The following is a 55,313-nucleotide window of genomic DNA, read 5'->3' on the forward strand; positions in this document are numbered from 1 at the left end:
GAATTCTACAGCGTTAGTCGCTGCTGTCAACACCTCTTTTTCTCCGCTTTCGACCGAGAAGATCGAACCGTCAATAAGGCGACAATACCCTGCCTTACCAACTCCTTCTGGCTTCGATGAACTGAAGCGTAACCGCTGTCAAAAACTGCTAACTCGTTGTTTACCAAGGAGTTTTCCGTTTCGACTGCGCCGGAAGTGGGGCGAATTATAGACGTCCAGAATCTGCCGTCAACCTCTAATTTGGCTTTTCTATCAATAGTTTGCAGAAAGCCGGAAAACCGCCCGTTTTCCTTCTATAGAGGAGAGCAAAACCACTCCCTCTATATAGAAGAGGACTTCAGAGCACCCCCGCCTCTTTGAAAGCAGCGACCGCACCGGCATCCAGACCCAATACCCGCTGCAAAACCTCCAGCGTGTGCTCACCCAATAAAGGAGGTGCGCTACGGTACTCCACTGGCGTCTCGGACAGGCGTATCGGGCTCGCAACTTGAGGTACGATCCCGGCCAAAGCATGAGGCAGCTCAATAGCCAACCCTCGAGCCTGAACCTGAGGGTCGGCAAACACCTGGGCCAAATCATTGATCGGCCCACACGGCACGCCTGCCTGCTCCAACTGCGTCACCCATTCAGCAGTGGTCTTGAACACGGTCGCCTGGCGGATCAGCGGGATCAGCACCGCCCGATTTGCCACCCTTAACTTATTGGTCGCAAAACGCGGATCATCCGCCCACTGCGGCTGCCCGGCCACCTCCGCAAATTTGCGGAACTGCCCATCATTACCCACGGTAAGGATGAAGTCGCCATCGGCTGTAGGGAAGTCCTGATAAGGCACGATATTCGGATGGGCGTTGCCCAGGCGCTTAGGCGCAATGCCCGTAGTCAGGTAGTTCATCGCCTGGTTCGCCAGACACGCCACCTGAACGTCCAGCAATGCCATATCAATGTGCTGACCGCCGCCATCATGATCCCGATGAGCCAGCGCAGCCAGGATCGCTACCGTTGAATAGAGTCCAGTCAGAATGTCTGTCAGCGCCACGCCAACTTTCACCGGGCCTGCACCTTCATCTCCTTCGGGGCGACCGGTCAAACTCATCAGACCGCCCAAGCCCTGGATCATGAAGTCATAACCCGCACGCTTGGCATACGGGCCGGTCTGACCGAACCCGGTGATCGAGCAATAGATCAGCTTCGGATTGGCCACCTTTAGCGACTCGTAGTCCAGCCCATATGCCGCAAGACCACCGACCTTGAAGTTCTCGATGAGGATATCCGACTTCGCCGCCAACTCACGCACCAGCCGCTGCCCCTCTGGTCGCGTGAAGTCGATGGTCACCGATTGCTTGTTGCGGTTGGCGGACAAGTAATAGGCCGCCTCGCTGGTGTTCTCGCCATAAGCGTCCTTAAGGAACGGAGGCCCCCAGGCACGCGTGTCATCGCCATTACCCGGGCGCTCGACCTTGATGACGTCAGCGCCAAGGTCCGCAAGAATCTGCCCGGCCCAAGGCCCGGCGAGCACCCGCGACAAATCCAGTACCCGTAGATGCGAAAGCGCGCCCATGGCCGTTCTCCTATTAATAGAACGCCTGGAGGCCGGTCTGCGCGCGACCGAGGATCAGCGCATGGACGTCATGCGTACCTTCATAGGTGTTCACCACTTCCAGGTTGACCAGGTGGCGAGCCACACCGAACTCATCGGAGATACCGTTGCCACCCAGCATGTCGCGTGCCATGCGAGCGATGTCGAGGGACTTGCCGCAGGAGTTGCGCTTCATCATCGAAGTGATCTCGACCGCAGCAGTACCTTCATCTTTCATTCGTCCCAGACGCAGGCAGCCTTGCAGCGCCAGAGTGATTTCGGTCTGCATGTCGGCCAGCTTCTTCTGAATCAACTGAGTGGCCGCCAATGGACGACCAAATTGCTGACGATCCAGGGTGTACTGGCGAGCGGTGTGCCAGCAGAACTCGGCAGCGCCCAGTGCCCCCCAGGAAATACCGTAACGCGCCGAGTTAAGGCAGGTAAAAGGGCCCTTCAAACCACGGACATCCGGGAAAATGTTCTCCTCAGGAACAAACACGTTGTCCATGACGATCTCGCCGGTGATGGATGCTCGCAAGCCGACCTTGCCGTGTATCGCCGGAGCGCTCAGACCTTTCCAGCCCTTCTCCAGCACAAAGCCACGAATGTCACCCGCATCGTCCTTAGCCCAAACCACGAATACATCAGCGATCGGACTGTTGGTGATCCACATCTTGCTGCCGGTGAGGCTGTAGCCACCTTCCACTTTGCGTGCACGCGTAATCATCGCGCCCGGGTCGGAGCCGTGGTTGGGCTCGGTCAGACCGAAGCAACCAATCCATTCACCCGTGGCCAGCTTCGGCAGGTATTTCTGCTTCTGTGCTTCGGTACCGAACTCATTGATCGGAACCATGACCAGCGAAGACTGCACACTCATCATCGAGCGATAGCCGGAGTCGACACGCTCGACCTCACGGGCAATCAGGCCGTAGCTGACATAGTTCAGGCCGCTGCCACCGTATTGCTCAGGGATGGTCGCACCCAGCAGACCCACCTCACCCATCTCACGGAAGATCGCCGGGTCAGTCTTCTCATGACGGAAAGCTTCGAGAACACGCGGTGCGAGCTTCTGCTGAGCAAACTGCTCGGCCGTGTCGCGAATCATGCGTTCTTCTTCAGTGAGCTGTTGATCCAGCAACAGGGGATCGATCCAGTTGAAGCTAGCTTTACCGCCCATGAGTGAGTCCTCTCGAATCAGGTCAAACAACGTGGATTGATCCTAAGCCGGGTTCGGCGTCCCGGCAAACGAGGTTTTCGCATACTGTTGTGCTAATTTCTCACTTCGAAACGTTGCAAAATCGCCTTTATGCAATGCATTAGTGAGGTTGACGTACATGCGCAGGAAGATCCCCAGCACAACAGCCCTGATCAGCTTTGAAGCGGCAGCGCGCCACGAGAGCTTTACCAAGGCGGCCCAGGAGCTTTCTCTCACTCAGGGAGCGATTTGCCGACAGATCGCCAGCCTCGAGGAGTTCCTCAATGTCGAGCTTTTCCGGCGTTCACGGCGCGGAGTGAAGCTGACAGAAGCCGGGCTTTCCTACAGCCGCAGGGTGGCCACCCAACTCGACGCGGTTGAACGGGACACCTTGTCAGTGATGGGCCAACAAGGAGCCAACTCGATCGAACTGGCGGTGGTTCCGACCTTCGGCACTCAATGGCTGCTGCCACGACTCAAGGATTTCCAGCACAAACACCCGGAGGTGACAGTCAACCTCACCAACCGTACGCGCCCCTTCCTGTTTGCCGACACCGACTTCGATGCCGCCATTTATTTCGGCGACGCCGACTGGCCAGGTACCGAATCCCACAGGTTAATGGGCGAGAACCCGATGCCGGTGTGCAGCCCCACGCTGCTGGGCCAAAAAACCAACCTGAGCCCCGGCGAAATCGCCGAGCTGCCCTTGCTGCAACAGACCACTCGCCCTTATGCCTGGCGCCAATGGTTCAACTCCCAGAACCTGAATATCCCGCGAGACATGACAGGACCGCGTTACGAGCTATTCTCCATGCTCGCCCAAGCAGCGATGCATGACATGGGGATCGCGCTGATTCCGCCATTCCTGATTCAACGCGAATTGGCGGAGAAGCGTCTGGTCATTGCCAATACCCAAGCACTATCGAGCATCAAGGCCTACTACCTGATGATTCCTGATCGAAAGGTCGAATCAGCCTCTTTGAAGGCTTTTCGCGATTGGCTGGTAAATCAGGCACACAGCTACAACCTAGAAGGATAAAGGCTCACACCCATTAGTTGACCGCGTAGTCAGCAAAACAAAAGCACTACAGATATAAGTATTTGTCGCATATTGACAGACTGTACCGACAAACAGCACAAACGTCCCACAAGCGTTTGAGTACGTGGCTTTGAGCCTCTATTGGCAGGCAATGACAACCTATTCACCGTGCGGATGTGTAAATTCTTGAATTTTGGCAAAAATCCTTAGAAGCCACGGCCTGCAAGGGATTTAACGGAAAGGTGCGACATTCGGTCACGGGGTGACTTGTAGTTAATTTTCCGTCACCCGTCATAATCCCTTGAAGGGCACAAAGTTCGCCTGCAAAATGCCGCGCCCCGCCCTGATTTGGCGGGATCGTGCTGATCGGCCGCCCCAGCCGCACCATCCGAAGTGCCTGGGTTTACTCAATAAGATCACGCAGGAGATTTGACGTGCACATTGGTGTTCCTCTCGAAACCCAGACGGGTGAAACACGGGTTGCTGCAACCCCGGAAACCATCAAGAAGCTGATCGGCCAGGGTCATAAGGTCACTGTACAAAGCGGCGCCGGCATTAACGCCAGCGTTGTCGACAGTGCTTATGAAGCGGCAGGCGCAACCATTGGCAGCGCCAACGATGCGTTTGGTGCCGAGCTGATTCTCAAGGTGGTCGCCCCCAGCGACAGCGAACTGACACTGATCAAGAGCGGCACCGTAGTGGTCGGCATGCTCAACCCGTTCAGCAATGAAACCATCGCCAAACTGGCCGAATGCGGCATTACCGCGTTTGCGCTGGAAGCTGCGCCACGCACCTCCCGCGCCCAGAGCCTGGATGTGCTGTCCTCCCAAGCGAACATCGCCGGCTATAAATCCGTGCTGCTGGCCGCTCACTACTACCCACGCTTCATGCCGATGTTGATGACCGCCGCGGGCACTGTGAAAGCGGCGCGCGTGCTGATTCTCGGTGCCGGTGTGGCCGGTTTGCAGGCGATTGCCACGGCAAAACGTCTGGGTGCCGTGATCGAAGCGTCCGATGTGCGTCCTGCGGTGAAGGAGCAAATTGAATCCCTGGGTGCGAAATTCGTCGACGTGCCGTACGAAACCGATGAAGAGCGCGAATGCGCCGTCGGCGTCGGCGGCTATGCGCGCCCCATGCCGGCCAGCTGGATGCAGCGTCAGGCCCTGGCCGTACACGAACGCGCCAAGCAGGCTGACATCGTCATCACCACGGCACTGATCCCGGGTCGCAAGGCGCCGACGCTGCTCAGCGCCGAAACCGTGGCGCAGATGAAGCCAGGCTCGGTGGTTGTCGACCTCGCCGCAGCGCAGGGCGGCAACTGCCCGCTGACCGTGGCGGACCAGGTCGTGGTCTCGAATGGCGTGACCATTGTCGGCCCGACCAATCTGGCCGGTGCGGTGGCGGCAGACGCTTCGGCGCTGTACGCACGCAACCTGCTGGACTTCCTGAAGCTGGTCTTCAACAAGGAAGGCCAGTTCGAAGTGAACCTAGAAGACGACATCGTCGCCGCGTGCCTGATGTGCCGCGACGGCCAAGTCATCCGCAAAAACGCCTAAGCAGGGATTCAGACGATGGAAGAGCTTATCTCCCCCGGTATCTACAACCTGATCATCTTCGTGCTGGCGATTTATGTCGGCTATCACGTGGTCTGGAACGTTACACCTGCACTGCACACGCCATTGATGGCGGTGACCAACGCCATTTCGGCGATTGTGATCGTCGGCGCGATGCTGGCGGCTGCTTTGACCGTAACACCATTGGGCAAAACCATGGGCACCCTGGCGGTGGCTCTGGCGGCCGTGAACGTGTTCGGTGGTTTCCTGGTCACCCGTCGCATGCTTGAGATGTTCAAGAAAAAAGCCCCGAAAGCCGTAAAAGAAGAGGCGCCCAAGTAATGAGCATGAACCTGGTAACGACGCTGTACCTGATCGCGTCGATCTGCTTCATCCAGGCCCTCAAAGGCCTGTCGCACCCGACCACGTCGCGGCGCGGCAACGTGTACGGCATGCTCGGCATGGCCTTGGCGATCCTCACCACCATCGGCCTCATCTATAAGCTGGCGGCGCTCTCCATTGAGCAAGGCGGTGCTACCGCCGGCATCGGCTACGTCATCGTCGGTCTGCTGGCCGGCGGTACCGCCGGTTCGATCATGGCCAAGCGCGTTGAAATGACCAAAATGCCGGAGCTGGTCGCCTTCATGCACAGCATGATCGGTCTGGCAGCGGTGTTCATCGCCATTGCAGCCGTCGTCGAGCCGCAGTCGTTGGGCATCGTTAAACATCTGGGCGATTCGATTCCGGCGGGTAACCGTCTGGAGCTGTTCCTCGGCGCGGCCATCGGTGCAATCACCTTCTCCGGTTCGGTGATCGCGTTTGGCAAGCTGTCGGGCAAGTACAAGTTCCGTCTGTTCCAGGGCGCACCAGTACAGTTCAGCGGTCAGCACAAACTGAACCTGCTGCTGGGTCTGGCGACGCTGGCACTGGGTGTCACGTTCATGCTGACCGGCAACTTCAGCGCCTTTGCCCTGATGCTGATCCTGGCCTTCGTGATGGGCGTGCTGATCATCATCCCGATCGGCGGCGCCGACATGCCCGTCGTGGTGTCGATGCTCAACAGCTACTCCGGTTGGGCGGCAGCGGGTATCGGCTTCTCGCTGAACAACTCGATGCTGATCATTGCCGGCTCGCTGGTGGGCTCAAGCGGTGCAATCCTCTCGTACATCATGTGCAAGGCGATGAACCGTTCGTTCTTCAACGTACTGCTCGGCGGCTTCGGCAACACCGCGGATGCTGGCCCGGCGGGCTCCAAAGAAGCCCGTCCGGTGAAATCCGGTTCGGCTGATGACGCCACCTTCCTGCTGACCAACGCCGACACCGTGATCATCGTTCCAGGCTATGGCCTGGCGGTAGCACGGGCGCAGCACGCCTTGAAAGAGCTGACCGAGAAACTGAGCCACCGCGGCGTAACCGTGAAGTATGCGATTCACCCGGTTGCCGGCCGGATGCCTGGCCACATGAACGTATTGCTGGCCGAGGCCGAAGTGCCTTACGACCAGGTGTTCGAGATGGAAGACATCAACTCCGAGTTCGGCCAGGCCGACGTGGTGCTGGTGCTCGGCGCCAACGACGTGGTGAACCCGGCAGCCAAGAACGACCCGAAATCGCCGATTGCCGGCATGCCGATTCTCGAAGCGTTCAAGGCCAAGACCATCATCGTCAACAAGCGCTCGATGGCCAGCGGCTATGCCGGCCTGGACAACGAGTTGTTCTATCTGGACAAGACCATGATGGTTTTCGGCGATGCCAAGAAAGTCATCGAAGACATGGTTAAAGCCGTCGAGTAAAACCCTTCGGCAACCTGAACGCCCCGACTCGTCGGGGCGTTTTTGTTTGCGTCTGTTACCGATCCTGCAAAGGTGTTTTGCTTGAAAGCACCGGAATAGACGCCCCGAATGCGACCTTGGTAGCGGGACGGGCACCGCTCGAATTCACTAGACTGCGCACCTTGCTTCCGTTGCCCGAGATAACAATCATGTACCGTGACCGTATTCGCTTGCCTTCATTGTTGGACAAGGTAATGAGCGCCGCCGACGCTGCCGCTCTGATTCAGGACGGCATGACCGTCGGCATGAGCGGCTTTACCCGAGCCGGCGAAGCCAAGGCCGTGCCTCATGCACTGGCCGAGCGCGCCAAGGTCACGCCGCTGAAAATAAGCTTGATGACCGGCGCCAGCCTGGGCAACGACCTCGACAAACAGCTGACTGAAGCCGGTGTACTGTCGCGACGCATGCCGTTCCAGGTGGACAGCACTCTGCGCAAGGCGATCAATGCCGGCGAAGTCATGTTCATCGACCAGCACCTGTCGGAAACCGTAGAACAGCTGCGTAACCAGCAACTCAAGCTGCCGGACATCGCGGTGATCGAAGCCGTGGCGATCACCGAGCAGGGCCATATCGTGCCGACCACCTCGGTGGGCAACTCGGCCAGCTTCGCGATTTTCGCCAAACACGTGATCGTCGAGATCAATCTGGCGCACAACCCGAATCTCGAAGGCTTGCACGACATCTATATCCCTACCTACCGGCCGACCCGCACGCCGATTCCACTGGTGAAGGTCGACGATCGCATTGGCAGCACCGCCATTCCTATCCCGCCGGAAAAGATCGTCGCGATCGTGATCACTAATCAATCCGACTCGCCATCGACTGTGCTGCCGCCGGATGTGGACACCCAGGCCATCGCCGACCACCTGATCGACTTCTTCAAGCAAGAAGTGGCTGCCGGTCGCATGACCAACAAACTCGGCCCACTGCAAGCCGGAATCGGCACCATCGCCAATTCGGTGATGTGCGGCTTGATCGACTCGCCATTTGAAGACCTGACCATGTACTCCGAAGTGCTGCAGGATTCGACTTTCGATTTGATCGACGCCGGCAAGTTGAGCTTCGCTTCGGGCAGTTCGATCACCCTGTCGAGCCGGCGCAATGCCGATGTATTCGGGAATCTGGAGCACTATAAGGACAAGCTGGTGCTGCGCCCCCAGGAAATCTCCAATCACCCCGAAGTGGTGCGGCGCCTGGGCATCATCGGCATCAACACCGCGCTGGAGTTCGACCTGTACGGCAACGTCAACTCCACTCACGTCTGTGGCACGCGGATGATGAATGGCATCGGCGGCTCGGGCGACTTCGCGCGCAATGCGCACCTGGCGATTTTTGTCACCAAGTCGATCGCCAAGGGCGGGGCGATTTCCAGCGTGGTCCCCATGGTCAGCCACGTCGACCACACAGAACATGACGTCGATATTCTCGTGACCGAGATCGGCCTGGCCGACCTCCGTGGCCTGGCCCCGCGCGAGCGGGCCCGCGTCATTATCGATAACTGTGTTCACCCGGACTATCGCCAGGCCCTGAATGACTACTTCACTGCTGCTTGCGCAGTCGGCGGGCATACCCCGCATATCCTGCGTGACGCACTGAGCTGGCACATAAACCTGGAAGAAACCGGGCGCATGCTGGCGGTGTAATTGATACAGATAGCAGCTGACGCAAACACAGTTTCGTCAGCTTGCTATTGGAGTATTCTTTTCAATCAAAAACTGTACTTCTGTACCGGTCTTTTCCTACCGTAATTGCCTACTTTTTCCAGTCAAACGCCCATAAACGCACCATATTGGTGCTGACAAGTACAGTTGCCTCAATTTAGACCAGTACACCATCGTTTAACAGTTAACTGGTCTCTCACAATACAGGTGAACTGTATCTACAGAGACTGGCCAAACGAGAGGATCATTGGCATCAGTTAAACCACTACCTAATCCCGCCACAAGCGGAAGGATGTCAACCATGGAACGTACACTCAGTTCCGAACTGTTCTTCGAAGACACTGCTGCAAAAACCCAGGCTTCCCTGCCTTTGCGCGTTATCGCCAACCTGATGCTGTGGCAGCGCCGCATCTCCAGCCGCCATCAACTGGCTCGCCTGGATTCGCGTCTGCTGGCTGACGCCGGGATTAGCGAAGCACAACGCTACGAAGAGCTGAGCAAGCCGTTCTGGCGCTAAGTTAGCGTCGCTGGCTCTGACCCACCGGGTCCACCGCCAGCAACCCGAATTGAACAAACAGAACCCGTCGTGGGAAACCACGACGGGTTTTGTCGTTTTAGGGCTTCATATTGGGGGCGTACAGAAGAGAAAATTACCGACAGTTACAGTTTTTAAATATAAAAAAACAACCAGTACAGTTTATTCTAAGGGTGTCTGCGCTCGCCTGCATGAACAAGCGGGACTGTTCTAACCGATGTACGCAGGCCTAATATCTGTATAAAACGTGGCGAACGCTTTAAGACGACAGGCGTCTGATCCTTTGCCACCTCTCTATCGGTCTATCCAAAGGAGCTACCTCATGTCCCCCCTTCGCCTGCTCAGCGCTGCAGCCCTGCTTGCCATGGCTGCCAATGCCCACGCCTCCAGTTTTATCGTGACCACCGACTCCATCGTTAATGGCCTGAAGGCTTCCTCCGACGCGACTTCGGATGTCTCGTCCTCCTTTCGCGACAACAAAATCGTCCGTGCTGCCCGTGACGATGCCGCCAGCTTCGTTGCCAGTGAAGGTGCCATCCGTGGCGTGAAACTGGAAAGCGCGCTCAACCATATCCGCCAACAGGCTCCACAACTGAATGCGACCGACGCACAGCTGGCCCAGGCCATCCTGACGATCTAGGCAACTGTGCTGAACCGGGACACGCCCGTCGTGTCCCGATGTTTCGACGCTGGCTCTAGCCCGGGCATTGCGCTAGCCTTGGGGCTCGCTTTCAGCTATCGAGCCTCATGCGTTTTCTTTCAAGTCTGTTGATCACTCCGGTTTTTCTCGCGGCCTGCTGGTCGGGTTCGGCCCATGCCTTCGACGCTTTCAACCTGTCCACACAAGGCACCGTAGCCAGTGGTTACGCCACCAGCATGGTGACCACCGCGCCCTTCGACCATAAAATGCTGATCGCCGCCCGGGATGACGCTGCAGCGTTCATCGCCAGTGACGGCCAACTGCGAGGAGCACAACTGGAATCGGCCTTGATCTACCTGCGCCGGACCCAGCCAAAACTTCATGCCAGCGACCTTGAACTGGCGCAGGCAATTCTCGTCCAATAGTTATCCTTGTTTCTCCGGAGTCACTCCATGCGTAGCCCGCTGATTGCTGCCACCCTTGGCCTGCTGCTATTGGCCGACGTGGCCCAGGCCCACACCCTGGTAGCCACCAGCAACATGATCATTCGTGCCTCCCAGCGCACGCTTGATTTCACTTCCGATACCACCACGTCCATCCGCGATTCGAAGATCGTCCGTGAAGCCCACGACGATGCGGCCAGTTTCGTCGCCAGCGAGGGTGAAATCCGTGGTGCACACCTGGAAGCGGCCTTCGATACCTTGCGCACCCGCGTACCGGAAGCCCGCGACGCCAGTGATCAGGTTCTCGCCGAAGCCGTCCTCGCACTGTGAAATCACTAAGCGCCTGGCTGCTGGCCGGGGTTGTGTTGCTGCTTGGCAGCACGGCCCAGGCCGGCTTGCAATTGCGGCTCAAGACCGACGGCCTGAGCCCCGCGCAACAGCAGGCCAGTCAGGCGCTGCTCGATGAAGCCATGCAGGCGTTACCGCCACGTTTCATCGAGCAGCTGGACCGGCACATCGATGTCGGCTGGACCGACAACATGCCGAGCAATGCCTATGGCCAGGCATCACTGGTGTCCGAGCTCGACCTGAATCGCAACCTGCTCGCCAGCCTCACCGACGGCAGCGCCGCGACCAAAAAAACCTATCGCCCCCACGGCACCGTGCGTCAGGAACTGCTCGCCACGGTGTTGCACGAGCTCACCCACATCTACGACCGCGCACGCCTGTGGCCGGACGCCGAGCGCACACTGATCCAGCGCTGCACACAACGTAACAGCAGCTCCGGACTGATCGGCATCCCGGATCAGTGCCGCGGACAGACCGACCGACGTTGGACCCTCAGCGACGACCCTCGCCTGCTTGATCTGGCCGGCTGGCCGCAATACGTCGGTCGGCGCGGCGAGCGCGAACAGCACAACCGGCAGATTGCCCGCAGCCCGGACATCTACGAGACGAGCAGCCCGAAGGAGTTCGTCGCGGTCAACATGGAGTACTTCCTCCTCGACCCAAGCTATGCCTGCCGTCGCCCTGCGCTGTATCGCTACTACAAAGAACACTTCGGCTGGGCGCCCGCCGCCAAAGACACCTGCGCCCGATCATTCGCCTTCCTCAATGCCGGTAATGATTTCGCCAAACAGCCCTTGGGCCAGGTCGATCCGGAACGGGTGTATGCCGTCGACTATCTGCTGGCAGAAGCCAATCAGAACTGGGTCAGCCGCTGGGGTCACAGCATGCTGCGACTGGTGATCTGCGCGCCCGGTCGGCCTCGCGGGCCGGATTGCCGCCTCGATCTGGATCAACATCTGGTGCTGTCTTACCGCGCCTTCGTCGGCGACGTACAGTTGTCGAGTTGGGATGGGCTGGTGGGCAAATATCCATCGCGCCTGTTTGTGCTGCCGCTGGCCCAGGTGATCGACGAATACACCAAGACCGAACTGCGCAGCCTGGCCTCGGTACCGCTGAACCTGTCGCGCAGCGAGATCGAAGACGTGGTGGAGCACGCCGCCGAGATGCACTGGAGTTACGACGGCAATTACTTCTTCCTGTCCAACAACTGCGCCGTGGAAAGCCTGAAGCTGCTACGCAGCGGCAGCAATAATGCCCAGCTGACAGGGCTCGACAGCATCATGCCCAACGGCTTGCTGGAAGTACTCAAGAGCCGTGGACTGGCGGATACCAGCGTGCTCGACGACCCTCGCGAAGCGTTACGCCTGGGCTATCGCTTCGACTCCTTCCGCGAGCGTTATCAAGCGATGTTCGAGGTGCTGAAAAAGCACTTGCCGATCAAGCAGGAAAAGGTCGAAGACTGGCTGGCATTGAAAGCTGATGAGCGCCGCAAATGGATTGACCAGGCGGACCTGCGCACCAGCGCGGCATTGCTGTTACTGGAGCAGGCGAGCTTCCGCCAACAATTAGTATTGGCCCAGGACGAAGTGAAGCAACGCTATCTGGGCGCTCAGGAATTGAACAACGGCAGCATGGATAAGGCCAACGCGACCTTGAAGCAGATTCTCGCCAACAGTGGCTTCCTCAGCCGTCCGGCCGAACTGCTCGGCACCGGTGGCTATGGTTTGCCGCAGCCGAACGAGTGGACACGCCTGGAGTCGGAAAGCAATCTGCGTCAGAAGCAGCTTCAAGTGCTGACCGGGGACCTCGACAAGGAAGTGCGAGCGCTGCTCGAGCCAAGCCGCGCTGCTGAAATGGCCGCCAACGAAGAGAACCTGAAACAGGTTGGCGAACATTTGAGGAAGTTGCACAAGGCTGCGGGTGGGTTGGAGTTGCCCTGAAACATAGGCCCCCGAAAGAGCAGAATCACTGTGGCGAGGGAGCTTGCTCCCACTGGGGCGTGAAGCGGCCCCCGAAATCGACCAGACACCATAGGATGATGGCTTCGCCGCCGAACGGGAGCAAGCGCCCTCGCCACAGCCGGTCTCCTGATCGCTTAGCTGTGTATCAATACAAGCCCCCATCGAGACATACAGCAAAAAGGGCTTCAGAACGTAGTCCTGAAGCCCTCGGTCTTGCTGTATGTGCTGTGCCGCGAGGCACTAATTCCTCTCTTACTTTCAGCTGACCCGCGCTTTACGCACGCCCTCGGACAAGGCCGCGCACAGGCTGAGTACGCCCTCCACAGCCTGATCCGGGGTCGAGGCGTTGGCGATGTGATCGATCAGCGCCGACCCCACCACCACACCATCAGCCAGACGCGCGATGGCCGCTGCCTGTTCCGGTGTGCGAATACCGAAGCCGATGCTGATCGGCAGATCGGTATGGCGACGCAGACGGGTGACGGCCTCTTCGACATGTTCCAGAGTCGCCGCGCCCGCACCGGTCACACCCGCCACAGACACGTAGTACACAAATCCGGAACTGCCATTCAGTACGGTCGGCAGACGCCCATCGTCAGTCGTCGGAGTGGTCAGACGGATGAAGTCCAGGCCCGCCGCCTGTGCCGGGTCGCACAATTCAGCGTTATGTTCTGGCGGCATGTCGACCACGATCAGGCCATCGACACCGGCTTCTTTGGCTTCAGCGATGAAACGCGGCACGCCGTACATGTGAATCGGGTTGAAGTAACCCATCAACACCAGCGGAGTCTCGCTGTTGCCTTTGCGGAACTCGCGAACCATTTGCAGGGTTTTCGCCAGGTTCTGCTTGGCGCCCAAGGCACGAATGTTGGCCAACTGGATCGCCGGACCATCGGCCATCGGATCAGTGAAGGGCATGCCCAACTCGATCACGTCGGCGCCGGCACCGGGCAAGCCTTTGAGGATCGCCAGGGACGTGTCATAGCTCGGATCGCCGGCGGTCACGAAGGTCACCAGGGCGGCGCGGTTCTGTTCCTTGAGTTCGGCAAAACGCTTTTGCAGGCGGCTCATCAGTGTTTCTCCTGCTTGGACTGCACTTGTTGAGAGTTTTCCATGTGGTGCATCACGGTTTGCATGTCTTTGTCACCACGGCCGGACAGGTTGACCACCATCAGGTGATCTTTCGGCAGGGTCGGTGCGCGCTTGAACACTTCGGCCAGGGCATGGGCGCTTTCCAGTGCAGGAATAATCCCTTCCAGGCGGCAGCACTTATGGAATGCGTCGAGGGCTTCGTCGTCGGTCACCGAGGTGTACTGGACGCGGCCGATGTCATGCAACCAGGCGTGTTCCGGGCCGATGCCTGGATAGTCGAGACCGGCTGAAATCGAGTGCGCGTCAATGATCTGGCCATCATCGTCCTGCAACAGGAACGTACGGTTACCGTGCAGCACGCCTGGTACGCCACCGTTCAGGCTGGCCGCGTGCTTGCCGGTTTCGATGCCGTAACCGGCCGCTTCGACGCCGATGATCTCGACGCTCTTATCATCGAGGAACGGGTGGAACAGGCCCATGGCATTGGAACCACCGCCGATGCACGCCACCAGGCTGTCTGGCAGACGACCTTCCTGGGCTTGCAACTGCTCGCGGGTTTCCTTGCCGATGACGGCCTGGAAGTCGCGAACCATGGCCGGGTACGGGTGCGGACCGGCCACAGTGCCGATCAGGTAGAAGGTGCTGTCTACGTTGGTCACCCAGTCACGCAGGGCTTCGTTCATTGCGTCTTTGAGGGTGCCGGTGCCCGCGACTACCGGGATCACTTCGGCGCCCAGCAGCTTCATGCGAAACACGTTGGCTTGCTGACGTTCGATGTCAGTGGTACCCATGTAGATCACGCATTCGAGGCCGAAACGCGCGGCCACGGTGGCGGTCGCCACGCCGTGCATGCCGGCGCCGGTCTCGGCGATGATGCGTTTCTTGCCCATGCGCCGCGCCAGCAGGATCTGGCCGATGCAGTTGTTGATCTTGTGCGCGCCGGTGTGGTTCAGCTCTTCGCGCTTGAGGTAAATTTTCGCGCCACCGCAGAACTCAGTCAGGCGTTCGGCGAAATACAGTGGGCTTGGACGTCCGACGTAATCACGCTGAAAGTAGGCCAATTCTTCCTTGAATGCCGGATCTTCCTTGGCTGCTTCGTATTCACGGGCCAGATCGAGGATCAACGGCATCAGGGTTTCGGCGACGTAACGGCCACCGAACGCGCCAAACAGGCCGTTGGCGTCGGGGCCGTTGCGCAGATTAGTCTGGGTCATGGGTCGCTCCAGTTGTATTCGAGAGGTGACGATGGGGTTCACTCTACCCCTGACATCCCACGCTGAAAACCGATAAGATCGCCGCAACCTGTCAGGAAAACTCACAGATCCCATGAGCCATGACCTCCCCCCGCTGAACGCGCTTCGCGCCTTCGAAGCCACTGCCCGCCTGAACAGCGTCAGTCAGGCTGCCGAACAGCTGCACGTCACCCATGGCGCGGTCAGCCGGCAACTCAAGGTACTGGAGGAACACCTCGGCGTGAGCCTGTTCATCAAGGATGGACGCGGCCTTAAACTCACAGATGCCGGCGTTCGATTGCGCGATGCCAGCGGCGAAGCCTTCGAGCGTTTGCGCAGCGTTTGCGCCGAGCTGACCCAAAGCACCGCCGATGCGCCGTTCGTGCTCGGCTGCTCGGGCAGTCTTTTGGCGCGCTGGTTCATTCCGCGTTTGGGGCGCCTGAATGCGGACCTACCAGATCTGCGCTTGCACCTGTCGGCTGGCGAAGGCGATCTCGATCCACGACGGCCTGGTCTGGATGCCTTGTTGGTATTTGCGGAGCCGCCGTGGCCGGCGGATATGCAGGTCTACGAGTTGGTGAGCGAACGAATCGGCCCGGTCATGAGCCCGCGATTTGCCGGCTACGAAAGACTACGAAACGCACCGGCAAGCACACTGTTGAGCGAACCCTTGCTGCACACCACCTCACGTCCGCAAGCCTGGCCGATCTGGGCACAGCAAAGCGGCCTCGACGACAAGGCGCTGAAGTACGGTCAGGGCTTCGAGCATTTGTATTATTTGCTGGAAGCGGCAGTGGCCGGGCTGGGCGTGGCCATCGCGCCCGAGCCGCTGGTGGCCGAAGACGTGAAGGCCGGTCGCCTGGTTGCGCCATGGGGCTTCCGTGAAACCCCGGCGCAACTGGCGTTGTGGCTCCCCAAGCGCGCCGCGGACGGGCGCGCTCGGCAGTTGGCGCAGTGGCTTAAAAACGAACTGCGCCAGACACCTTAATGACCGCGCTTGAACAATAAATAGGCCGCGAGCAATCCCAGCGCACCCACGGCAACACCGGCTGTAGTCCAAGGGTGCTCCTGGGCGTAGTCACGAGTCGCGATCCCGGTTTCACGGGTTTTGACCTTAACCTCTTCATAAGCATCGGTGAGCAGATGGCGTGAGTGTTTCAGCGCGTTCTCGGCGTTGCTTTTCAACGTCTTGATAGTTTTACGCGACTCGTCCGAGGCGTCGTCCTTCAAGCTTTCCAACGATTTCAACAGACTCTCGATCTCGGCTTCCATGCTTTGCAATGAGGCGTTGCGTAACGACGTGTTGGCCATGATGGCTCTCCTGCATTGTTGATGAGTGACGTGTGTTGGTTGGGACTTCAGGGGTTCGAGAAAGTGCAGTAAATCTGAACGTCACTACGGATTGGTCGACAGAAGAAATAAGAAAAATCACTGCTAGGCTGTATTTCACACCTCAAGGAGAACGCCATGTCTGACCATCACACCTACAAGAAAGTCGAACTGGTTGGCTCGTCCACCAGCAGCATTGAAGACGCCATCAACAATGCCTTGGCCGAAGCCAACAAAAGCCTCAAGTACATGGAATGGTTTGAAGTGACCGAAACTCGCGGGCATATCAAAGACGGCAAAGCTGCACACTTCCAGGTGACACTCAAAGTCGGGTTCCGGATTGCCAGCAGCTGAGTTTGAGCCAGCCGTCTGAACTTGCGCGACGACTGAATGCCATAGGAAACAGCAAAGCGCTACAGAATGAGCGCATCCGGTAGCTGGATGCCCTCCCTCTATTGATCCGACCAAGGAGTGCAACCCATGAAGAAGTTTATTCTGGCGGTAGGTTTGTTGAGCCTTGCGGGAACAGCCTTTGCCCAGGTCAAGTCGTGTGAAGAGCTGAAAGCCGAAATTGCTGCAAAACTGGACGCCAAGGGTGTTTCCAATTACACGCTGGAGATCGTCGACAAAGGCACTGCTGCCGGTGGAAAAGTCGTCGGGAAATGCGAGAAGGGCTCCAAGGTAATCGTTTACAAACAGGGCTGACTTCCCTCAATAACGAAAAGCCGACGCCATGGCGTCGGCTTTTTGTGGATGCCGTTTAAGTGTCAGCCCTTCATGACCTGCGCCAACAGTTCATAGGAGTGCACGCGATCGGCATGTTCATACAGGTCACAGGTGAAAATCAGTTCATCCGCCTGGGTCTGTTCGATCAGCACCTCAAGCTTGGCGCGGATTTTCTGCGGGCTGCCGACCATCGCCAGCCCCAGGAAATCACCGACCGCTTCTTTCTCATGGGGCAGCCACAGGCCGTCCATGGTCTTCACGGGTGGGCGTTGCACCAGGCTCTGGCCACGCATCAACGCAAGAATCCGCTGGTACACCGAAGTGGCCAGGTAATCGGCCTGCTCGTCGGTGTCTGCCGCCACCAGCGGCACACCGAGCATCACGTAAGGCTTATCCAACACCGCTGATGGCTTGAAGTGGTTGCGGTAGACGCGAATCGCTTCATGCATGAAGCGCGGTGCAAAATGTGAAGCGAAGGCGTAGGGCAATCCGCGCTCACCGGCCAGCTGCGCACTGAACAGGCTCGAACCCAACAACCAGACCGGGACATTGGTGCCGGTACCTGGCATGGCAATGATCCGCTGATCCGGCGTGCGTGGGCCGAGGTAGCGCATCAACTCGGCCACGTCTTCCGGGAAATCGTCGGCGCTGCCGGAACGCTCGCGACGCAAGGCGCGGGCGGTCATTTGATCGGAGCCGGGCGCGCGACCCAGGCCCAGGTCGATCCGGCCTGGATACAGGCTTTCAAGGGTGCCGAACTGCTCGGCGATCACCAGCGGCGCATGGTTGGGCAACATCACGCCCCCCGAGCCGACACGAATGGTCGAAGTGCCACCGGCCAGATAGCCCAGCAGGACCGAGGTCGCCGAGCTGGCGATCCCGTCCATATTGTGGTGTTCGGCGACCCAAAAGCGGTTGTAGCCGAATTTTTCGACGTGCTGCGCCAGGTCCAAGGAATTGCGCAGAGACAGGGCCGCACTGCCGTTCTCGCGCACGGGCACCAGATCGAGGGTCGAAAACTTGATCTCAGACAGTCGTTTCATAAACCTGCTTCTCCAATGGGTAAGCAGGTTTTTCACCAACGAAAACCTGCCGAGTCTATAAGCGTGTTCTATGCAATGAGGGCATATACCCGAGTTTCAATAGACGAGACAAAATTCCTACGCGATTAGAGGACTGATCAGATGAGATGAACTTTGCCTGACGGTCTATCCTCAGAACCCTGGTAACCGAAAACCACGAAGGCGCGACGTTTCGCGCCGGATCTTGAGGAGGCAGACATGGCTATCACAAAGAAAGCATCGGCTCATTGGGAAGGTGACCTGAAAACCGGCATCGGCTCAATCTCCACGGAAACCGGCGTACTCAGAGAAGCCCCTTACGGCTTCAAGGCCCGTTTCGAAGGCGGTAAAGGCACCAATCCGGAAGAGTTGATCGGTGCGGCCCACGCGGGCTGTTTCTCCATGGCATTTTCAATGATTCTCGGCGATGCCGGCCTCAAGGCCGACAGCATCGACACCAATGCCGAAGTCACTCTGGACCAGGTGGACGGCGGCTTTGCAATCACCGCAGTGAAACTGATCCTCAAGGCGAAAATCCCTGGGGCGACCCAGGCGCAATTCGAGGAATTGAGCAACAAGGCCAAAGAGGGCTGCCCGGTGTCCAAGGTGCTGAATGCGAAAATCAGCCTGGATGCGACGTTGGTCAGCTAAACCGATAAAAGATCGCAGCCGTCGGCAGCGCCTGGATTATTGATTGATCGGTAGGCGCTGTCGAAAGCTGCGATCTTTTTTTGCGTTGGAACAAAACATGGCTGGCGTAATTGTGGTCGAATAAATGACAGCAGCTTTAGCGCATCACCGTGCGCGCTGCCTCAAGGGAGCTTCAACCATGAAACGTTTTGCCTTGGCGGTTATCTGTTGCACGCTGGCCACATCGGCTCTCGCGGTAACCAAATCGTGTGAGGAACTCAAGGCTGAGATCGAAGCCAAGATCCAGGCCAATAACGTCTCGTCCTACACCCTGGAAATCGTCACCAACGACGAAGTGCACGATCAGAATATGGTGGTCGGCACGTGCGACGGCGGCACGAAGAAAATCATCTACCAAAAAAATGACCGTTGATTCGCCTCACATGAGGCAGTAGCTCTCGCGATCTTCGGCGACAATCTCCCGCTTGGCGTTATACAGCCGGGCGCTGGGGCTGAACGCTATGGAGCGAGCTTCCAACAGATAACGCTGGCCGGCCTCGAAATGGTCGTAATTGATGGTCAGGTAGCATATTCGCTCCAGAGGAGTGTTCAGCAACCCCGGCCCTCCGCCAAACACTTCAAAGTCAAAACGTACCCTGAGCTCATGACTACCCGGGGTGACCTGAAAGTAACGGCCATCGCTCAACCGCTGGTTGTCCAGACGATCGGCCATCAGCAGTTTCCCGCCGGGAACTGGCGTAGCGAAGTCGACCCAGGCCATCTGCGGATTGACCGCCGGCAACGGACTCGTGCAGCCGACAAAGGCACCTGCAGCGAGCAACAGCAACAACCTGCGCATGATGAATATCCCAAGGACTGATCATTCAGCATAGCGCCGATCAGGTGCGTTGGCAGCCCGCTGGCTTACCCTGCCCAATCACTTTTCGCTGCTGATCATAAAGCTTTGCCCACGGCCGAAAGCCGATATTCCCCGCTTGCAGCTGATACCGCTGCCCGGCGTTGAAGTCCTTGAATTTCACATTCAACTGGCAGTCGCGCCACAACGGCTCGGCATCGGGGCCAATGTTGGTCGGCTGGACCGCGAACAAATAGCGAACCTTCAGCTCATGGCTGCCGGGCTGCACCTGGAAGTAGCGCTTGTCGATGGACGCCTTGTCATCGACTTTCAGCGCTTGCAGCGCGGCGTCTTGTTGTAATGGATCAAGATCGATCCAGGCCTGCGAAGGATCAGGGGTGGGCAATCCGGCACAGCCGGCCAGCATCAGCAGGCCTCCCGTCAGCATCAATTTGCGCATAGCGGAGCTCCAATAGGCGGGATAGTCTTGCGGGCAGACTTTCCAGGGATTTTTTTATTTTGATCAGGCCGCGTCCAAGCCTTGGGTTACTTGATCGCGTTTTACGCATTTTGTTTCCGGGTGTTTTTCTTTTGTCGCTCAATGGCTGCGCGAGCGTCAGCTATTACGGCCAATTGGCCAGTGGTCAGCTGCACTTGCTGCGGGCCCGGGAGCCGATTGCCAATGTAATTGCCGACCCCGACCGCGATCGGCAATTGCGTGCGCACCTGGCCCAGTCACAAAAAGCCCGAACGTTCGCCAGCCAACACCTGCATCTGCCGGACAACCAGAGCTACCGCTTGTACGCCGACATCGGCCGACCGTTTGTAGTCTGGAATGTCTTCGCCACGCCGGAGTTTTCGCTGAAGCCGCAGAACCATTGCTTCCCCGTCGCCGGCTGCGTCGCTTATCGCGGTTTTTACAGTCAGAGCGCTGCTCGCGGTGAGGCCGCCTTGCAACGCCTGCAAGGTATGGACGTGTCGATCGGCGGCGTCGAGGCCTATTCGACGCTCGGTTGGTTCAACGATCCGATTATTAGCTCGATGATGGCGTGGGGCGACGAGCGGTTGGCGACGCTGATATTCCACGAACTCGCGCACCAACGTTTTTATGTGAAAGACGACACCGAGTTCAACGAGTCCTTCGCCACGTTCGTCGAACAGGAAGGCACTCGCCAATGGCGCGCATTCCGAGACATGCCGCCGGATAATGGAGCGTTGGTACGCCAACGCGACCAGTTCATCCAATTGATTCTGGACACCCGCACCCGGCTTGAACGGCTTTACGCCCTACCGCTACCGGCCGACCAAATGCGTGAGCGAAAAGCGGCCGAGTTCGAACAACTGCGCCGTGAGTACAGGACCCTGCGTGACAGCCAATGGGCTGGCAACAATCGCTACGATGCATGGATCAACGCCCCGATGAACAACGCCCGATTATTGCCGTTTGGTTTGTATGACCAGTGGGTGCCAGCGTTTACCGCACTGTTCAGGCAGGTCGATGGTGATTGGGTGAGGTTTTATGCGGCAGTGGAGAAGGTAGGCACGTTGCCGGTTGGGGAGCGCAAGGCGGCGTTGAGGGCGTTGGCAGGATCAGCGAATTCCGGTGGCTGAACGGGCCCCTTCGCGGGCTTGCCCGCGAAGGGATTTGATCAGCGCTGCAAAAACGCCTGATGCAACTCATCCAGCGTCTCGAAGTGATACGCCGGTGCTTCGGCGCTCAACTCTTCCCGGCTGCCAAACCCATAACCCACCGCTGCCGCGTCCAGCCCATTGCTGCGGGCACCGATCAGGTCGTGCTTACGGTCGCCGATCATCAGCGTATTGGCCGGGTCGAGACCTTCTTCGGCCATCAAGTGTGCAATCAGCTCGACCTTGTTGGTCCGCGTGCCATCCAGCTCACTGCCATAAATCATCTTGAAATGCTTGGCGAAGTCGAAGTGCCGGGCAATTTCCCGGGCGAAAACCCACGGCTTGGAGGTCGCGATGTACAGCTGCCGCCCTTGGCCACCGAGGGTTTCCAGTAGAGGCGTGACGCCGTCGAACACGCGGTTTTCATACAGGCCGGTGACCTTGAAGCGTTCACGATAGAAGTTCACTGCCTCCCAGGCCTTGGGTTCGTCGAAGTCATAGAACTGCATGAACGCCTGCAACAATGGCGGGCCAATGAAATGTTCGAGCCTGGTCAGGTCCGGTTCATCGATACCCAGTTTGCTCAGGGCGAACTGGATGGAGCGGGTGATGCCTTCGCGCGGGTCGGTCAGCGTGCCATCGAGGTCGAACAGTACGGTTTGGTAATGCATGGAAATTCCTGAGCAATAGCGAGACGCTTTCCGTTATCAAGCGGCTTAGAGCTGGTCGTAGCCTTCGGCCAGATGCAGGTCCTTGAGCTTCACGTAATTCGCTGCACTGTAGGTGAAAAAGGCTTTTTCCTTGTCCGTCAGCGGCCGGATCTGTTTCACCGGGCTCCCGACATAAAGGAAACCGCTTTCCAGGCGCTTACCCGGTGGCACCAGGCTACCGGCGCCAATGATCACATCGTCCTCGACCACCGCACCGTCCATGACGATGCTGCCCATTCCGATCAGAATCCGGTTGCCCACGGCGCAACCATGAAGCATGACTTTATGCGCGATGGTCACATCGTCGCCGATCAGTAACGGAAAGCCATCGGGGTTGAATGGCCCTGCATGGGTGATGTGCAACACGCAGCCGTCCTGCACGCTGGTGCGCGCACCGATCCGGATGCGATGCATGTCACCGCGGATCACCGTCAGCGGCCAGACGGAGCTGTCTTCGCCGATTTCGACGTCGCCGATCACCACTGCCGAGCCGTCGACAAAAGCGCCTTTGCCCAGCAGCGGCGTGTAGTTCTGATACTTGCGAAGGGTCACGATAGGGTTTCTCTCTGTTGCCGATAGCTGCGGTGAGCGTCGATTGTAATTAAGATGGGCGCATGTTTCTTCCGCATGTTTTCCAGCCAAGGTGCCAACCGTGAGCGTGAACAACCCTCTTCTGCAGTCCTACGACCTGCCGCCGTTCTCGGCGATCCGTGCCGAACACGTGCAACCGGCCATTGAAAAGATCCTGGCTGACAACCGCGCCGCCATTGTCGAAATCCTCAAGACCCAGGCCAAACAACCGACCTGGGCCGGCCTGGTGCTGGCGATGGACGAACTCAACGATCGTCTGGGCGCCGCCTGGAGCCCGGTCAGCCACCTCAATGCCGTGTGCAACAGCGCTGAGTTGCGCGAGGCTTACGAGTCCTGCCTGCCGGCCCTGAGCGCCTACGCCACCGAGCTGGGCCAGAACCGTGAACTGTTTCAGGCCTATGAAGCGCTGGCGAACAGTCCTGAGGCCGCCGGTTTCGACGTGGCGCAGAAAACCATCCTGGAGCACGCCCTGCGTGACTTCCGCCTGTCGGGTATCGACCTGCCTGAAGCCGAACAAAAGCGTTATGCCGACGTGCAGAGCAAACTGTCGGAGCTGGGCAGTCGCTTCTCCAACCAGTTGCTCGACGCCACTCAGGCCTGGACCAAGCACATCACTGACGAAGCCGCCCTCGCTGGCCTGACCGATTCAGCCAAGGCGCAGATGGCCGCCGCCGCGCAAGCCAAAGACCTCGACGGCTGGCTGATCACCCTGGAATTCCCGAGTTACTACGCGGTGATGACCTACGCCCAGGACCGCGCCCTGCGCGAAGAAGTCTACGCCGCCTACTGCACCCGTGCGTCGGACCAAGGTCCGAATGCCGGTCAGAACGATAACGGCCCGGTCATGGAAGAAATCCTCGACCTGCGTCAGGAACTGGCAAAACTGTTGGGTTTCACCAGCTTCTCGGAGCTGAGCCTGGCGACCAAAATGGCCGAATCCAGCGATCAGGTACTCAGCTTCCTGCGCGACCTGGCCAAGCGCAGCAAGCCGTTCGCCGTCCGGGATCTGGAGCAGCTCAAGGCCTACGCCGCCGAACAGGGTTGCCCGGACCTGCAAAGCTGGGACAGCGGTTTCTACGGTGAAAAACTTCGCGAGCAGCGCTACAGCGTTGCCCAGGAAACCCTTCGCGCGTACTTCCCGATCGACAAGGTTCTGGGTGGGCTGTTCGCCATCGTCCAGCGGCTGTACGGCATCGAGATCGCCGAGCTGAAAGGCTTCGATACCTGGCACCCGGACGTTCGCCTGTTCGAAATCAAGGAAAACGGCCAGCACGTCGGCCGCTTCTTCTTCGACCTCTATGCCCGCGCCAACAAGCGTGGCGGTGCCTGGATGGACGGCGCCCGCGATCACCGCCGCACAATCAATGGTGTGCTGCAAAGCCCGGTAGCGAACCTGGTGTGCAACTTCACCCCGGCCGACAGCGGTAAACCAGCCCTGCTGACCCACGACGAAGTGACCACCCTGTTCCATGAATTCGGTCACGGCCTGCATCACCTGCTGACCCGCGTCGAGCACGCTGGCGTGTCCGGCATCAACGGCGTGGCCTGGGATGCGGTCGAGCTGCCAAGCCAGTTCATGGAAAACTGGTGCTGGGAGCCGGAAGGTCTGGCACTGATTTCCGGACACTACGAAACCGGCGAACCGTTGCCTCAGGATCTGCTGGAGAAAATGCTCGCGGCGAAGAACTTCCAGTCCGGACTGATGATGGTCCGCCAACTGGAGTTCTCGCTGTTCGACTTCGAGCTGCACGCCACTCACGGCGACGGCCGCAGCGTGCTGCAAGTGCTCGAAGGCGTGCGTGATGAGGTTTCGGTCATGCGTCCACCGGCCTACAACCGTTTCCCCAACAGCTTCGCCCACATCTTCGCCGGTGGTTACGCGGCGGGCTACTACAGCTACAAGTGGGCTGAAGTGTTGTCGGCCGATGCCTTCTCGAAATTCGAAGAAGACGGCGTGCTCAATGCCCAGACCGGTCGTGCATTCCGCGAAGCGATCCTGGCACGAGGTGGTTCCCAGGAACCGATGGTGCTGTTCGTCGACTTCCGTGGCCGTGCGCCATCGATTGACGCACTCTTGCGCCACAGCGGCCTGACCGAGGACGCGGCAGCATGAGTGAGGGACCTGTGATTACCAAAAAACGCTTTATCGCCGGGGCGGTCTGCCCGGCCTGTAGCGAGCCGGACAAATTGATGATGTGGAACGAAGATACCGTTCCGCATCGCGAGTGCGTGGCCTGCGGTTATTCCGACACGCTGAATGAACAAGGTCTGTCGGTGCCCAAGGAATTGGGCACCCGGGTTAACACCTCGGCACCCAAGGTGCCGGACGCCAAGGTTCAGGCCGTGCAGTTTTTCCCGAACCCGAAGCTGAAGAAAAAGCCTGACGAGCAACACTGAGTATCGAAAAACACCTTCCACTGCGCAACGCAGTGGAAGGTGTTACTTACTCGACATGGGCCGAGTTGAACCAACTCTTCATCGAACACATGGCAAACGGACTTGTGCTGCAATCACCATTGGCCAGCGCCGTACGAAGTTTGTCGACATCGGCCTGCATCATGTAGCGAATGCCGTCCTTGAAGTGGGTGCTATCGCCAAAACCGCCCTGAGTCATTTCACTCAGCGCATCTTCCTTACTCCAGCCCTGCACCACCACCCGGTACATCGCCGCCATCAGGCCGGTGCGATCCGAGCCGTGTTTGCAGTGCATAAGCACAGGCCCTTTGGCCTCGGCGGTCTGAATCGTGCGAAGGGCCTTGAGCACATCACTGTCATCCACATGATTGGTGCGGTAGGGCAGTTGTATCTGGGTGATTCCGGGTTTTGACAACCAGCTCGAGTCCGGTTCAGGCAGGAAGTTGATGACGGTGGCGACCTTGAGTTTTTCCAGCAACGGCACCGCCCCCTTGTCCGGCAACGCACTGCGATAGAGGGTCGGGGACATCTGATAGAGGTTGTACTGAACCTCCACCGATTGAGCCCAGTCCGCAGGCCGGGATAGAGCAGCGTCGTCAGCGTGGGCCAGCGTCAGGTTGAAAAGTGCGGCCAGCGACAAAAGAAGCGTCGCAGGTAGAAGGCGCAGTAGGGACATGCTCAGGCGACCGTGAAGTGGTGGATAAGTGATCGATAGCCTGAACTCGGGACAGTCAAAGACCTGTGAGGGCACTGTCAAAGAATCGTGAATAGAACAGCAAATGCCCGAGGCTGGTGGTCATTCAGATCAGTCAGACTGTCCGACATCGCTAGTTGATTGAGAGACACTATCCGGCAAGACCTTGAGTTAATAGACACCGATAAAACCAGGCCTGCATGGAGTCTCATGCAGACCTGGCAACAACTATCAACTTCAGGGATTTACGATACTGGAATAAGCCTTGGCCAAGGCCAGCAGTTTTGCTTTGTCATCACCATCGATATCGCCATCACCGTCCACATCGCTGTTAATGGTTTTGATCGTGAAGGACTGACCACCATCGCTGGAAACCGCTGTCACATAGACGGAATCGACCAGTGCCTCTGTCTGCACTTCATTTACCGCATCCCATCCCGGCTCTTTACGGGCAAGCTGCATCGATACTTGTGCTTCGCGAGGATTGGTTATGCTGGGCGCCAACAGTTGCAAAAAAACACCACGCTGATTAAAAAACGACATGACTAAATCCTTTTAATTAATAATCCACGACAACTTCGTGTGGCGAGGATAGTACTAACAGCCTTTGTAATTTCGCCACTTTATATATATTTCCAGTGATGACAGTTGCGCGATGCGCTTGATCCATAAACTTGTCTTGTTAGTTCCTTTATATAATCTCCGATGTTCACTCGCCGAACGGCACTGGCTTGTCGCTTTCCTCCTTGATACTGTATGCACATACAGCCAATGGGTTTTTATCGATGAACACGCCTCTGCCACCCCGCGGTCGCGGCACCGCCACCAACCCTCACAACCGTTTCGCACCGAACCGTTCGGTGGCCGAGGATGACGGCTGGTATCAGGAAGCGCCAATCACCCAAGGCACCGAGGTGCGCATCGAGACGGCGAAGACCATCATTACCCGCAACAACTCGCCGGACTTGCCCTTCGACCGCTCGATCAATCCCTATCGTGGCTGCGAGCATGGCTGTATCTATTGCTATGCTCGGCCCAGCCACGCCTACTGGGACATGTCACCAGGGCTGGATTTCGAAACCAGACTGATCGCCAAGACCAACGCCGCCGATGTGCTGGAAGAACAACTGTCCAAACGCGGCTATCAATGCGCGCCGATCAACCTGGGCTCCAACACCGATCCTTATCAGCCGATCGAGCGTGAACACAGAATCACCCGCAAGATCCTTGAGGTGCTGCTGCGCTACCGCCATCCGGTGACCATCATCACCAAGGGCTCGCTGATTCTGCGCGACCTGGACTTGCTGGCCGAACTCGCCGAACAACGGCTGGTGGCGGTAATGATCAGCCTCACCACTCTGGACGATGAGCTCAAACGCATCCTCGAACCCCGTACGGCTGCGCCCAAGGCACGACTGCGGGCGATCCGGGTTATGCGTGAAGCGGGGATTCCGGTGGGTGTCTTGTGTTCACCGATGATTCCGATGATCAACGACAGCGAACTCGAAAGCCTGCTGACTGAAGCCCATGCGGCCGGAGCGCAAACTGCGGCTTATATGATGTTGCGCCTGCCGCTGGAAGTGGCGCCGCTGTTCGAAGAGTGGCTGGCCGCCCATTATCCTCAGCGTGCAGCTCATGTGTTGAGCCTGATCCGCCAGAGCCGTGGTGGGGAGCTTTACGACAGTCGGTTTGGCGCCCGTATGCGCGGTGAAGGACCGTTTGCCGATCTGCTGGCGCAGCGTTTTGCCAAAACCATCAAGCGCCTGGGGCTCAACCGTCGGGAAGGTTTCGATCTGGACTGCAAAGCCTTTTGTCCGCCGGGTCGCCAGATGTCATTGATTTAAGGACAATCGGACCTATGGTGGAGTAGTGAAAAAAGCACGTCGTGTTCAAGCTGGTCATATTTCTTATGACCTGGAACGCACGTTCTAGAGCGCTTGATTCAGTTTGAGTTAAGCTTCAGCCGCTACCTTGTTCATCGAGTGACTGACGGGTCTGCTTTTCGACCTGGATGTTTTTTATACAGCCACTGGCTTCACATCGGACAAAACGGGAAAATTCCCTGACTCCGCCAAAGAGGATGAATCATGAGTGACAAGGATAAACAGCCTTTGGCTGCGTCGGCTTCAGCCCAACCCGAGGCGGAAACCGCCGATGCAGCGCTGCAGCATATCGTTGACGGCTTTTTGCATTTTCATCACGAGATCTTTCCGCAGCAGGAAGAACTCTTCAAAAAACTCGCCACGGCCCAGCGGCCTCGGGCGATGTTCATCGCGTGCGCCGATTCGCGCATTGTTCCCGAGCTGATCACCCAAAGCGCCCCCGGCGACCTGTTCGTCACCCGTAACGTCGGCAACGTCGTGCCGCCTTATGGGCAAATGAACGGTGGTGTTTCCACAGCCATCGAATACGCAGTGCTGGCGCTTGGCGTGCAGCACATCATCATCTGCGGCCACTCCGACTGTGGCGCCATGCGCGCAGTACTCAACCCGCAGAGCCTGGAAAAGATGCCGACGGTCAAAGCCTGGCTGCGCCATGCGGAAGTGGCGAAAACCATGGTTCAGGACAACTGCCATTGCTCGAATGAAAGCGAGAGCATGCACATCCTTACCGAAGAGAATGTGATCGCTCAGTTGCAACATTTGCGCACGCACCCGTCGGTGGCCTCGCGCATGGCCAACGGTCAGCTGTTTATCCATGGTTGGGTGTACAACATCGAAACCAGCGAAATCCAGGCTTACGACGCGGATCAGGGTTGTTTCCTGCCGCTCGATGGCAGCCATCCGATTCCGGTGGCGACGCCCAAAGCGCGCTTCTAAATCCTCTTCGTAGCCTGTCTCACAACAACGTTTGCGAGACAGGTCAACAGATCCCTGTGTGGTTTAGCCGAGGCTGCTGATCAGGCAGCCCGGCTTTGCCATGCCTGAAGAAAACTTCGGGAGAGTCACCATGCGTGCCGCTCAATTAAAAGCTGTTCTGCCACGGGAGCTGCTGGCTTCGGTGGTTGTGTTTCTGGTTGCCCTGCCTTTGTGCATGGGCATCGCCATCGCCTCGGGGCTGCCACCAGCCAAAGGCCTGATCACCGGCATCATCGGTGGGCTGGTAGTTGGCTGGCTTGCCGGTTCACCGCTGCAAGTCAGCGGTCCGGCGGCAGGCCTGGCGGTATTGGTGTTCGAACTGGTGCGCCAGCATGGTATCGCCATGCTCGGGCCGATCCTGCTACTGGCGGGTTTTCTGCAATTGGTAGCCGGGCGTTTGAAACTGGGTTGCTGGTTTCGGGTCACGGCGCCGGCTGTGGTGTACGGCATGCTCGCCGGCATCGGCGTGTTGATCGTGCTGTCGCAGGTACACGTAATGCTCGATGCCGTGCCCAAGCCTTCGGGGCTGGATAACCTGGCGGCCTTCCCTGCTGCAGTGATTCAGGCTTTGCCTTCGTTTGGCTGGCAAGCGGGTTTGCTCGGGCTGTCGACCATTGCCGTGATGTGGCTGTGGGAAAAATTCCGCCCGCATTCCCTGCGTTTCGTTCCCGGTGCATTGCTCGGGGTCGGTCTGGCAACGATCGCCAGCCTGGCGCTCGCCTTGCAAGTCAAACGTGTGGAGGTCCCGGCCAACCTGGCAGAAGCCATCGATTGGCTACGCCCGGCGGATCTGCTCAACCTGGCTGACCCAACCCTGTTGATCGCCGCCTTCGCCGTGGCCTTTATCGCCAGCGCCGAAACCCTGCTCTCGGCCGCCGCCGTGGATCGCATGCACAGCGGTCAACGTTCGGACTTCGACCGCGAATTGTCGGCACAAGGTGTGGGCAACATGTTGTGTGGCCTGCTCGGCGCGCTGCCGATGACCGGGGTGATCGTGCGCAGCTCGGCCAACGTTCAAGCCGGCGCCACCACCCGCCTGTCGACGGTGTTCCATGGCCTGTGGTTGCTGGCTTTCGTACTGCTGCTATCGAGCGTGCTGCAAAGCATTCCGGTGGCGAGCCTGGCGGGCGTGCTGGTTTACACCGGCTTCAAACTGGTGGACCTCAAAGCCTTTCGCGGCCTGGGCCGTTATGGCCGGATGCCGATGTTCACCTATGCGGCGACTGCACTGGCAATCATCTTCACCGACCTGCTGACGGGCGTGCTGATCGGCTTTGGCCTGACGCTGGCCAAACTGGCCTGGAAGGCTTCGCGCCTGAAAATCAGCCTGATCGATCTACCGGCGGACGGCGAGATGGAACTGCGTCTGGTGGGGGCGGCGACTTTCCTCAAGGTGCCGGCGTTGACCCAGGTGCTGGGGAGCATTCCCGCAGGCGCGACGGTGCATGTGCCGCTCAATAACCTGAGCTACATCGATCACTCGTGCCTTGAGTTGCTGGAGGAGTGGGGCCGGGCCAATGCGGCCAAGGGTTCGAAGTTGGTGATTGAAGCGCGGGGGTTGAAGCGCAGACTTGAAGGGCGGTTGCGGACCACCACCGGGGTAGGCTCAACGGGCGGTTGAAGCCCCCCTGTAGGAGCGAGCGGTGCGGCGATCCGACTTGCCCGCGAAGCTTTTGGCGTACTTGGGGACGCCTTCGCGGGCAAGCCTCGCTCCTACAGGGTTGCATAGACTTACGCGGCTGGTTGATCCAGCTCCAGCTCCACGCCCAATTGGCGCGACAGACACGGCCAGCGCTTCCACGCGGCGCCGGTGTCCGGGCTGTTGAGTTTCTCGCGGTAGGCCTCCACCGACTCCAGCGCGAAACTTTCATCGTCAAGCATCTCGTCCACGGCGTGATGCACCGCCTCATCCAGTTGGTTGGCAAATTCCTCGCCAATCAATTGGTGGGCAATCAGGTTGGCGACAGTCATGTCCAAGGGGATCAATGGCTGACCAAAATGCTTGATGTACAGGTCGTTGACCTCTTCGACCAGGCGGTGTGCCAGATAAGCTTCGTCCAGCAGGCTGTCCAGGCCAACGTGACCGGCCATGATCGCCGGCGGTTGGAGGAAGAACTGCTCGGCGATTGTCAGCACCGGCTTGATCTGCGATTCGATGCCCGCTTCCCTGGCGACTTCATTGGCTGCATCCAGCAGGTCTGGCACTTGTTCTATATACGCGGCCACAAAACGCGTCATCACGCCGTTAGCGTCGACATCCGGCAATTGGATGGCGGAGTGAAGGTGCGGCAGTTGGGTTTCCAGCTGACGAGTCAGCAGGCCGGTCTCGGCCTCGTGTTGTTGGGCTTGTTGGATCTGCTCGCGCAATGCGGCGGTGTTCATGAAAACTCCAGGAAACAAAGGCAATGAAATAGGGAAGACATAACTTAGCTGGCTCAGGAAAAAGGCTAAGACGCATTTGTCATAATTATTTCATCCTTGAGACATCGAAGTTATATCGATTTGCCACCACTCGTCTGCATCCTTCTCCATTCGTGACCTGGAACGCAAGTCCAACCTGTTTCAGCTGATTTACCCCATCGCGTTGCGAGGTGGCAGTCGCTGTCTATACTCGGTTCTGAATGGAGTTAGCTGATGACACCCGACTGCATACGCAGCAAGGCTCGGCGATTCAAGTTCGTGGTCTGAAAATGCCGCTCCCTTGCCGCAGGCGTTACGCCTACGGGATAACAAGAACGATAAGGGGAACCCGCAATGATGCGACATCCACATGTCTGGATGGGCCTCCTGTTGTGGTCGATTTTCAGTCAGGCGCAAGCGGCCTGGACTGTCAATATGGCGCCTGGAGCGACTGAGATCAGTCACGCAGTATTCGATCTGCACATGACCATTTTCTGGATTTGTGTGGTGATCGGCATCATCGTCTTCGGCGCCATGTTCTGGTCGATGATGATCCACCGCCGCTCGACCGGGCAGGTGGCCGCAAAATTTCATGAAAGCACCACCGTTGAAATCCTCTGGACCATCGTCCCCCTGCTTATCCTGGTAGCCATGGCGGTCCCCGCAACCGCCACACTGATCAAGATGTACGACAACACGGAGCCGGATATCGATATCCAGGTCACCGGCTATCAGTGGAAGTGGCATTACAAATACCTGGGTCAGGACGTCGAATTTTTCAGCAACCTGACTACCCCCGCCGATCAGATCCACAACAAGGAAGCCAAGGGCGAGCATTACCTGCTGGAGGTCGACAAGCCACTGGTGCTGCCGATCGGTGCCAAGGTGCGTTTTCTGGTGACCTCCGCCGATGTCATCCACTCCTGGTGGGTGCCGGCCTTCGCAGTCAAGCGCGATGCTATTCCGGGCTTCGTCAATGAATCCTGGACCCGTGTCGAAAAGCCCGGCATCTACCGTGGCCAGTGCGCCGAGCTGTGCGGCAAGGACCACGGCTTCATGCCGATCGTGGTTGAGGTCAAGGAAAAGGCCGACTACGAAAAATGGCTGGGCGAGCGCAAGGCGGAAGCCGCGCAACTCAAAGAGCTGACCAGCAAGGAATGGACCCTCGACGAGCTCAAGGAGCGCGGCGACAAGATCTATCACACCACTTGCGTGGCCTGTCACCAGGCCGAAGGCCAGGGCCTGCCGCCGATGTTCCCGGCACTCAAGGGCTCGAAAATCGCCACCGGGCCGAAAGAGGCTCACCTGAGCCTGGTTTTCCATGGCAAGCCCGGCACCGCGATGGCGGCGTTCGGCAAGCAGCTCTCGGAAGTCGATATCGCGGCGGTCGTGACCTACGAACGTAACGCCTGGGGCAACAACAAAGGCGACATGGTCACCCCTAAAGAAGTGCTGGAGCTGAAACAGGCGGAAAGCAAATGACCCGGTCTATTGCGTACTCAAGGAATCGGTCGGGGCATGACGTCCCGGTTCGCCCAGCCCAGCCGTTTGCAGGAGACAGGACATGACTGTTGTAGTCGATGACCATGTTCATACCGATACCGCCCACGCCCACGGCCCTGCCAAAGGCCTGATGCGTTGGGTGTTGACTACCAACCACAAGGATATCGGCACGCTGTACCTGTGGTTTGCATTCACCATGTTTCTGCTCGGCGGCTCGTTCGCCATGGTGATCCGTGCCGAGCTGTTCCAGCCGGGACTGCAAATCGTCGAACCGGCGTTCTTCAACCAGATGACCACCATGCACGGTCTGGTGATGGTCTTCGGCGCGGTGATGCCGGCCTTCGTCGGCCTCGCCAACTGGATGATCCCGTTGATGATCGGCGCGCCGGACATGGCCCTGCCGCGAATGAACAACTTCAGCTTCTGGCTGTTGCCGGCCGCGTTCCTGCTGCTGGTATCGACCCTGTTCACCCCCGGTGGCGGGCCGAACTTCGGCTGGACCTTCTACGCACCGCTGTCGACCACCTACGCGCCGGAAAGCGTGACGTTCTTCATCTTCGCCATCCACTTGATGGGGATCAGTTCGATCATGGGCGCAATCAACGTGATCGCGACCATCCTCAACCTGCGCGCCCCCGGCATGACGTTGATGAAAATGCCGCTGTTCGTCTGGACCTGGCTGATCACCGCGTTCCTGCTGATCGCGGTGATGCCGGTGCTGGCCGGCTGCGTGACCATGATGCTGATGGACATCCACTTTGGCACCAGTTTCTTCAGTGCCGCCGGTGGCGGTGATCCGGTGCTGTTCCAGCACGTGTTCTGGTTCTTCGGTCACCCCGAGGTGTACATCATGATCCTGCCGGCCTTCGGTGCCGTCAGCTCGATCATTCCGGCGTTCTCGCGCAAGCCGCTGTTTGGCTACACCTCGATGGTCTACGCCACGGCCAGTATTGCGTTCCTGTCATTCATCGTCTGGGCGCACCACATGTTCGTGGTCGGCATTCCGCTGGTGGGCGAGTTGTTCTTCATGTACGCCACGCTGCTGATCGCAGTGCCGACCGGCGTGAAGGTGTTCAACTGGGCCAGCACCATGTGGCAAGGCTCGCTGACCTTCGAAACGCCGATGCTGTTCGCCGTGGCGTTCGTGATTCTGTTCTCCATTGGCGGATTCTCCGGGTTGATGCTGGCCATCGCCCCGGCAGACTTCCAGTACCAGGACACCTACTTCGTGGTCGCGCACTTCCATTACGTGCTGGTGCCGGGGGCGATCTTCGGGATCTTCGCCTCGGCTTACTTCTGGCTGCCGAAATGGACCGGCCACATGTACGACGAAACCCTCGGCAAGCTGCACTTCTGGCTGTCTTTCATCGGCATGAACATGGCGTTCTTCCCGATGCACTTCGTGGGCCTGGCGGGCATGCCGCGGCGGATTCCGGACTACAACCTGCAATTCGCCGACTTCAACATGGTGTCGTCGATCGGCGCGTTCATGTTTGGTGCCACGCAGATCTTCTTCCTGTTCATCGTGATCAAGACCATTCGCGGCGGCGAGCCGGCACCGGCCAAGCCGTGGGATGGTGCCGAAGGCCTGGAATGGAGCATTCCATCGCCCGCGCCGTATCACACCTTCACCACACCGCCGGAAGTGAAATGAACGCACTAGCCTTTGTGGGAGCGAGCTTTTGTGGCGAGGGAGCTTGCTCCCGCTCGGCTGCGAAGCAGACGCAAAACTTTTGGGGCTGCTTCGCGACCCAGCGGGAGCAAGCTCCCTCGCCACAAGGGCCTGCTCCCAGCGGGTTATGCGTAAAGGTTCGAAGCCATGGCTGACTCGATCTCGATGAAGAAGCTGGTCACCCGCCTGTTACTGGTGGTGGCGGCGATGTTTGTCTTCGGCTTTGCCCTGGTGCCGATCTACGACGTGATGTGCAAGGCATTCGGCATCAATGGCAAAACCGCCGGGCAGTATGAAGGCGAGCAAACGGTCGACGCCTCGCGGCAGGTTCGCGTGCAGTTTCTGTCGACCAACGCTGCTGACATGCCCTGGGACTTCTACCCCAAGACGGATGAGCTGACCGCGCACCCCGGGGCGGTGAACGAGATGATTTTTATCGCCCACAACCCCACCGACCGGCCGATGAGCGCCCAGGCGGTGCCGAGTATCGCGCCGAGTGCAGCCGCGGCGTACTTCCACAAGACCGAATGTTTCTGCTTTACCCAGCAAGTGCTGCAGCCCGGTCAACGCATCGAGATGCCAGTACGGTTCATCGTTGACCGCGACATGCCCAAGGATGTGAAGCACCTGACGCTGTCCTACACGCTGTTCGATATCACCGCACGTCATCCGCCCGTTGCTGTTGCAGCAAGCACAGGTGGCTAGGCGTTAAAGCGTGCCCGATAAGGAGAACAATAAATGGCAACTCATGAACATTATTACGTTCCAGCCCAGAGCAAATGGCCGATCATCGCCACGATCGGCATGCTGGTCACGGTGTTCGGCCTGGGCACCTGGTTCAACGACCTGAAGGCTGCGCGGCCAGAATCCCATGGCCCGCTGATCTTTTTCGTCGGCGGACTGCTGCTGGCCTACATGCTGTTCGGCTGGTTCGGGACGGTGGTCAAGGAAAGTCGCGCGGGGTTGTACAGCCCGCAACTCGACCGCTCGTTCCGCTGGGGCATGAGCTGGTTCATTTTCTCGGAGGTGATGTTCTTCCTGGCCTTTTTCGGTGCGCTGTTTTATGTGCGCAACATCGCGGGCCCGGCACTGGGTGGTGAAGGCACCAAAGGCATCGCCCACATGCTGTGGCCGACGTTCGAGTTCACCTGGCCGCTGCTGAACAACCCGGACTCGAAACTCTTTCCTCCCCCCAAGGAAGTCATCAGCCCCTGGGGTCTGCCGCTGCTCAACACCGTACTGCTGGTGAGTTCCAGCGTCACCGTGACCATCGCTCACCACGCCTTGAAGAAAGGCCATCGCGGGGCGCTGAAAATCTGGCTGGCGCTGACCGTGTTGCTCGGTTGCGGCTTCCTGGGCTTTCAAGCCAAAGAATACCTGCACGCCTACCACGAGCTGGGCTTGACCCTGGGTTCCGGTATCTACGGCGCAACGTTCTTCATGCTCACCGGTTTCCACGGTGCCCACGTGACCATCGGCACCATCATTCTGTTCGTGATGCTGATGCGCATCATGCGCGGGCACTTCAATGCAGACCACCATTTCGGCTTCGAGGCGGCGACCTGGTACTGGCACTTTGTGGATGTGGTGTGGATCGGGTTGTTCGTTTTCGTCTACGTACTTTGAGCCTGGCACTCATGACTACCAAGGCACGTGGGACACCAGCTGGCCGCTGAAAAAACCCCAGGCGATCAAGCCGACAGTAATGGCGGCCAGCGCAACACGAATACTCAAGGCGATGACCAGGCGATTCGAGCTGCTGTCGTCCTTGACCAGAAAAAACAGGCCGCTGAACAGGCTGACAACCGTGGCAATCAGCATCAGGACGATGGCTGCTTTGAGCATGGTGACACTCCGGGGGACAGGCGATGCATGTGAGTATAGCTATCGCGATGACCGACTTTCTGGCGACGCCATGAAGCGCTTCCGGCTGGGCCTCGTGCCGACTCTGGTGGTCGCGGTGCTGCTGCCCTTGCTGGTGTCACTCGGCTTCTGGCAGTTGAGCCGGGGCGCGGAGAAAAGCGCGCTGCTGCAAAATTACGCCGAGCGCCGGGCGGCCGAACCGATGGCCAGCACCGAACTGCAACACACCGAAGATCCGGCCTTTCGCCGGGTTCGCCTGCACGGCCAGTTCGATGCCGAACACAGCCTGCTGCTGGATAACCGGCAGCGCGACGGCAAGGTCGGGGTCGAGCTGTTACAACCGTTTCAGGATCAGGCCACCGGGCTCTGGCTGCTGGTCAATCGCGGCTGGCTGCCGTGGCCGGATCGGCGTACCCCGCCGTCATTCACCACACCGACTCAGGTGTTGAGCCTCGACGCCTGGGTCTACGTCTCCCCCGGCGCAACGTTCCAGTTGCACGCCGACCCCAACACCACGACCTGGCCACAACTGATCACCGCCGTTGAACCGGCCAGGTTATGGACGGCGCTTGAACGTGACGGTTTCGCCTACGAATTACGCGCGCAAAGTGGCCCTGCGACCTACCGCACCGATTGGCCGGTGGTGGCCATGGGGCCGGAAAAGCACCTGGCTTACGCCGTGCAGTGGTTCGCCCTGGCGATCGCGCTGTTCGGCCTTTATCTCTATCTCGGATGGCACAACGCAAAGGAGAACAATAATGGGAGTGGCCATGAATCCACCCGGCATGTCTGAGGCGAAAACACCGGTGAATCGGCGGCGCGGACGCTTGCAGTTGCTGCTGATCCTATTGGGGGTGATCGGTCCGATGATCCTCGCCACCGGCATGTACAAATTGCAGTTCTGGGTACCCGAAGGCCGCAGTTATCACGGTGAGCTGATCGGCAACGGCCAGACTCGCGCCGACATTGGCGTACAAGCGCAAGAAGAACGCTGGCAGTTGCTGGTGACGGCGCCCAAGGACTGCTCGGTGGACTGCCAACAGCTGGTTTATCTGGCGCGGCAGATCCAGATCGGCCTCGGTCGCGATGCTGCCCGTGCCAGCCATGCGCTGGCCATCGCGCAGCCGCTGAACAGCGATTACGAGACTAAACTTCAACGCGAGTACCCACAGTTGCAACGCTATTCATTGGACCTGCCGTCCTACATCAAAGGCGCACAGAGCAATGACACGCCGCACCTGTGGATCATCGACCCTCACGGCAATCTGGTGCTGCGTTACGACCCGACGGTGAAGGGCAAGGATCTGCTCAACGACCTGCGCCACCTGCTGAAACTGTCGAACATCGGATAAGGGCATCGTCATGGCCAAACCTGGATTTCGCCTCGCGCTGTTTGCCACCTTGCTGGCACTGATTGTGGTGTTGCTCGGCGCTTACACACGCCTGACCCACGCCGGCCTCGGCTGCCCGGACTGGCCCGGCTGCTACGGTTTTATCAGCGTGCCGCAAAGCGAAGCCCAGCTGGCTCATGCCGAACTGCATTTTCCAGACACCCCGGTGGAAGCCCACAAGGGCTGGAACGAAATGGTCCATCGCTACTTCGCCGGCACGCTGGGGCTGCTGATCGCGGTGCTGGCGGGCCGCGCCTGGGTCCATCGTCATCATCCGGGGCAGCCGGTGAAGTTGCCGCTGTTCTTGCTGGCGTTGGTCATTGGCCAAGCGGCTTTCGGCATGTGGACGGTGACGCTCAAGCTTTGGCCGCAAGTGGTCACCGGACATTTGCTCGGTGGTTTTGCGACCTTGAGCCTGTTGTTTCTGCTGACCTTGCGCCTGTCCGGCGTATTGCCGGCGCTGACCGTGCCTCGACGTTTGCAATACTGGGCAACCGCCGGCTTGCTGTTGGTGATCCTGCAAATTGCTCTCGGTGGCTGGGTCAGCTCCAACTACGCGGCGGTAGCCTGCATCGACTTTCCAACCTGCCACGGCCAATGGCTGCCGCCGGCTGATTTCGCCAACGGTTTTCACCTGACCCAGCACATCGGCCCGAATTATCTGGGCGGGCAGCTGGACAGCGATGCCCGCACCGCGATTCACCTGACTCACCGCATCGGCGCATTACTGGTCACCTTTGTTCTGCTCGGTCTGGCCTGGCAACTGAAGGTCGTCGGCATGACGCGCCTGGCCGTCATGGTGCTGATCGCCCTTGCCGCACAAATCACCCTGGGCATCAGCAACGTGGTGTTTCACTTGCCGCTGCCGGTGGCCGTCGCCCACAACGCCGGCGGTGCGGCGCTGTTGCTGACGATGGTGCTGGTCAATTATCACGCGCGAACCAGCCTGGTTCGGGTCAAGCATCAGCCCCCTCGTCGCTGGCGTCTACGCCTGCGTAAACACTCGGCCGGGCCCATAACAATAAAAGGAGAGATGCCATGGCGACTCTGATCGGCGAACGTCACAGTCAGGCCATCTGGCGAGACTATCTGGAACTGACCAAGCCGAAAGTGGTGGTGTTGATGCTCATCACCTCGCTGGTCGGCATGTTCCTCGCGACCCGCGCCGGGGTGCCATGGACGGTGCTGGTGTTCGGCAATCTGGGAATCGCCCTGTGTGCCGGCGGTGCCGCGGCGGTCAATCATGTGGTGGACCGGCGCATCGACGCGGTCATGGCCCGGACCCACAAACGGCCCCTGGCCGAAGGCCGGGTATCTCCAGCCGCCGCGCTGACCTTCGCCCTGATACTGGCGATGCTCGGCCAGGCCTTGCTACTGACTTTCACCAACCCGTTGACGGCGTGGCTGACCCTCGCCTCCTTGCTCGGTTATGCCGTGGTCTACACCGGTTTCCTGAAACGCGCGACGCCGCAGAACATCGTCATCGGCGGCCTCGCCGGAGCTGCCCCGCCACTGCTCGGCTGGACCGCCGCCACCGGTCATGTCGGCGCCGAACCATTGTTGCTGGTGCTGATCATCTTCGCCTGGACCCCGCCGCACTTCTGGGCGCTGGCGATTCACCGCAAGGAAGAATACGCCAAGGCTGACATTCCGATGCTGCCGGTGACCCATGGCGAGCACTACACCAAAGTCCACATCCTGCTTTATACCTTTGCGTTGCTGGCCGTCAGCCTGATGCCCTACGTGATCCACATGAGCGGCGTGCTCTACCTAATGTGTGCCCTCTTACTGGGCGCAAGGTTTCTGCAATGGGCCGTGGTGCTGTACCGTGGCACTCGACCGCACGCGGCGATCAACACGTTCAAGTACTCTATCTACTACTTGTTCCTGCTGTTTATCGCGCTGCTCGTAGACCACTACTTACTGCTGATCCTATGACCCGAACCCAGAAAACCGTCTTCATCCTCGTTGCCCTGATCGCGCTGATCCTGGGCCTGACCGTCAATAAAGTACTGACCGGGAAAAACCAGGGAGACCCGACGGCGCTGATTGATGCAGGGATCATCCTGCTGCCCCAAAGCCGTAATCTGCCGGACGTGAAGATGACCGATCAGGACGGCAAGCCAGTGGCGGTCAACGAACTGAAAGGCAAGTGGAGTTTGCTGTTCTTCGGCTACACCTTCTGCCCGGACATCTGCCCGACCACCCTCGCCCAGCTGAGGCAGATCAAGAGTGAACTGCCGGCGGATGCGGTGAACAAGTTGCAGGTCATCCTGGTCAGCGTCGACCCGAACCGCGATACGCCCAAGCAACTCAAGCAGTACCTGGGCTACTTCGATCCGCAATTCATCGGGCTGACCGCAGCCTCGGTCGAAGACCTTCAGAAAATGGCCAACGCGGTGAGCATTCCGTTCATTCCGGCGGACACCAGCAAGCCGAACTACACCGTCGACCACAGCGGCAACCTGGCGGTGATCGGACCGGACGGGACTCAACGCGGGTTCATTCGTGCACCGCTGAATAACCAGAAACTGGTGGCGCAGTTGCCGGTGATGCTCAACCGTCAATAAGCACCACAGGTACGGTGTTTCAGGCAAAAAAATGGGGCGCATTCAATGCGCCCCATTTTTTTCGTTAAAGCTTCAGATCAGAACGCCGGCAATACCGCGCCTTTGTACTTCTCGAGAATGAAGGCTTTCACTTCCGGGCTGTGCAGGGCAGCAACCAGTTTCTGCATTGCCGCGCTGTCCTTGTCGTCCGGACGGGCAACGAGGATGTTCACGTACGGCGAGTCGCTGCCTTCGATGACCAGCGCGTCCTTGGACGGATCGAGCTTGGCTTCCAGCGCGTAGTTGGTGTTGATCAGCGCCAGGTCGACCTGAGTCAGCACGCGGGGGATGGTCGCAGCTTCCAGTTCACGGAATTTCAGGTCCTTGGTGTTCTCGGTGATGTCCTTGACGGTCGACAGGATGTTGTTCGAATCCTTCAACTTGATCAGGCCAGCCTTCGCCAGCAGCAACAGCGCACGGCCGCCGTTGGTGGCGTCGTTCGGGATCACCACGTTGGCGCCGCCCGGCAGCTCTTCCAGTTTCTTGTACTTGCTGGAGTAAGCGCCCAGTGGCTCCAGGTGCACACCGGCAACGCTGACGAGGTTAGTGCCCTTGGCCTTGTTGAATTCATCCAGGTACGGTTGGTGCTGGAAGAAGTTGGCGTCCAGACGCTTCTCGGCCACCTGTACGTTTGGCTGGATGTAGTCGGTGAAGACTTTGACTTTCAGGTCCACGCCTTCTTTGGCCAGGGCTGGTTTAACGAACTCGAGGATTTCCGCGTGGGGCACCGGGGTGGCCGCTACGGTCAAGGTGTCGGCAGCGTGGGCGGAAAAGGCTGCAATGGCAGCGAATGCGACGAGTAGTTTTTTCATTCAGCTAACTCCTTGTGAGGCGCCAGTCTTCGGCGCCTGCCAGCGAATGGCCGGCTCATGTCTTAAGTGACGAAAACTGTTTATTTGCGGGAGAAATGAACCACCAGCTTGTCGCCGACGGTTTGCAGCACTTGAACCAGCACCAGCAGCAAGACCACGGTGACCACCATCACGTCGGTCTGGAAACGCTGGTAACCGAAACGGATCGCCAGGTCGCCCAAGCCGCCAGCGCCGACCACACCGGCCATTGCTGTGTAGGACACCAGTGTAATCGCTGTCACCGTAATCGCTGCGAAGATGCCCGGGCGGGCTTCCGGCAGCAAGGCGTTGGTGATGATCTGACGGGTCGTCGCGCCCATGGCCTGGGTCGCTTCGATGATGCCGCGATCCACTTCACGCAGGGCGGTTTCCACCAGTCGCGCGAAGAACGGCGTGGCGCCCACCACCAGCGGTGGGATCGCACCGGCGACACCGAGGGAGGTGCCGGTAATCAATACGGTGAACGGAATCATCACGATCAGCAGAATGATGAACGGCAGCGAACGCAGAATGTTCACCACCAGCGATAGCATCGCGTAGACGCCTTTGGCTTCCAGCAACTGGCGCGGGCTGCACAAGAACAACAGCACGCCCAACGGCAACCCCAGCAGCACGGTGAACAACAGCGAACCGCCAAGCATCAGCAGGGTGTCGCCGGTGGCCAGCCAGATTTCGTACCAGTCGATATTGGAAAAGAAACTCATCAGGACTTCCATCAGCGCAGCACCTCCATATGGACATCAGCTGCGGTGAAGTGAGCAAACGCCGCTTCCATGTCGCCACCGGTGACGGCCAGGGTCAATTGGCCGTAGGGAACCTCTTTGATGCGATCGATACGACCGGCCAGGATGCTGTAGTCCACGCCCGTTTCCCGGGCGACGGTACCCAGCAATGGTGCGTAGGTCGCTTCGCCCTGGAAGGTCAGACGCACGATGCGGCCCGGCACATGAGCGAAGTCGTCGCGCTGTTCGTTCTCGTCGATCTGCTCGTCTTCCTGGACGAAGCGCTTGGTGGTCGGGTGCTTGGGGTGCAGGAACACCTCGGCCACCGAACCTTGCTCGACGATCACACCGGCATCCATCACCGCCACCTGATCGCAGACTCGACGAATCACATCCATCTCGTGGGTGATCAGAACAATGGTCAGCTTCAGCTCGCGATTGATCTCGGCCAGCAGTTGCAGAACCGACGCCGTGGTCTGCGGGTCGAGGGCACTGGTGGCTTCGTCGCACAGCAAAATTTTCGGCTTGGTTGCCAGGGCGCGGGCGATGCCGACACGCTGCTTCTGACCACCGGACAGTTGTGCCGGGTATTTTTTCGCATGGTCGGCCAGGCCAACCCGCGCCAGCAACTGCGCCACACGCTGGTCGATTTCGCTACGCGACAGCTCACCGGCGAGGGTCAGCGGTAGCGCAACGTTGTCGGCCACGGTCTTGGACGCCAGCAAGTTGAAGTGCTGGAAAATCATCCCGACCTGCTGACGGAAACGTCGCAGGCCGTTGGCATCCAGCGCCGTGACTTCTTCACCATCGACGATGATCTTGCCGCCACTGGAGTTTTCCAGGCGATTGATCAGGCGCAGCAGGGTACTTTTTCCCGCACCGGAATGGCCGATCAGGCCAAAGACCTGACCGTTCTCAATCGTCAGACTGGTCGGATGCAGGGCGGGAATATCCTTACCGGCGACGCGGTAAGTTTTGTGGACGTTTTGAAACTCGATCACGTAGCGAACCTTGTGGGGCGCGTTAGAAAAGGATCAGCGGTTAGCCGGGCGCGCATTTTAGCCTGTCCGTATAGAGGTTCTTAGCATTTATTTCGCTTTCAACCAGCGATTTGGCAATAACGCGATCAAAGGTCAGAAAAAAGGAACGGCGCCAGCGCCTCATCAGTCACTCATTAAGCAACTCGAAAAAGCCCGGGCAATGCCAATGAGCCCTGACCACGACGGGAATCGCAACGAGGAGTCTACGTCTGATGAGTACTAAAAAGCCTGCCGCCACCAGCGCACTGGCCGGGACCGATACCCTGGACCGCAGCAACACCAATCCCAAGCTCGACAGCCTGGAACAATTTCGCTCCGATGCCACCGAGCAGGCCCTGCGCACCAACCAGGGCGTGAAGGTCGCGGACAATCAGAACACGTTGAAGGCCGGCGCCCGTGGGCCGTCATTGCTGGAAGACTTCATCATGCGTGAAAAGATCACGCATTTTGACCATGAACGTATTCCTGAGCGCATCGTTCATGCCCGCGGCACTGGCGCCCACGGTTACTTCCAGGCCTACGAGCCCCATTCCGTACTGACCAAGGCCGCATTCCTACAAGATCCACATCAAAAAACTCCGGTTTTTGTGCGCTTCTCCACGGTGCAAGGCCCGCGCGGGTCGGGCGATACCGTGCGCGACGTACGCGGTTTCGCGGTGAAGTTTTTCACCGACGAAGGCAACTTCGACCTCGTGGGTAACAACATGCCGGTGTTCTTCATTCAGGATGCGATCAAGTTTCCTGACTTCGTGCACGCGGTAAAACCCGAGCCCCACAATGAAATTCCTACCGGCGGTTCGGCCCACGACACCTTTTGGGACTTTGTTTCTCTGGTGCCGGAGTCCGCGCACATGGTGATCTGGACCATGTCCGACCGGGCGATCCCCAAAAGCCTGCGCAGCATGCAAGGCTTCGGCGTGCACACGTTCCGCATGATCAACGCCGAGGGCAAATCGCGGTTCGTCAAATTCCATTGGCGCCCCGTCGCCGGCACCTGTTCGCTGGTGTGGGATGAAGCGCAGAAGCTCGCCGGGAAAGACGCCGACTTCCATCGCCGTGATCTCTGGGAGTCCATCGAGACGGGGGACTATCCAGAGTGGGAATTGGGCGTACAGGTCATCGAGGAGGAAAGCGAACATGCCTTCGACTTCGACATCCTTGATCCGACCAAGCTCATCCCCGAGGAAATCGTACCGATCACTCCCCTGGGCAAGATGGTGCTCAACCGCAACCCGGACAACTTCTTCGCCGAGACTGAACAGGTTGCCTTCTGCCCAGGGCATATCGTGCCCGGAATCGATTTTTCGAATGATCCGCTGCTACAAGGCCGGCTGTTTTCCTACACCGATACGCAGATCAGCCGACTTGGCGGACCGAACTTTCACGAGATCCCGATCAACCGCCCACTGGCACCGTTCCATAACGGTCAACGGGATGCGCAGCACCGCACCACCATCGACAAGGGGCGTGCTTCCTACGAGCCGAACTCCATCGACAGTGGCTGGCCGAAGGAGACCCTGCCCGCAGCGCAGGACGGCGGCTTCGAGAGTTACCCGGAGCGCGTCGACGCCGCCAAGATCCGCCAGCGCAGCGAGTCGTTCAGCGACCACTTCTCCCAGGCTCGGCTGTTTTTCCACAGCATGAGCAAGCACGAACAGGAGCACATCATTGCCGCCTACAGCTTTGAGCTGGGCAAGGTCGAACGCGAGTTTATTCGTGTGCGTCAGGTCAATGAGATCCTGGCCAATATCGATCTGGAACTGGCCAAACGCGTGGCGCAGAACCTGGGCTTGCCGGTTCCGAAGGCTGGAACGGTCAAGGTGCGTAACACCTCACTGGATCACTCCCCTGCCCTGAGCCAGGCTAACTTGTTGCCCGAAGACATTAAAACCCGAAAAGTCGCGATCCTGGCGGCCAACGGTGTCGATGGCGCGGCGATTGACGCCATGAAGAAAGCGCTGAAGGCCGAAGGCGCTCACGCCAAACTGCTCGGCCCGACCTCGGCCCCCGTGACCACCGCCAATGGCAAAGCACTGCCGGTGGATGCGTCGATGGAAGGTTTGCCGTCCGTGGCCTTCGACGCGGTGTTCGTGCCGGGTGGCGCGGCGTCGATCAAGGCACTAAGCAGTGATGGTGTGGCGCTGCATTACCTGTTGGAGGCATACAAACACCTGAAGGCGATCGCCTTGCATGGTGAAGCGAAGCAGTTGCTGGAGTTATTGAAACTGGAAGCGGACGCGGGGTTGATCGTGGGTACGGATACCAAGTTGTTCAAGGCGTTTTTTGCCGCGATCGGTCAGCATAGAGTATGGGACAGGGAGCCTAAGGCCAAGGCGATTCCGGCTTAGGGATTTCTATCGACAGGAAGGGCGCCTTCGCGGGCAAGCCTCGCTCCTACGGTTTTGGGTCGTACACATAATGTGTGATCAATCCGGGCCTGTAGGACCTAGGCTTGCCCGCGATGCTTTTAGGGCTTGCGAGGGCTCAAAACCATCTGCGCCGGAATATTGCGCAGAATCTGTTTCTCCAGCTTCAGATCAAACCCCGAATCCAGCTTCTTCACCCGTTTGGTCAGCAACGTGGCCAACCATGGGTAGTCCTGAGTACGGGGAACCTGAATGCTCACGTCGCACTGATAATTCACCACATCGGCGGCGATAGCATCCAGTTGACGACGAAGTTTGCTCATATCGTTGAGGTTCAATGCCACCGTCGTGCTTTCAGCCGTCGGGTCGATCACTTTGGCCTGCGGTCTGGCTTCGGCAGCCTTGAGGGCCGCTTCGGCTTTATCCAGTTCAGCCTTGCGTGCATGAACGATGGCATTGTTAACGCCACCGGTCAGCGCCGGGGCCTTGGGCATCAATACCCGGGCACGGCTGAGGGCAGTGGCCGCGGCATTCACATCACCTTTTTGCAACACGATCTGGCTGCGCAGTAAATAGGCTTCGGCCAATTGCCGCTGGTATTGCTCAAGGGATTGATCGTTGGGCGACTCGGCCTGCAAGGCCGCCAATTGATCCTCGGCGGTGGCCAGCTCGCTGCTGGCCAGGCTTTGTTCCAGTTGTGCAATAGCCGTGGCCCGCGCATCGGGGGCCTCGGTGGCCGCCGGCGGCGTGCTTTGGCAAGCACCCAGTAGCAGCGAAAATGCGACAAGGAGCAGATAACGGGAGGCGAACGGCTTCATTCCTGCGACTCTCTATTTGCGCAAAAAACGAGCAAGTCTACACCCCTCGACGGGGCAGGACAAAACTCAGCAGAAACAACGCGGCGGCCGCCACCACAATCGACGGGCCAGCCGGGGTGTCCTTGAACCAGGACAACGCCAGCCCGCCACACACCGCGAGCATGCCCAGCAGGCTCGCGCCCAGTGCCATCTGCTCCGGCGAGCGGGCGTGACGTTGTGCCGCAGCCGCCGGAATAATCAGTAACGAAGTAATCAGCAACACGCCGACGATTTTCATCGCTACCGCGATCACCACGGCGATCAGCAACATCAGGACCAGACGCAACGCCGCCACCGGCAAACCTTCCACCCTGGCCAGTTCTTCATGCACGGTGATCGCCAGCAAGGGTCGCCACAGCGTGACAAGCAATACCAGCACCGCCGCGCTGCCGCCGAGGATCCAGGCCAGATCGGTCGGGCTGATCGCCAGCAGGTCGCCGAACAGATAGGCCATCAGGTCGATCCGCACTTCATGCATGAAGCTTAGTACCACCAGGCCCAGGGAGAGCGTGCTCGGTGCGAGAATTCCCAACAGCGTGTCAGACGCCAATGGCTGCCGCTGTTGCAGCGTCACCAGCAACACTGCCAGCAACAGGCAGCCTACGGTGACAGCCACGGTCGGGCTGACATCCAGCAGGAAGCCCAGCGCCACACCCAGCAGCGCGGCGTGGGACAGGGTGTCGCCGAAATAAGCCATGCGCCGCCAGACCACAAACGAACCCAACGGACCCGCAACCAGCGCCAGGGCCAGACCTGCAAGCAGGGCGAAGAGCAGAAAATCAGCCATGCTTGCAGCTATCTCCATGAACGTGGGTATGGGCCGACGGGGTCGCAATGACCACCGAGCCATGCAGGTCGTGAGCGTGGTCGTGATGGTGGTGATAAATCGCCAGACTTTGTGCGTTCTTTCCGAACAGTTCGACGAACGCGGGATCGCCGCTGACCTGCTCGGGATGCCCGGAGCAGCAGACATGGCGATTCAGACACACCACCTGGTCGGTGGTGCTCATCACCAGATGCAAATCGTGAGAGACCATCAATACGCCGCAGCCATGACGGTCGCGCAGACGTGTGATCAGGCTATAGAGCTCGGCTTGACCGGCCACGTCGACGCCTTGTACCGGCTCATCGAGCACCAGCAACTCCGGCTCGCGCAGCAATGCCCGGGCCAGCAGTACTCGCTGCATTTCGCCACCGGAAACACTTTGTACCGGGCTGTCGATCACCTGCTCGGCGCCGACCTCCTTGAGGGCGGCCAAGGCCCGAGCGCGGTCCACGCCAGGGACCAGACGCAAGAAACGCAGCACTGATAGCGGCAGGGTTGGATCGACATGGAGTTTTTGCGGCATGTAACCGACGCGCAACTTCGGCTTGCGCCAGACGCTGCCGCTGTCGGGCTTCAACAAACCGAGCACCGCGCGCACCAGCGTGGTTTTGCCGGCGCCATTAGGGCCGATCAGGGTAACGATCTGCCCCGGCTCGACGCTCAGTTCGATGTTATCCAGCACGTTTTGCCCGGCAAAAGTGACGGCCACCTGCTCAAGACGGATCAGCGCATTGCTCATTAAGCCCCCTGGCAACCCGAGCAGAGACCGATGACTTCAACAGTCTGGGCCTCGACGATAAATCCGACGTCCCTGGCGCTGCCGACGATCGCGTCGCTGATGGACTTCTGTTCAAGCTCGATGGCGGCGTGGCATTGGCGGCAAATCAGGAACTGGCCTTGGTGAGCGTGTTCCGGGTGATTGCAGCCGACGAAGGCGTTCAGCGAGGAGATGCGGTGTACCAGGCCGTTTTCCAGCAGAAAATCCAGCGCACGATACACGGTCGGCGGCGCAGCTCGGCGGCCGTCCTGCTCGCTGAGCACCGCCAGAATGTCGTAGGCACCCAGCGGTTTATGGCTTTGCCAGACCAGTTCCAGCACCCGCCGGCGCAAAGCGGTCAGGCGTAGCCCCTGACGTGCGCACAAGGCATCGGCCTCAGACAATGCGCTATGGACGCAATGAGAGTGGTCGTGGGGACGACTGGCAATCGGTGTTTTAGGCATGAGCGGCGACGAGTGTTGTGAGAGACGTTATTATGTTACCCGTTCTCGCCTCTTCGAGTGGTCATCGTGTCCCGACTTTTTTCTATCTTTGTCGCATTTGTCGCAAGTTTTCTGCTGATCGGTTCAGCCCAGGCCGAAGTCAAAGTACTTACCAGCATCAAGCCGCTGCAGCTGATTGCTGCTGCGGTGCAGGAAGGTGTGGCGATTCCGGAAGTGTTGCTGCCGCCCGGAGCATCACCGCATAACTATGCCTTGCGCCCATCCGACGTACGGAAGGTGCAGTCGGTGGACCTGGTTTACTGGATCGGTCCGGACATGGAGGGTTTTCTGCCTCGCGTACTGAAAGGTCGTACGCTGCCCAGCGTCGCAGTGCAGGATTTGCCTGGCCTGAAGCTGCGACGTTTCGCCGAAGACAGCCACTCCCACGCCGAAGAAGCCGATGAGCATGACCACGATCATCGCCCCGGCAGCCTGGATGCGCACTTGTGGTTGTCGCCGATCAACGCCCGAGTGATCGCCAGCAAAATGGCGGCCGATCTGAGTGCAGCCGATCCGGCTAACGCGGCGCGCTATCAGAGCAACCTCAAAGCCTTCGATGAACGCCTGGATGCCCTGGACCTACGCCTGAAGGCTCGCCTGGCAGGGATCGCGAACAAGCCTTACTTCGTGTTCCACGAAGCCTTCGACTACTTCGAAGACGCCTACGGCCTCAAGCACGCCGGTGTGTTCAGTGTCGCAGCCGAAGTACAGCCCGGTGCCCAGCACGTCGCGGCGATGCGCGCGCGGTTGCAGGAAGTCGGCAAAACTTGCGTGTTCAGCGAACCGCCGCTGCGCCCGCGCCTGGCAGAAACCCTGGTGGCCGGGCTACCGGTGAAACTGGCAGAGCTGGATGCGCTGGGCGGGTACACGCCAGCGACCGCCCAGGGGTATGAGCAGGTGCTGGAAAAATTGGGAAATGATTTGGCCGGGTGCCTGGAGTCGTTGTAAGCAGGAAGTTTGGTGGTGAATCGTGCGCGGGCAAGCCTCGCTCCTACAGGGATCGCGCACATCCTGTAGGAGCGAGGCTTGCCCGCGAAGCTTTTAGAGGGCGAAAGGCAGCGGCGTGTCGACCTTCTGCCGCTGTGCCAAGCGCAGCTGAAATTCCATCGGATCGTGAATCAACACGTCCTGCCCGGCGAAAGACTCCGCCGCAATCAACCGCGACAACCAGAACCGCACGCACGCCACGCGCAGCATGGTCGGCCACAACTCAGCTTCGGCAGCGGTGAACGGTCGCAGCGCGGCATAAGCGCCCAGCAACGCCCGCGCCCGAGCCCCGTCGAGCTGCCCTTGCTCGTCCGAACACCAGTCGTTCAAGGCAATTGCCACGTCATAGAGCATCGGCCCTGAACAAGCGTTGTAGAAGTCGATCAACCCGGTCAGGTGCGTGCCTTCGAACATCGCATTGTCGCGGAACAGATCCGCATGGATGTTGGCCCGCGGCAGCGCCAGAATTTTCGTCTTCTGCTGGGTGATCTCTTCCAGAGCCCGTTGCAGCAAATCGCTTTGTTCGGCGTTCAGGTGCGAGAGAAACTGCGTGCCCTCTTCCAGCATCCAGTCCAGGCCACGATCGGTTTTGCGCTTGATCATGTTGGCCTGGGTCGCCAGGTGCAGGTGAGCCAGCAGCTCGCCGACCTGAGCGCAATGCTGGGCGTTGGCGTCCTTGATGTGCTTGCCCGCCAGACGTGGCTGCAACAGCGCAGGTTTACCGGCCAGCTCGCGCAATGCAACGCCGTCGGTGGTGCGCAGGGCATAAGGCACCGGCAGGTTGGCGTCGTGCAGCACATCGAGCAGTTCGATGAAGAACGGCATCTCCTGCACCGGACCGCGCTCGACCAGGGTCAGGACAAACTCGCCCTGCTCCAGGCTGATAAAGAAATTGGTGTTTTCGCTACCGGCGGCGATCCCCTGGAAATCAAGCAGGCGGCCGAGCCCGTAAGGGGCGAGAAAGGTTTCCAGCTCGGGCCGAGCCAGGGGGGTGAACACAGACATGGTTAAAACTGCCAGTACGGGCGCCGCGGTTGAGCCAGCGCCGATTGAAATTAAGAAACTACTTCCACTCAAAGATTTTCCACGAGGGAATCAGCATATCCGGCTGATCCGAGCGGATATAGTTTGCATCTGTTCCGTCCGCACGTATCAGAAAGTACGGTTTTCCGACCTTCGGGGTGACCTTGATCGCGTACACGAAGCCGTTCTGGCGATACTCCTGAATGGTTTTATCGCCTTCCGTGCGGATCGTTACTTCCGGGTCCGCCGAGGGCTTGTCATCCGCCGCCATGACAGCCAATGGAGTGATTGCAAAGAAGCCAGCCAGCAACAAGCGATTTAGTGTGCGCATGATAACCTTGTCCCTTTGTCGTCAACGGTCCCGCTATTCTAGCGCCGGACCCGCCGAAAAGGTTGATCCTGCTCATGAGCCAAGCCCCCCTCGTCCTGGTGGACGGTTCTTCTTACCTGTACCGCGCTTTTCATGCGCTGCCACCGCTGACCACGTCCAAAGGCCTGCCGACCGGAGCGGTCAAAGGTGTGTTGAACATGCTCAAGAGTCTGCGCAAGCAGTACCCGGACAGCCCGTTCGCCGTGGTGTTCGACGCCAAGGGCGGGACGTTCCGCGACGCGATGTTCGCCGAGTACAAGGCCAACCGCCCAAGCATGCCTGACGATATGCGGGTCCAGATCGAGCCGCTGCACGCCAGCGTCAAGGCCTTGGGCTTTCCATTGCTGTGCGTGGACAACGTCGAAGCGGACGATGTGATCGGCACCCTGGCCCGCAGCAGCGCGGCCGCCGACCGCCCGGTGGTGATTTCCACCGGCGACAAGGATATGGCACAACTGGTCGACGGGCACATTACCTTGGTCAATACGATGACCGGTAGCGCGCTGGACGTGGAAGGCGTGAAGGAGAAATTCGGCGTCGCTCCCGAGCAGATCATCGATTATCTGGCGTTGATGGGCGATTCGTCCGACAACATCCCGGGCGTTCCGGGTATCGGTCCGAAGACCGCTTCCGGCCTGCTGGTTGGCGTGAATGGCGGCCTGACCGAGCTCTATGCGCAGCTCGATATCGTCCCGACCCTGCCGATTCGCGGCGCCAAGACCCTGCCGGCCAAGCTCGAAGAGCATAAGGAAATGGCCTTTCTTTCTTACCGATTGGCAACCATCAAGATCGACGTGCCGCTGGACATCGGCCTCGACGATCTGCAGATGGGCCCACCGGATCACGACAAGCTTGCCGAACTCTATTCCCTGCTGGAGTTTAAGAGCTGGTTCGAAGAGAACCAGCGCGACGCCAAGCGTTCGGGTCAGGACATCGTCGAGGTCGCCCAGGAGCAGCCGGGTGCCGCCGAAGCGAAATACGAAACCATCCTCGACCAGAAGCGCTTCGAGGCCTGGCTGGACAAACTCGACAAGGCGCCGCTGATCGCCTTCGTCACCGAAACCAACGGCAGCGATGCCCAACACGCGCAACTGGTGGGCCTGTCGTTCTCTGTCGCGGCCAACGAAGCAGCCTACATTCCGCTGACCCATTCCTACATGGGCGTACCGGAACAACTGGACCGTGACACCGTGCTGCTGGCGTTGAAACCGCTGCTGGAAAACCCGAATAAACTGAAAGTCGGCCAACATGCGAAGTTCGACACCAATATCCTCGCCAATTGCGCCATCGGTGGCGATCAGAACAACGGGATTACTGTTCAGGGTATTGCCTACGACACCATGCTCGAGTCCTACGTACTGGACTCAACGGCCACCCGCCACGACATGGACAGCCTGGCGCTCAAGTACCTGGGCCAAAGCAAGACCGACATCCAGGAGATTGCGGGCAAAGGCGTCAAACAGCTGACCTTCGACCAGATTTCCCTTGAGCTGGCGGGTCCCTATGCCGCCGAAGACGCCGATGTCACCTTCCGCCTGCATCTGGTATTGCAGGAAAAACTGACCGCGACGCCAAGCCTGGTCAAAGTGCTCAACGAGATTGAAATGCCGCTGATGCCGGTCCTGGCCCGTATCGAGCGCCAGGGCGCGCTTGTAGACGCCAACCTGCTGGGCATCCAGAGCGTCGAGCTGGGCGAGAAACTGGTCGCCCTTGAGCGTGAGGCCTTTGCCATTGCCGGTGAAGAATTCAACCTTGGCTCGCCAAAGCAACTGGGCGTGATCCTCTACGAAAAGCTCGGTTTGCCTGTACTCAGCAAAACCGCCAAGGGTCAGGCGTCGACTGCCGAAGCCGTGCTGGCCGAGTTGGCCGAACAGGACTACCCGCTGCCCAAGGTGCTGATGCAATACCGCTCGCTGAGCAAGCTCAAAAGCACCTACACCGACCGTTTGCCAGAGCAGATCAACGCACGCACCGGGCGCATTCATACGTCTTACCAGCAAGCTGTCGCAGCCACCGGGCGTTTGTCGTCCATCGACCCGAACCTGCAGAACATTCCGATCCGTACCGCCGAAGGTCGCCGGATTCGTCAGGCGTTCGTCGCGCCGAAAGGCTACAAACTGCTGGCCGCGGATTACTCGCAAATCGAACTGCGGATAATGGCGCACCTGGCCAAGGACGAAGGCTTGCTGCATGCCTTCCGCAACAACCTCGATGTCCACCGGGCCACGGCCGCAGAAGTGTTCGGCGTCGAGCTGGATGCGGTTACCAACGATCAGCGTCGAAGCGCGAAAGCCATCAACTTCGGCTTGATCTACGGCATGAGCGCGTTTGGCCTGGCCAAGCAGATCGGCGTCGATCGCAAACAGTCCCAGGCCTACATCGACCGTTATTTCGCCCGTTATCCCGGCGTGCTGCAGTACATGGAGCGCACGCGCGCCCAGGCCGCCGAGCAAGGCTTCGTCGAAACCATCTTTGGTCGTCGCCTGTACTTGCCGGAAATCAACGCGAAAAACCAGGCCCTGCGCAAAGCTGCCGAGCGCACGGCGATCAACGCCCCGATGCAAGGCACCGCGGCGGACATCATCAAGAAAGCCATGGTGGCGGTGGACAACTGGCTGGCATCGTCAGGCCTGGACGCCAAAGTCATCCTGCAGGTACACGATGAATTGGTGCTCGAGGTGCGTGAGGACCTGGTCGACCAGGTACGCGAGGAGATTCGCGTGCACATGAGCAACGCAGCACAACTGGACGTACCGCTTCTGGTTGAGGTGGGCGCAGGCAACAACTGGGATGAGGCGCACTGAGCCGCCTGAAAAGACGTTTGTGCTGCGGCCTGGCGCTGCAGCACATGACGAAGGGCTATAGAGCAGAAAATGACAGCGATTATTTCCAATGGTTTTTGAAAATAGTCTGAACTAAATCCGTGAACCGCCACTCAGAGATACTGAATGGCTGGTGAAGCCCTTCGATGCTCCTATGTTGTGTTAAGTGTTGGCAGATATCTGGACCCCGCCCTAGCGGTCCGGAACTTGAACCCCGGAACTTCTCCCTCCCCATACGAAGTCCGGGGTTTTTTTTGCCTGCCAATTGGCCTCGAGAGACTTACTCGGCAGCCTCGGCACCCTTGTCCGCCAACTCCATCCAGTCCGCCAGTACGGTGTAGGCTTCTTCCAGGCCCATGCGCTTGGGGGCCGAAAACAGCTGGATAGTGATCGTATCGCCCCAACCCTTGCGGATTTCCGATTGAACCTTGAGCAGCGTGTTTTTTGCCGCGCCGTAGGTCAGTTTGTCGGCCTTGGTCAGCAGAATATGCATCGGCATGCCGCTGGCGACGGCCCAATCGAGCATCAACAGGTCGAAGTCGGTCATTGGATGACGGATGTCCATCATCAGAATCAAACCTTTCAGACTCTCACGGCCACCCAGATAGGCTTCCAGGTGACGCTGCCAGTGCATCTTCAACGGGATCGGTACTTTTGCATAACCGTAGCCTGGCAGGTCGACCAGACGGCGTTCATCGTCTAGCTTGAAGAAGTTCAACAGCTGTGTGCGACCCGGTGTTTTCGAGGTCCGTGCCAGGCTGGCGTGGGTCAGAGTATTCAATGCGCTGGACTTGCCGGCGTTGGAACGCCCGGCGAAGGCCACTTCAAAGCCTTCGTCGTCGGGACATTGGTCGACTTTGGCGGCGCTGAGCATAAAGGTGGACTGTTGGCACAGGCCGAGGATGGGATTCTTGAGTTGCATGGGATTTCCGATGTGGGCGGCGCCGGGAATGGACGCGGCAAGCAGTGTCGTTTCCGTTTCAGTGACGCCAGTATATAATGCCGCAGATTTTGTGTGCGCTTTGTCCCAGCGTAGGATGAAGTTCACGAGAGCGATTGACCTTGATTGCGCATTAGAACGCAGCACGCTCTCAACCCTGAAAAGGTCGTTTTATGACGAAATGGCTGCTAGCTGCCGGTGTCTTGATGCCGCTTTACAGCGCTCAGGCTACACAGGATCCGGAAGCTGTGTACAACCGTGTTTGTGGTGCCTGTCATTCCGGCCAACTACCCATGGCGCCCCGCAAGGGCGATCAGGAAGCTTGGACGCCGAGGTTGGCGAAAGGTATGGAGACGCTGGTGCAACACGTGACCCAGGGTTTCAAGGCGATGCCGCCGCGTGGTTTGTGCATGGACTGCAGTGCCGAGGATTACCGAGACATCATCCAGTGGATGAGCGAGTAAACCCGGTCCATAACTCTTTAACCCTTAGCCGTAGTTGGATTAGCTGATGAACAAATTGATCGTGAGTCTGCTGTTGACCGTGGGGATCTCCGGTATTGCCCATGCTGCAGGTGATGCGACTGCTGGTCAGGCGAAAGCCGCAGTATGTGGCGCCTGTCATGGCCCGGATGGCAATAGCATGGCGCCTAACTTTCCGAAACTGGCAGGCCAGGGCGAGCGTTATCTGAACAAGCAGCTGCACGACATCAAGTCCGGCAAACGCACGGTACTGGAAATGACCGGCCTGCTGACCAACCTCAGCGATCAGGACCTGGCCGATATCTCCGCCTACTTCGCCAGCCAGAAAGGCAGCGTCGGTGCCGCCGACCCGAAAATCGTGGCTCGCGGTGAAGCACTGTTCCGTGGCGGCGACCTGGCCAAAGGGCTGCCAGCCTGCACCGGCTGCCACTCGCCCAATGGCGCAGGCAACGCAGCTGCCGGCTTCCCGCACTTGGGCGGCCAGCATGCTCAGTACGTCGGCAAACAATTGACCGAATTCAGAAAAGAAGAAGGTGGCCGGACCAACGACGGCGACACCAAACCAATGCAAAGCATCGCTAAAAAGCTGAGCGACGAAGATATCGCCGCCGTCTCCAGCTATATTCAAGGCTTGCACTAAGGCCTGTGATCGAGCGTTGTGAGTGATGTACATCTCTTGCAACGTTAACTCTCGATTAATCCGTCGATGCAAACATAAAAAGGGTA

The 55,313-nt window shown here is 58.9% G+C and carries 59 protein-coding genes; 35 read left to right on the plus strand and 24 right to left on the minus strand.

Translation table 11 applies throughout. The annotated features are described in order from the left end of the window. Positions 1-337: 337 nt before the first annotated feature. Positions 338-1,558: a CaiB/BaiF CoA transferase family protein gene (locus AC1DQM_RS08500; protein ID WP_477746020.1), complete on the minus strand. Its 1,221-nt coding sequence runs from the start codon at positions 1,556-1,558 to the stop codon at positions 338-340. 13 nt (positions 1,559-1,571) lie between these two features. Next, positions 1,572-2,753, minus strand: coding sequence for an acyl-CoA dehydrogenase (locus tag AC1DQM_RS08505; protein ID WP_018927226.1), 1,182 nt, complete (start codon positions 2,751-2,753; stop codon positions 1,572-1,574). Between the two features lie 157 nt (positions 2,754-2,910). Between AC1DQM_RS08505 and AC1DQM_RS08510 the strand changes: the two genes are divergently transcribed. From AC1DQM_RS08510 to AC1DQM_RS08555, 10 genes are all read left to right on the plus strand, one after another. Further along, positions 2,911-3,810 (plus strand): LysR family transcriptional regulator, encoded by a 900-nt coding sequence (locus AC1DQM_RS08510; RefSeq protein WP_018927227.1) that lies wholly within the window; start codon positions 2,911-2,913, stop codon positions 3,808-3,810. 434 nt (positions 3,811-4,244) lie between these two features. Then, complete coding sequence (locus tag AC1DQM_RS08515) at positions 4,245-5,366, plus strand: Re/Si-specific NAD(P)(+) transhydrogenase subunit alpha (protein ID WP_018927228.1); 1,122 nt, start codon at positions 4,245-4,247, stop codon at positions 5,364-5,366. A 15-nt stretch (positions 5,367-5,381) separates the two neighbouring features. Beyond that, positions 5,382-5,705, plus strand: a complete 324-nt coding sequence (locus AC1DQM_RS08520; protein ID WP_003187010.1) for an NAD(P) transhydrogenase subunit alpha part 2 — start codon at positions 5,382-5,384, stop codon at positions 5,703-5,705. Beyond that, positions 5,705-7,153: an NAD(P)(+) transhydrogenase (Re/Si-specific) subunit beta gene (locus AC1DQM_RS08525; protein ID WP_018927229.1), complete on the plus strand. Its 1,449-nt coding sequence runs from the start codon at positions 5,705-5,707 to the stop codon at positions 7,151-7,153. The genes AC1DQM_RS08520 and AC1DQM_RS08525 overlap by 1 nt, the downstream gene beginning before the upstream one ends. Positions 7,154-7,341: 188 nt before the next feature. Continuing rightward, complete coding sequence (locus tag AC1DQM_RS08530; protein ID WP_477743512.1) at positions 7,342-8,835, plus strand: acetyl-CoA hydrolase/transferase family protein; 1,494 nt, start codon at positions 7,342-7,344, stop codon at positions 8,833-8,835. Positions 8,836-9,154: 319 nt separating this feature from the next. Further along, entirely contained in the window at positions 9,155-9,370 is a 216-nt protein-coding gene (locus AC1DQM_RS08535) for a DUF1127 domain-containing protein (protein WP_018927231.1), read from the plus strand. A 340-nt stretch (positions 9,371-9,710) separates the two neighbouring features. Then, positions 9,711-10,028: a DUF2388 domain-containing protein gene (locus tag AC1DQM_RS08540; protein ID WP_064615713.1), complete on the plus strand. Its 318-nt coding sequence runs from the start codon at positions 9,711-9,713 to the stop codon at positions 10,026-10,028. Positions 10,029-10,135: 107 nt separating this feature from the next. After that, the gene (locus AC1DQM_RS08545) at positions 10,136-10,453 is read left to right on the plus strand and encodes a DUF2388 domain-containing protein (RefSeq protein ID WP_477746021.1); all 318 of its coding nucleotides are present in this window, start codon (positions 10,136-10,138) and stop codon (positions 10,451-10,453) included. Between the two features lie 27 nt (positions 10,454-10,480). Further along, entirely contained in the window at positions 10,481-10,801 is a 321-nt protein-coding gene (locus tag AC1DQM_RS08550) for a DUF2388 domain-containing protein (RefSeq protein WP_111453141.1), read from the plus strand. Then, positions 10,798-12,759, plus strand: a complete 1,962-nt coding sequence (locus AC1DQM_RS08555; protein WP_064615709.1) for a DUF7844 domain-containing protein — start codon at positions 10,798-10,800, stop codon at positions 12,757-12,759. Before AC1DQM_RS08550 ends, AC1DQM_RS08555 begins: the two co-directional genes overlap by 4 nt. A gap of 279 nt (positions 12,760-13,038) precedes the next feature. Here AC1DQM_RS08555 and trpA read toward each other — a convergent pair whose 3' ends face one another. Both trpA and trpB read right to left on the minus strand, forming a co-directional pair. After that, positions 13,039-13,851: a tryptophan synthase subunit alpha gene (trpA, locus tag AC1DQM_RS08560; protein WP_477746022.1), complete on the minus strand. Its 813-nt coding sequence runs from the start codon at positions 13,849-13,851 to the stop codon at positions 13,039-13,041. After that, positions 13,851-15,086 (minus strand): tryptophan synthase subunit beta, encoded by a 1,236-nt coding sequence (trpB, locus tag AC1DQM_RS08565; protein ID WP_018927237.1) that lies wholly within the window; start codon positions 15,084-15,086, stop codon positions 13,851-13,853. The genes trpA and trpB overlap by 1 nt, the downstream gene beginning before the upstream one ends. Before the next feature lie 112 nt (positions 15,087-15,198). Between trpB and AC1DQM_RS08570 the strand changes: the two genes are divergently transcribed. Next, complete coding sequence (locus AC1DQM_RS08570; protein ID WP_018927238.1) at positions 15,199-16,092, plus strand: LysR family transcriptional regulator; 894 nt, start codon at positions 15,199-15,201, stop codon at positions 16,090-16,092. Here the strand turns inward: AC1DQM_RS08570 and AC1DQM_RS08575 are convergent. Beyond that, positions 16,089-16,415: an ElaB/YgaM/YqjD family protein gene (locus AC1DQM_RS08575; RefSeq protein WP_064615705.1), complete on the minus strand. Its 327-nt coding sequence runs from the start codon at positions 16,413-16,415 to the stop codon at positions 16,089-16,091. The two genes, AC1DQM_RS08570 and AC1DQM_RS08575, sit on opposite strands and share 4 nt — an antisense overlap. A gap of 156 nt (positions 16,416-16,571) precedes the next feature. On the opposite strand from AC1DQM_RS08575, the gene AC1DQM_RS08580 reads away from it, so the two are divergent. Both AC1DQM_RS08580 and AC1DQM_RS08585 read left to right on the plus strand, forming a co-directional pair. After that, the gene (locus AC1DQM_RS08580; protein ID WP_018927240.1) at positions 16,572-16,787 is read left to right on the plus strand and encodes a dodecin; all 216 of its coding nucleotides are present in this window, start codon (positions 16,572-16,574) and stop codon (positions 16,785-16,787) included. Between the two features lie 126 nt (positions 16,788-16,913). Continuing rightward, positions 16,914-17,138, plus strand: a complete 225-nt coding sequence (locus tag AC1DQM_RS08585; protein WP_018927241.1) for a DUF1161 domain-containing protein — start codon at positions 16,914-16,916, stop codon at positions 17,136-17,138. A 62-nt stretch (positions 17,139-17,200) separates the two neighbouring features. Here AC1DQM_RS08585 and AC1DQM_RS08590 read toward each other — a convergent pair whose 3' ends face one another. Continuing rightward, positions 17,201-18,202, minus strand: a complete 1,002-nt coding sequence (locus AC1DQM_RS08590) for an LLM class flavin-dependent oxidoreductase (RefSeq protein ID WP_477746023.1) — start codon at positions 18,200-18,202, stop codon at positions 17,201-17,203. A gap of 237 nt (positions 18,203-18,439) precedes the next feature. Between AC1DQM_RS08590 and AC1DQM_RS08595 the strand changes: the two genes are divergently transcribed. Both AC1DQM_RS08595 and AC1DQM_RS08600 read left to right on the plus strand, forming a co-directional pair. Continuing rightward, positions 18,440-18,871: an OsmC family protein gene (locus AC1DQM_RS08595; protein WP_008152515.1), complete on the plus strand. Its 432-nt coding sequence runs from the start codon at positions 18,440-18,442 to the stop codon at positions 18,869-18,871. A gap of 178 nt (positions 18,872-19,049) precedes the next feature. Further along, positions 19,050-19,283 (plus strand): DUF1161 domain-containing protein, encoded by a 234-nt coding sequence (locus AC1DQM_RS08600; RefSeq protein ID WP_018927243.1) that lies wholly within the window; start codon positions 19,050-19,052, stop codon positions 19,281-19,283. Positions 19,284-19,289: 6 nt separating this feature from the next. On the opposite strand, the gene AC1DQM_RS08605 is transcribed toward AC1DQM_RS08600, so the two are convergent. Then, on the minus strand, positions 19,290-19,709 hold the full coding sequence (locus tag AC1DQM_RS08605; RefSeq protein WP_064615701.1) for a PA0061/PA0062 family lipoprotein: 420 nt from the start codon (positions 19,707-19,709) through the stop codon (positions 19,290-19,292). Between the two features lie 40 nt (positions 19,710-19,749). Then, the gene (locus AC1DQM_RS08610) at positions 19,750-20,166 is read right to left on the minus strand and encodes a PA0061/PA0062 family lipoprotein (RefSeq protein ID WP_018927245.1); all 417 of its coding nucleotides are present in this window, start codon (positions 20,164-20,166) and stop codon (positions 19,750-19,752) included. Positions 20,167-20,225: 59 nt separating this feature from the next. Here AC1DQM_RS08610 and AC1DQM_RS08615 point away from each other — a divergent pair, with 59 nt between their 5' ends. Continuing rightward, positions 20,226-21,317: an aminopeptidase gene (locus AC1DQM_RS08615; protein WP_026286505.1), complete on the plus strand. Its 1,092-nt coding sequence runs from the start codon at positions 20,226-20,228 to the stop codon at positions 21,315-21,317. A gap of 38 nt (positions 21,318-21,355) precedes the next feature. Here AC1DQM_RS08615 and AC1DQM_RS08620 read toward each other — a convergent pair whose 3' ends face one another. Continuing rightward, complete coding sequence (locus AC1DQM_RS08620) at positions 21,356-22,006, minus strand: HAD family hydrolase (protein ID WP_086945262.1); 651 nt, start codon at positions 22,004-22,006, stop codon at positions 21,356-21,358. A gap of 45 nt (positions 22,007-22,051) precedes the next feature. Beyond that, positions 22,052-22,597 (minus strand): gamma carbonic anhydrase family protein, encoded by a 546-nt coding sequence (locus AC1DQM_RS08625; RefSeq protein WP_007940736.1) that lies wholly within the window; start codon positions 22,595-22,597, stop codon positions 22,052-22,054. A 100-nt stretch (positions 22,598-22,697) separates the two neighbouring features. Between AC1DQM_RS08625 and prlC the strand changes: the two genes are divergently transcribed. Both prlC and AC1DQM_RS08635 read left to right on the plus strand, forming a co-directional pair. After that, a complete protein-coding gene (gene prlC / locus AC1DQM_RS08630) occupies positions 22,698-24,749 on the plus strand; it encodes an oligopeptidase A (RefSeq protein WP_018927248.1) in 2,052 nt (683 codons plus the stop codon). Then, complete coding sequence (locus AC1DQM_RS08635; protein WP_064615693.1) at positions 24,746-25,033, plus strand: YheV family putative zinc ribbon protein; 288 nt, start codon at positions 24,746-24,748, stop codon at positions 25,031-25,033. Before prlC ends, AC1DQM_RS08635 begins: the two co-directional genes overlap by 4 nt. Positions 25,034-25,079: 46 nt before the next feature. On the opposite strand, the gene AC1DQM_RS08640 is transcribed toward AC1DQM_RS08635, so the two are convergent. Continuing rightward, positions 25,080-25,727: a dual specificity protein phosphatase family protein gene (locus tag AC1DQM_RS08640; RefSeq protein WP_477746024.1), complete on the minus strand. Its 648-nt coding sequence runs from the start codon at positions 25,725-25,727 to the stop codon at positions 25,080-25,082. Between the two features lie 255 nt (positions 25,728-25,982). After that, positions 25,983-26,288: a hypothetical protein gene (locus AC1DQM_RS08645; RefSeq protein ID WP_477746025.1), complete on the minus strand. Its 306-nt coding sequence runs from the start codon at positions 26,286-26,288 to the stop codon at positions 25,983-25,985. Between the two features lie 242 nt (positions 26,289-26,530). On the opposite strand from AC1DQM_RS08645, the gene AC1DQM_RS08650 reads away from it, so the two are divergent. The 3 genes from AC1DQM_RS08650 (at position 26,531) to AC1DQM_RS08660 (ending at position 30,224) form a co-directional block, all read left to right on the plus strand. Next, positions 26,531-27,589 (plus strand): PA0069 family radical SAM protein, encoded by a 1,059-nt coding sequence (locus AC1DQM_RS08650; RefSeq protein WP_064615687.1) that lies wholly within the window; start codon positions 26,531-26,533, stop codon positions 27,587-27,589. Positions 27,590-27,832: 243 nt separating this feature from the next. Then, the gene (locus AC1DQM_RS08655) at positions 27,833-28,564 is read left to right on the plus strand and encodes a carbonic anhydrase (protein ID WP_018927254.1); all 732 of its coding nucleotides are present in this window, start codon (positions 27,833-27,835) and stop codon (positions 28,562-28,564) included. 130 nt (positions 28,565-28,694) lie between these two features. Beyond that, entirely contained in the window at positions 28,695-30,224 is a 1,530-nt protein-coding gene (locus AC1DQM_RS08660) for a SulP family inorganic anion transporter (RefSeq protein WP_477746026.1), read from the plus strand. A gap of 110 nt (positions 30,225-30,334) precedes the next feature. Here the strand turns inward: AC1DQM_RS08660 and AC1DQM_RS08665 are convergent, their stop codons facing one another. Continuing rightward, entirely contained in the window at positions 30,335-30,985 is a 651-nt protein-coding gene (locus AC1DQM_RS08665) for a hypothetical protein (protein ID WP_018927256.1), read from the minus strand. A 372-nt stretch (positions 30,986-31,357) separates the two neighbouring features. Between AC1DQM_RS08665 and coxB the strand changes: the two genes are divergently transcribed. From coxB to AC1DQM_RS08685, 4 genes are all read left to right on the plus strand, one after another. Beyond that, complete coding sequence (gene coxB / locus AC1DQM_RS08670) at positions 31,358-32,485, plus strand: cytochrome c oxidase subunit II (RefSeq protein WP_026286507.1); 1,128 nt, start codon at positions 31,358-31,360, stop codon at positions 32,483-32,485. An 82-nt stretch (positions 32,486-32,567) separates the two neighbouring features. After that, positions 32,568-34,160, plus strand: a complete 1,593-nt coding sequence (ctaD, locus tag AC1DQM_RS08675) for a cytochrome c oxidase subunit I (protein ID WP_018927258.1) — start codon at positions 32,568-32,570, stop codon at positions 34,158-34,160. 165 nt (positions 34,161-34,325) lie between these two features. Beyond that, entirely contained in the window at positions 34,326-34,883 is a 558-nt protein-coding gene (locus tag AC1DQM_RS08680; RefSeq protein ID WP_018927259.1) for a cytochrome c oxidase assembly protein, read from the plus strand. A gap of 33 nt (positions 34,884-34,916) precedes the next feature. Further along, positions 34,917-35,804 carry a cytochrome c oxidase subunit 3 gene (locus AC1DQM_RS08685; protein WP_018927260.1) on the plus strand — a complete coding sequence of 296 codons (888 nt, stop codon included), beginning with the start codon at positions 34,917-34,919 and terminating at the stop codon, positions 35,802-35,804. Positions 35,805-35,819: 15 nt separating this feature from the next. Here AC1DQM_RS08685 and AC1DQM_RS08690 read toward each other — a convergent pair whose 3' ends face one another. Beyond that, complete coding sequence (locus AC1DQM_RS08690; protein ID WP_018927261.1) at positions 35,820-36,023, minus strand: twin transmembrane helix small protein; 204 nt, start codon at positions 36,021-36,023, stop codon at positions 35,820-35,822. A 70-nt stretch (positions 36,024-36,093) separates the two neighbouring features. Here AC1DQM_RS08690 and AC1DQM_RS08695 point away from each other — a divergent pair, with 70 nt between their 5' ends. The 5 genes from AC1DQM_RS08695 to AC1DQM_RS08715 are packed head-to-tail and all read left to right on the plus strand — an operon-like array spanning position 36,094 to position 40,002. Next, the gene (locus AC1DQM_RS08695; protein WP_064615678.1) at positions 36,094-36,834 is read left to right on the plus strand and encodes an SURF1 family protein; all 741 of its coding nucleotides are present in this window, start codon (positions 36,094-36,096) and stop codon (positions 36,832-36,834) included. Next, positions 36,800-37,393 carry a hypothetical protein gene (locus AC1DQM_RS08700; RefSeq protein WP_026286508.1) on the plus strand — a complete coding sequence of 198 codons (594 nt, stop codon included), beginning with the start codon at positions 36,800-36,802 and terminating at the stop codon, positions 37,391-37,393. The genes AC1DQM_RS08695 and AC1DQM_RS08700 overlap by 35 nt, the downstream gene beginning before the upstream one ends. 10 nt (positions 37,394-37,403) lie before the next feature. Continuing rightward, positions 37,404-38,483, plus strand: coding sequence for a COX15/CtaA family protein (locus AC1DQM_RS08705; protein WP_018927264.1), 1,080 nt, complete (start codon positions 37,404-37,406; stop codon positions 38,481-38,483). After that, the gene (cyoE, locus tag AC1DQM_RS08710; protein WP_018927265.1) at positions 38,471-39,370 is read left to right on the plus strand and encodes a heme o synthase; all 900 of its coding nucleotides are present in this window, start codon (positions 38,471-38,473) and stop codon (positions 39,368-39,370) included. The genes AC1DQM_RS08705 and cyoE overlap by 13 nt, the downstream gene beginning before the upstream one ends. Then, positions 39,367-40,002 (plus strand): SCO family protein, encoded by a 636-nt coding sequence (locus AC1DQM_RS08715; RefSeq protein WP_018927266.1) that lies wholly within the window; start codon positions 39,367-39,369, stop codon positions 40,000-40,002. The genes cyoE and AC1DQM_RS08715 overlap by 4 nt, the downstream gene beginning before the upstream one ends. 77 nt (positions 40,003-40,079) lie before the next feature. Here AC1DQM_RS08715 and AC1DQM_RS08720 read toward each other — a convergent pair whose 3' ends face one another. From AC1DQM_RS08720 to AC1DQM_RS08730, 3 genes are all read right to left on the minus strand, one after another. Next, positions 40,080-40,853, minus strand: coding sequence for a MetQ/NlpA family ABC transporter substrate-binding protein (locus tag AC1DQM_RS08720; RefSeq protein ID WP_477746027.1), 774 nt, complete (start codon positions 40,851-40,853; stop codon positions 40,080-40,082). A gap of 80 nt (positions 40,854-40,933) precedes the next feature. Then, a complete protein-coding gene (locus AC1DQM_RS08725) occupies positions 40,934-41,608 on the minus strand; it encodes a methionine ABC transporter permease (RefSeq protein ID WP_018927268.1) in 675 nt (224 codons plus the stop codon). Beyond that, a complete protein-coding gene (locus AC1DQM_RS08730; RefSeq protein ID WP_007940716.1) occupies positions 41,608-42,615 on the minus strand; it encodes a methionine ABC transporter ATP-binding protein in 1,008 nt (335 codons plus the stop codon). The genes AC1DQM_RS08725 and AC1DQM_RS08730 overlap by 1 nt, the downstream gene beginning before the upstream one ends. A 248-nt stretch (positions 42,616-42,863) precedes the next feature. Here AC1DQM_RS08730 and katE point away from each other — a divergent pair, with 248 nt between their 5' ends. Next, positions 42,864-45,002, plus strand: a complete 2,139-nt coding sequence (gene katE, locus AC1DQM_RS08735; RefSeq protein ID WP_477746237.1) for a catalase HPII — start codon at positions 42,864-42,866, stop codon at positions 45,000-45,002. Positions 45,003-45,121: 119 nt separating this feature from the next. On the opposite strand, the gene AC1DQM_RS08740 is transcribed toward katE, so the two are convergent. Genes AC1DQM_RS08740 through zur form a run of 4 tightly spaced genes read right to left on the minus strand, consistent with a single transcriptional unit; the run spans position 45,122 to position 47,924 of the window. Then, positions 45,122-45,838, minus strand: a complete 717-nt coding sequence (locus AC1DQM_RS08740) for a PA5502 family lipoprotein (RefSeq protein WP_064615672.1) — start codon at positions 45,836-45,838, stop codon at positions 45,122-45,124. 37 nt (positions 45,839-45,875) lie between these two features. Then, complete coding sequence (znuB, locus tag AC1DQM_RS08745) at positions 45,876-46,664, minus strand: zinc ABC transporter permease subunit ZnuB (RefSeq protein WP_019580298.1); 789 nt, start codon at positions 46,662-46,664, stop codon at positions 45,876-45,878. Continuing rightward, on the minus strand, positions 46,657-47,442 hold the full coding sequence (gene znuC, locus AC1DQM_RS08750) for a zinc ABC transporter ATP-binding protein ZnuC (protein ID WP_007940713.1): 786 nt from the start codon (positions 47,440-47,442) through the stop codon (positions 46,657-46,659). Before znuC ends, znuB begins: the two co-directional genes overlap by 8 nt. Then, complete coding sequence (gene zur / locus AC1DQM_RS08755) at positions 47,442-47,924, minus strand: zinc uptake transcriptional repressor Zur (protein WP_026286509.1); 483 nt, start codon at positions 47,922-47,924, stop codon at positions 47,442-47,444. The genes znuC and zur overlap by 1 nt, the downstream gene beginning before the upstream one ends. Positions 47,925-47,990: 66 nt before the next feature. Between zur and AC1DQM_RS08760 the strand changes: the two genes are divergently transcribed. After that, a complete protein-coding gene (locus AC1DQM_RS08760) occupies positions 47,991-48,911 on the plus strand; it encodes a zinc ABC transporter substrate-binding protein ZnuA (protein WP_086945255.1) in 921 nt (306 codons plus the stop codon). Between the two features lie 93 nt (positions 48,912-49,004). On the opposite strand, the gene AC1DQM_RS08765 is transcribed toward AC1DQM_RS08760, so the two are convergent. Continuing rightward, a complete protein-coding gene (locus tag AC1DQM_RS08765; RefSeq protein WP_018927273.1) occupies positions 49,005-49,955 on the minus strand; it encodes a homoserine kinase in 951 nt (316 codons plus the stop codon). A 58-nt stretch (positions 49,956-50,013) separates the two neighbouring features. Next, entirely contained in the window at positions 50,014-50,304 is a 291-nt protein-coding gene (locus AC1DQM_RS08770; RefSeq protein ID WP_111453131.1) for a DUF2782 domain-containing protein, read from the minus strand. Positions 50,305-50,378: 74 nt separating this feature from the next. Between AC1DQM_RS08770 and polA the strand changes: the two genes are divergently transcribed. Then, complete coding sequence (polA, locus tag AC1DQM_RS08775) at positions 50,379-53,147, plus strand: DNA polymerase I (RefSeq protein ID WP_477746028.1); 2,769 nt, start codon at positions 50,379-50,381, stop codon at positions 53,145-53,147. Positions 53,148-53,445: 298 nt separating this feature from the next. Here the strand turns inward: polA and yihA are convergent, their stop codons facing one another. After that, on the minus strand, positions 53,446-54,087 hold the full coding sequence (gene yihA / locus AC1DQM_RS08780) for a ribosome biogenesis GTP-binding protein YihA/YsxC (RefSeq protein WP_007940707.1): 642 nt from the start codon (positions 54,085-54,087) through the stop codon (positions 53,446-53,448). Between the two features lie 191 nt (positions 54,088-54,278). Here yihA and AC1DQM_RS08785 point away from each other — a divergent pair, with 191 nt between their 5' ends. Both AC1DQM_RS08785 and AC1DQM_RS08790 read left to right on the plus strand, forming a co-directional pair. After that, positions 54,279-54,569: a c-type cytochrome gene (locus AC1DQM_RS08785; RefSeq protein WP_138866577.1), complete on the plus strand. Its 291-nt coding sequence runs from the start codon at positions 54,279-54,281 to the stop codon at positions 54,567-54,569. Between the two features lie 46 nt (positions 54,570-54,615). Further along, positions 54,616-55,227 carry a c-type cytochrome gene (locus AC1DQM_RS08790; RefSeq protein WP_007940706.1) on the plus strand — a complete coding sequence of 204 codons (612 nt, stop codon included), beginning with the start codon at positions 54,616-54,618 and terminating at the stop codon, positions 55,225-55,227. The last annotated feature ends 86 nt before the right edge of the window (positions 55,228-55,313 follow it).

It is taken from the genome of Pseudomonas sp. 01L34, assembly GCF_056400265.1.

Bases quoted from the DNA above. Each gene is read 5' to 3' on its own strand.
- AC1DQM_RS08705 (WP_018927264.1), top strand. From the start codon at position 37,404: ATGGCCAAACCTGGATTTCGCCTCGCGCTGTTTGCCACCTTGCTGGCA.
- AC1DQM_RS08595 (WP_008152515.1), top strand. From the start codon at position 18,440: ATGGCTATCACAAAGAAAGCATCGGCTCATTGGGAAGGTGACCTGAAA.
- AC1DQM_RS08785 (WP_138866577.1), top strand. From the start codon at position 54,279: ATGACGAAATGGCTGCTAGCTGCCGGTGTCTTGATGCCGCTTTACAGC.
- cyoE (WP_018927265.1), top strand. From the start codon at position 38,471: ATGGCGACTCTGATCGGCGAACGTCACAGTCAGGCCATCTGGCGAGAC.
- zur (WP_026286509.1), bottom strand. From the start codon at position 47,924: ATGCCTAAAACACCGATTGCCAGTCGTCCCCACGACCACTCTCATTGC.
- znuB (WP_019580298.1), bottom strand. From the start codon at position 46,664: ATGGCTGATTTTCTGCTCTTCGCCCTGCTTGCAGGTCTGGCCCTGGCG.
- AC1DQM_RS08695 (WP_064615678.1), top strand. From the start codon at position 36,094: ATGAAGCGCTTCCGGCTGGGCCTCGTGCCGACTCTGGTGGTCGCGGTG.
- AC1DQM_RS08635 (WP_064615693.1), top strand. From the start codon at position 24,746: ATGAGTGAGGGACCTGTGATTACCAAAAAACGCTTTATCGCCGGGGCG.
- AC1DQM_RS08690 (WP_018927261.1), bottom strand. From the start codon at position 36,023: ATGCTCAAAGCAGCCATCGTCCTGATGCTGATTGCCACGGTTGTCAGC.
- AC1DQM_RS08545 (WP_477746021.1), top strand. From the start codon at position 10,136: ATGCGTTTTCTTTCAAGTCTGTTGATCACTCCGGTTTTTCTCGCGGCC.
- AC1DQM_RS08505 (WP_018927226.1), bottom strand. From the start codon at position 2,753: ATGGGCGGTAAAGCTAGCTTCAACTGGATCGATCCCCTGTTGCTGGAT.
- AC1DQM_RS08685 (WP_018927260.1), top strand. From the start codon at position 34,917: ATGGCAACTCATGAACATTATTACGTTCCAGCCCAGAGCAAATGGCCG.
- AC1DQM_RS08665 (WP_018927256.1), bottom strand. From the start codon at position 30,985: ATGAACACCGCCGCATTGCGCGAGCAGATCCAACAAGCCCAACAACAC.
- AC1DQM_RS08790 (WP_007940706.1), top strand. From the start codon at position 54,616: ATGAACAAATTGATCGTGAGTCTGCTGTTGACCGTGGGGATCTCCGGT.
- AC1DQM_RS08510 (WP_018927227.1), top strand. From the start codon at position 2,911: ATGCGCAGGAAGATCCCCAGCACAACAGCCCTGATCAGCTTTGAAGCG.
- AC1DQM_RS08720 (WP_477746027.1), bottom strand. From the start codon at position 40,853: ATGAAAAAACTACTCGTCGCATTCGCTGCCATTGCAGCCTTTTCCGCC.
- AC1DQM_RS08660 (WP_477746026.1), top strand. From the start codon at position 28,695: ATGCGTGCCGCTCAATTAAAAGCTGTTCTGCCACGGGAGCTGCTGGCT.
- AC1DQM_RS08605 (WP_064615701.1), bottom strand. From the start codon at position 19,709: ATGCGCAGGTTGTTGCTGTTGCTCGCTGCAGGTGCCTTTGTCGGCTGC.
- AC1DQM_RS08520 (WP_003187010.1), top strand. From the start codon at position 5,382: ATGGAAGAGCTTATCTCCCCCGGTATCTACAACCTGATCATCTTCGTG.
- AC1DQM_RS08590 (WP_477746023.1), bottom strand. From the start codon at position 18,202: ATGAAACGACTGTCTGAGATCAAGTTTTCGACCCTCGATCTGGTGCCC.
- AC1DQM_RS08640 (WP_477746024.1), bottom strand. From the start codon at position 25,727: ATGTCCCTACTGCGCCTTCTACCTGCGACGCTTCTTTTGTCGCTGGCC.
- znuC (WP_007940713.1), bottom strand. From the start codon at position 47,442: ATGAGCAATGCGCTGATCCGTCTTGAGCAGGTGGCCGTCACTTTTGCC.
- AC1DQM_RS08620 (WP_086945262.1), bottom strand. From the start codon at position 22,006: ATGCATTACCAAACCGTACTGTTCGACCTCGATGGCACGCTGACCGAC.
- AC1DQM_RS08650 (WP_064615687.1), top strand. From the start codon at position 26,531: ATGAACACGCCTCTGCCACCCCGCGGTCGCGGCACCGCCACCAACCCT.
- AC1DQM_RS08500 (WP_477746020.1), bottom strand. From the start codon at position 1,558: ATGGGCGCGCTTTCGCATCTACGGGTACTGGATTTGTCGCGGGTGCTC.
- trpB (WP_018927237.1), bottom strand. From the start codon at position 15,086: ATGACCCAGACTAATCTGCGCAACGGCCCCGACGCCAACGGCCTGTTT.
- AC1DQM_RS08655 (WP_018927254.1), top strand. From the start codon at position 27,833: ATGAGTGACAAGGATAAACAGCCTTTGGCTGCGTCGGCTTCAGCCCAA.
- AC1DQM_RS08725 (WP_018927268.1), bottom strand. From the start codon at position 41,608: ATGGAAGTCCTGATGAGTTTCTTTTCCAATATCGACTGGTACGAAATC.
- AC1DQM_RS08610 (WP_018927245.1), bottom strand. From the start codon at position 20,166: ATGCGCAAATTGATGCTGACGGGAGGCCTGCTGATGCTGGCCGGCTGT.
- AC1DQM_RS08645 (WP_477746025.1), bottom strand. From the start codon at position 26,288: ATGTCGTTTTTTAATCAGCGTGGTGTTTTTTTGCAACTGTTGGCGCCC.
- AC1DQM_RS08770 (WP_111453131.1), bottom strand. From the start codon at position 50,304: ATGCGCACACTAAATCGCTTGTTGCTGGCTGGCTTCTTTGCAATCACT.
- yihA (WP_007940707.1), bottom strand. From the start codon at position 54,087: ATGCAACTCAAGAATCCCATCCTCGGCCTGTGCCAACAGTCCACCTTT.
- AC1DQM_RS08715 (WP_018927266.1), top strand. From the start codon at position 39,367: ATGACCCGAACCCAGAAAACCGTCTTCATCCTCGTTGCCCTGATCGCG.
- trpA (WP_477746022.1), bottom strand. From the start codon at position 13,851: ATGAGCCGCCTGCAAAAGCGTTTTGCCGAACTCAAGGAACAGAACCGC.
- AC1DQM_RS08740 (WP_064615672.1), bottom strand. From the start codon at position 45,838: ATGAAGCCGTTCGCCTCCCGTTATCTGCTCCTTGTCGCATTTTCGCTG.
- AC1DQM_RS08765 (WP_018927273.1), bottom strand. From the start codon at position 49,955: ATGTCTGTGTTCACCCCCCTGGCTCGGCCCGAGCTGGAAACCTTTCTC.
- AC1DQM_RS08680 (WP_018927259.1), top strand. From the start codon at position 34,326: ATGGCTGACTCGATCTCGATGAAGAAGCTGGTCACCCGCCTGTTACTG.
- AC1DQM_RS08540 (WP_064615713.1), top strand. From the start codon at position 9,711: ATGTCCCCCCTTCGCCTGCTCAGCGCTGCAGCCCTGCTTGCCATGGCT.
- AC1DQM_RS08580 (WP_018927240.1), top strand. From the start codon at position 16,572: ATGTCTGACCATCACACCTACAAGAAAGTCGAACTGGTTGGCTCGTCC.
- AC1DQM_RS08600 (WP_018927243.1), top strand. From the start codon at position 19,050: ATGAAACGTTTTGCCTTGGCGGTTATCTGTTGCACGCTGGCCACATCG.
- AC1DQM_RS08550 (WP_111453141.1), top strand. From the start codon at position 10,481: ATGCGTAGCCCGCTGATTGCTGCCACCCTTGGCCTGCTGCTATTGGCC.
- polA (WP_477746028.1), top strand. From the start codon at position 50,379: ATGAGCCAAGCCCCCCTCGTCCTGGTGGACGGTTCTTCTTACCTGTAC.
- AC1DQM_RS08575 (WP_064615705.1), bottom strand. From the start codon at position 16,415: ATGGCCAACACGTCGTTACGCAACGCCTCATTGCAAAGCATGGAAGCC.
- AC1DQM_RS08530 (WP_477743512.1), top strand. From the start codon at position 7,342: ATGTACCGTGACCGTATTCGCTTGCCTTCATTGTTGGACAAGGTAATG.
- coxB (WP_026286507.1), top strand. From the start codon at position 31,358: ATGATGCGACATCCACATGTCTGGATGGGCCTCCTGTTGTGGTCGATT.
- ctaD (WP_018927258.1), top strand. From the start codon at position 32,568: ATGACTGTTGTAGTCGATGACCATGTTCATACCGATACCGCCCACGCC.
- AC1DQM_RS08700 (WP_026286508.1), top strand. From the start codon at position 36,800: ATGGGAGTGGCCATGAATCCACCCGGCATGTCTGAGGCGAAAACACCG.
- AC1DQM_RS08525 (WP_018927229.1), top strand. From the start codon at position 5,705: ATGAGCATGAACCTGGTAACGACGCTGTACCTGATCGCGTCGATCTGC.
- AC1DQM_RS08585 (WP_018927241.1), top strand. From the start codon at position 16,914: ATGAAGAAGTTTATTCTGGCGGTAGGTTTGTTGAGCCTTGCGGGAACA.
- AC1DQM_RS08535 (WP_018927231.1), top strand. From the start codon at position 9,155: ATGGAACGTACACTCAGTTCCGAACTGTTCTTCGAAGACACTGCTGCA.
- AC1DQM_RS08570 (WP_018927238.1), top strand. From the start codon at position 15,199: ATGAGCCATGACCTCCCCCCGCTGAACGCGCTTCGCGCCTTCGAAGCC.